This window comes from Acinetobacter sp. 197 (genome assembly GCF_048148385.1).
GTDB classification, from domain to species: domain Bacteria; phylum Pseudomonadota; class Gammaproteobacteria; order Pseudomonadales; family Moraxellaceae; genus Acinetobacter; species Acinetobacter pecorum.
The window spans coordinates 173,014-230,684 of record NZ_JAYWZK010000004.1 but is presented as its reverse complement, the minus strand read 5'-3'; the positions used below and the strand labels follow the sequence as shown (position 1 = coordinate 230,684).

The following is a 57,671-nucleotide window of genomic DNA, read 5'->3' as shown; positions in this document are numbered from 1 at the left end:
ACTGTGAATTTAAACTTAGCAACTTCATCAGTAAGAACAAATGTATATTTTAAGAATTGCATCAACCGAGTTAGGCCTAGCTTTCAATGGACAAATACTATAGGGAATAATGGTGCTTTCTATTTAAACAATCAAGCCAGCACATCCATCCCAGTACCTTTCTACGCTAGAATTGGCGGTGAATGGGATAATACTAATCCAATCGTAGGAGCAAGCCAATCTGCTGCTCCTGCTTCAATTAATTTTGACCGTTTCTTTTCTTCATCTGTCACCACTAAAAATTTGACAATGTATACACAATTTTCTCTGGCAGACTTTGGAGATTTGTCTAAATACCCAGCAGGAACGTATAAGACATCACTGATTTTTAATGCTAACGAATTTTAGCTAATCAATCATATTGATATTCAGAATACCTAATTATAGTTATTTCTGAATGAATTATTAAATTTTAGAATTATTCATATATTCAATATTTGAAAATATATATTTTTTTTAACTTAGAGATTTAACAATGAATTCATTGCTCAAATTATCCAGTCTACTCTTATTAAGCATGGGGGCTTTTGCGGCGCATGCTGCGTCACAAAGCGTAACGGTCAACTACACCCTTACCATACCTACAGTATGTACACTATCAGGTAACGGTACATCCATTAACAAAGCTCTGCCGCATGAGGGTACCGCAGTAAATCAAAGCATTGACGTGAAATGCAATGTCCCTTATTCAATCAAAGCGCAATCTGCAAACTCAAAAGGGGTAAACCAGTCTGCAGTGATCAGTACTGCTAACCCAACGCTAAATATTCCTTATAACATCACACTGACTGGCGGCCCGAATGCGGTAAATGTCAATAGTGGCGTCCCTGTAACTGTTGCGCCATCTGCAACAACCAGAACCGATAGCTATACTCTATCTGCAAAAACACCTACAGCTATTGCAATTGAAGATTATATTGCAGGAATCTATACAGATGCTGTCATGGTAGAAATCAGCTACTGATCCTACAGGCGTGTATGCGTAGGATCGTCAACCGCATACATGCCTCATATTTATTCCTTAAAGCCTTGAGTTAAGGCTCTGATCTTTTGGCTTGACGCAACAGCATTGCGGCATAGTTTACACGCTATTAAAAGCCATCTTTACTGCTGATTTGCAAATAAAATACTGCATGGTTTTGGGGAACCTTTATGTCTCATTCATCATTAAAATACTTGTGCTTTTTAGCCAGCATCGCTGGCCTGATGACGGCAACTGCCTATGCCAATGTCACAATTTACCCAGTTAAAATGCAAATCAATGGGGAAAATCGCCAGCGTACAACAACTATCAACCTTCATTCTTCTGCGGACGAAGCACCCAAGAATTACGAAGTCAATGTTTATAAATGGACTCAGGATGAAAATGGTAATGATGTTCTGACACCAGATAATCAGCTCGTAATTAACCCTGCTTCATTTGTACTAGAGCCCAACAGTAAACAAATGATTCGTATGGGCTTTAAACAGTCGATTTCAGAAATGAACTTGCAAAATGAAGAAGCTTGGAGGATTAAAATTTCGCCATTGCCAGATGCAAAAAAATCAAACGGCATTAAATATGCCTATGGTTTTAATATACCGATGTTTGCAGGCAAAGATTTTAAGCCGGATATGTCATTCCATTTGGCAAAAAAAACAAATAACCAATCTTTTATTAATGCCAAAAATTTAGGCACTGGACATTTCCAAATCATAGGCTTTACGCTGCAAGACTCGTCTGGAAACAGCATTTTCAAATCTAATGAAATGAAATATGTTTTGGCACATCAACAGGTGCAGCTGAATATTCCAGCTTTTAAACCACAGCCCGGACTCAAGCTGATTTTAGACACCGCAGATGCAAAATCGTTAAAATTTGACATTGCGGAGCAAGAATAATGAAAATTCAAACGAAAACAGTACGCAATATCGTCAAATCCCCTTCTGTCTTAATTTTAATCTGCTGTAGCCTTCATTCACAGCATAGCCTTGCTCAATCGATCTCTGTGGGAACAGTAACTCCTGAAGCTGCACCAGACTTGCCTGAACAACATTCACTTGCGAATACGCCTAAAGCGGAAAATGCTATTTTAGGACTTTGGATCAATGGTGTAGATCTTCAGCAAGAGACATTCATTCTCAATATGAACAAGCAGCGTTATATTGAATGCAGCATTCTTCAGCAAGGCTTTGTCAATACCGCTCAATTGAGTATGTTAAAACAAGATAATATTCAATATTGTTTAATTGAAAATGCTGGCTTCAGCAGTGAAATTGATACACAGAAGCAACTATTTAAACTGAATATTCCTGCGCAATATATGCTCAAGCAAAAGCTCTCCTCACAGCAGCGGTATTTACCTGACTTGCCTAATTTGGGAGGTTTTATTAACTATAATGTGTATTTTCAGGATGGTGATTACAGTAAGCAAGCCAATGCTTCAACTGACCTGAATTTATTTTGGAAAAATGCGCTGTTTAACAGCAGCCACATGTTCCGTAAAAACTATAATGATCAGCAAACCAATTTTCAAAAAAGCAGTCGTTTAAACACCTCCTTAAGTTTTGAGTTTCCTGAGCAAATGACCACCTTAAAATTGGGTGATAATGTCAGCAACTATACTGGACTAAATCAATCTTTCTATTTTGGTGGTCTAAGCTTCGGCACTAACTTTAGTAGACGCCCCAATTTTACCTACTGGAATACCCCATCTGTTCAAGGTAGTGCCTTAACACAATCGACTGTAGATTTATTGATTAACGGTTCACAGGCCTATAATGCCAAAGTAAACCCTGGCCAATACAATATTGACAGCAATATTGGTTTTTCAGGTTTAGGCGATGCTCAAATTATTGTCAAAGATATTTTGGGCAATACTACAGTGCAAAATATCTCGGTTTTTGTCGATCAACGGCTGCTGCGTCCGGGGCTGACAGATTATAATATTTCCGCTGGTAAACTGCGCTATAACTATGCTTATGACGACAATGATTATCGCGACTGGTTTGGCAGCGGCTATATCCGCAGAGGCATAACAGAGTCAACAACTTTAGGTGCAACAGCAGACTACAGTAAAAAACTGGAAAGCGCCGGACTGATGTGGAGCCAATATCTCTATAAGCTGGGATTACTGGAAGTCAACTCTGCCTACAGCCATGCAGATGAAGCAGGTTTAGAGGGCTATACGGTCAATACTGAGTTTAAGCGCAATACACAAAATTACAGTGTTGGCCTGCGCGCGCAGTATTATAGTTCAGGCTTTCGTATGCTAGGTTTAGAAGAGTACAGTGATAACAGCTATCTTCCTCAGTGGGAAAACCAAATCTATGTATCTAAAAATCAGATTCCCTATCTGAACAATCTTTCGCTCAGCTACATTGAACGAAAATACCGTGATGAGTCAAATTCAAAAGATCAACAGCTGTTCAATTTAAGAACCAGCCGTACATTGACACAAAACCTATTTGGCAGCTTGGGCATCTCCTATGATGCTAAAAGCAATGACCGTGCCAGTGTTGATTTCATGCTTAGCTACAACTTCGATGACCGCAAGCATTCCATCACGCTAAATCAGCATGATGATGATGAAACCAGCGTACAGTTCAATAAATACAGTTACGAAAATACAGGTTTTGACTACAGCATCGGCACAAGCCGCTGGCATGATGTTTATTCAGGCAATGCATCTGCAACTATGAAAACGAATGTCGGCGATCTTAATATGCAATACTTGCAAACAGATGACCAAAAATATTACAGTGCCAATTATATGGGTTCATTGGTGTGGCTAGGCAAGCGCTTAGATTTGAGCAAATATATCTCGGATAGCTTTGCACTGGTTCGTGTTGAAAATAGCCCAAATGTCGATATTTACAGTAATGGTTCATTTATTGGAAAGACTAATAAAAATGGTGAAATTTTCAGCTATAACCTATATGGCTATACTGAAAATAGTGTGGTTTTTGATGACAGTCAGATCAGCATTGAAAACAGTTTCACTCACTCTTCTCGCTCGATTATGCCAATCAACCAGCGTGGATATATCATTGATTTCCCAATGGGAAAAATTGCAAGCCACAACATTACCTTTAAATTTATTGATCAAAATCAGCAGCCGCTTGAAAGCGGAAGCATGGTAAACATTGAAGGAATTGCACAGGGTAAATATCCAATTAACAGTCAAAACTTAGTGACTGTTTACGGTCTAAACCCACAAAGCTATTCTATTAAAGTACAAACGTCTAATCAGACTTGCTCAAGTCAGTTTACCTTAGAGCCTGATATAGCTAAGGATGAAATAGTCGTTTTAACTTGCCAATAAAGTACAAAAAAAGGAGCTGTCAATCAGCTCCTTTTTACTGACTTATAAAATGATTTGGATTGTTCAACAATCCAAGATCTATTGTTTAATCCTGCTGTAACGCGTCATTCATACGCAGATACAATCATACTAGGTTCTATAATTTGCATAATAGAGGCATAGGGATTCATAGGTATATTTGGATTCCCGTTCTCCGACTTAAAAATAATCCTTCCATTTGCAAAATTATTTCATTTAAAATCAAGCTTAACCTGTTTGCTACATCAGGTAAGCCTTGCTTATAAAAATGGCTTTGATCTGCTGTGATTAGGTGTACAGGCATATTGGGTGATTTACGCATTGTGCGCCACCGCCAAGCGGATATAGTTCTGAAAATATGCGCTTCAATGTCTTTCGGAATACTGCGCATCACCCCACCCTAGCTTGAATACCATGCGCAAATTAATCATCAAAACACTGTGTATCAAAATCTTTGAATAAGAAGTTATTATTCAAAGTTGGCATGCCTCATCAAAACCGCTCCAGTGAGTATCCAATATTTTCTTTGAAATATCATGAAATTTATCTATATATTTTTGTTCAAAAAAAATATACTTTACAAAATTAGTCTTTGATTTTTATATTTTATTCATTCTGACTAAATATCAAATTTATCCAACTTTTAAAATAAATGAATGGGGAAGCAAGTGTAATGGCTCTGGGATTTGCTCAAACTTCATTTAAGCTAAATCATGACGCTTTTATCATGGCAGTCTTCACTTGTTTCATTTTATGTATAGGATTGTTCAATACGGCATTTGCTGCTTCAACTATTCAACATCCCAAAGATGTATGTCAAACAATAATACAGAGCATAATGGCAGCTCAGGGCAACGTAAATCAGGAAATGCAGCGCCCTGTTCAAGGCTGGGTTAACCTTGAAAAATTACCGGATCGCTGGGAAAAACGTTGGCCCGAGTTTCATGGTATAGCTTGGTATAAGATTCACTTTAGCTACACCTGTGACACTAATATGTCCAATCCACCGCTTAGTTTTGCTATAGAGGGAATCACACAAAGCGGGAAAATCTTTTTAAATGACGATTTGCTATGGCAAGACTTATACCTAAAAGAGCCAGCATCCCGCAGCCAGTATATGCCCCGTATATGGAATTTGCCCACATCTAGCTTAAAGCAAGGTCAAAATACCTTATGGATACAAGTATATGGAAGTATTACGCAAAAATCCGGTTTAGGCCATGTTGCTTTAGGCAATTATCCAAGCACATACAGTCTGTACAAAAAATGGCTTTTAGAAAAAAGAACACTTCCTGAATTCAATACGATGGTCAACATTGTAGTGGGAGTGTTTTATCTTTTGGCATGGCTGGCCAACCGCAAAGAAAAAGCATTCTTATGGTTTGCAGTGACCGGCTTAGGATGGGTTATTTACAGTTTTTGCTTTTTATATACCGACCCGATTTATTTTCTTTCCTTTATCAACATTGACCGTTTACAGAATATTATCTTCTGTATTTATACAGTCACGGGCTGTTTAGGTGCTTGGTACTTTGCAAATAAGTCATTTCCACGTATCCAAAAATTACTCTTTATCTTCTTAGCTGTGGCTACTGTTTGTATTACTTTGGCACCAACCAATCAAGTCAGTACAGTAATACAATTTTTCTTTTCAGTTGCTGTTGTCATCTTTTTATTAAAATGTATTACCTATCCTTTTATTGCTTATAAATCAAATTCTCCAGAAACTTATTTACTAGCCGTATTGTATTTAATCTACTTACCCATAGCTTTTAATGATGCGCATTTTATGTTCACTATGGAGGGGCGCCCGCTTTCACCTTATACTGGGCCTTTTACCACCATGGCGCTTGGCGCTATTTTAGCTATGCGTTTAGCCCGAAATGCACGACAAATTGAACGCTTTAATAAAACACTTGCGGAAAATGTAACTCAAGCCAAGCAGGAGTTGACGGCGTCATTAGGGCAGCAGCATAAGCTTTCGATCGAAAATGCTCGGCTGCAAGAACGCATTCATTTATCTCATGATTTGCATGATGGCTTAGGTGGCTCTATTGTCCGCTCAATCATCACAATGGAACAAAATGATAAAATCACTAAACCACAAGTGCTATCTATATTAAAAATGCTGCGCAGTGATTTACGACAAATTGTTGACTCAGGTTCCAGCTTCTCCTGCAAAGTCCCTTCTAATCCTATGGAATGGGGAGCGCCTATTCGCTATAGATTTATCCAACTCTTCGAGGAAATAGATATCCGTTCACACTGGAACTTTGAAAAAACATGGAAAAATATCCCTATATCTCTGCAATGCCTTACATTAACAAGAGTTCTAGAAGAGGCTCTCACCAATATTGTCAAACACAGCCAAGCATCAGAAGTTAACATATCTTTGACGGAGACAGAGAATAATAAACTGATGATGTGTATTTTAGACAATGGTATTGGCTTTAATCCCAAAACAGTAGAAGCTGGACTGCATGTTGGACTGCAAAGCATGCAGGCGCGCATTCATCGTTTGGGTGGCGAGTTTAAAATTGATTCACAGCCCGGTAAAACCTCAATTCAAGTACTTTTACCTTTGACCATTAATAAAATAAATAGAGATGTTTTCTGAATTGATTAATGCTTGCTGATATGAGAAGAAGTTGGTTTTCAAATAGATTTTAGCAGCAAGGTTCTTCATTTCGAGATTCTTTTACTAAAAAAGAAGCGCTCAAAATAGCTATGATTAACAAAGCCCATAGGGTCTATCTTTTCAAGCTATGAAGTCGCAATTTTTACTAGGTTCATGAACCGAAATTTTTCTAATCTATACTTTATATTGGCTTAAGTAATTAAATTTATTATTAGATTAATAGAAATTAAATTATGAACTAGACTTTAGATAAACATAAGTTAAATTGAGTACATGATACTTTAAGTTCATTAATATTGATATAGACTAATGATTACCCCTTTGGACTGTCAAGTCCTTATAATGCTGAAACTGTTTATAGACTTTAATAACTTCCCATAAATAGTTGTCCATAAAAGTTAATTTTGAAATTTTCAGCAAAAATAAAGGTAAAAGTGAAATCACCAAAAATTAAAGCTAATTTTGAAATAAAAACTCTGTTTCCTCAAGTTTTGAAGATTCATATCTAAACAATATGTAATGCAATATCTTTTACTAATCTTAATAGTCTTGAGATAAGTTCTCTAAACTTATCCTCTTTAATTTTTCCCCATCACCTTTGGGAGTTTAAATAAATATGAATTTATTGGCCCTTATTTATAAATTATTGTTTTTATGAATAATTTTTTACTTTTAAAAGCTAACTTTTTTGCAAAAAAGTGATCCATTTTAAAGAAAAAGATGAGCCCTATTATAATAAAAAATATTATAAATAAATTAAAATACTTATCTATATTTATTTTTTGTGATTCTAAGTAATAGAGGGTTAAGGAAAATATATAAAATATATTTAATAGTAGCATAGATATTATCTTTCTTATTTTTATTACTAGGTTTCTATAGGGTAGTAATTTCCTATATTTTATTGCATACTTTTTTCTATATAAATCTTGTGATTTCATAAGTTTAATCTAATGATTTTTTTATATTATTAATATTTAGTATTATGATTTAAAATAATTATTTTTCTTAACTATCTAATAATTTAGTATAAGTAGAAGATGAAAATTAAAGATTAACTTTCATCTTCCAAAATTTCACGGAATATTTTTTAAATATTCCCAAGGAAAAATACCTTTATCATGCCCATCACTGAAACAGATTTGAATACCATAACCTTGATGATTTAATTCTGTCACAAATACATGTTGATCATGAGTCAGGGCTATATTTTTAATACGCTTTGAACGACAGAATGCACATGGGCAGATTTCACGTAATCGTTGGTAAGAAAAACGTGCTTGATAATCAGGCCAAATAAAGTCTATAGCCTGTGATTGCACATCAACTTTAAGTTCAGGCTTAACTGCTTGCATGGCATTCTCGAATTTGATTTAAGCTAATACGGATGGCTTTACGAACTTCGGGATCTGGATCTAATTCATGAGCTTTTAGTAAAATTTCTGCTTCTTGGCCACCAATTTCTCCTAAAGCCAGTGCAACTTCTTTACGTAAATTACTAATTTCATAAAAAAAATTATCCGCTAATCCATCAATAGCTTTAACAGATTTTAATAAACCCAAACTACGCACGGCTGGTATTCGTACTTGCCAATACGAATCAGACATTAACTGGATGAGTTGATCTTCAAGCGCAATTAATTTTAATTTACCAACGGTCAATGCTGCTTCAATACGCAATTGCCAGTCATCAGCAGATAAACCATGCTGTAATGCGTCAATAATATTTTGTGTAGGCTGCTTACTATATGCTAAGCCCCCGGTAGCAATTCTACGTGTTTCTAAATCACTTTCCTGTTTGGCAATATGCGCCAAACTATCTAAAGCGGATTCTAACTGTAACCAGCTCAAAGTGCTGACTGCTTCACGTCGTACGAGTACATTTTCATGATGTATATTTGACAGAATTTTTTCAAATAAACTGACCACACGTAAGGGTTTCAGAGCGCGTAAAATAGCGACTTTTACTTCAACGGCATCCTCATTAAGAAATGGTGCGAGTACAGTTGCCGCCTGAGGATTTTTGACTTCACTTAAACTTTGTGTGGCTGCCTCAATCACTTTCTTTGACTCATCAGAAAGTGCATGTGCTAGCGCGAGAAGACTGGTTTCATCTTCCCACCCCTCTAAACGCTTAGCCGCTTCTTCTCGTACAATTTCAGCAGGGTCATGTGACAAAGCATGATAGAGCCAAGGCAATAACTCTTCCCGCTCTTCATCTGCAATATTCATCAATGTAATAAAACGAATTTTTTCATCATCTTGATTCAGCTGATCAAGTAAATCTAAATCATCTTCATCAAGTATTTCTAGTTGTGGGTAATTGGGATTCATGAATGATTTAACCTTCTGTAACAGCTTTTTTCGGGAGACCTAGGGGATTCAAGCGTTTTAAATTGCTTAAGTCATCATGTTTAAGCGCCTGCATACAGTATTTTTTCAGCTCCACAAATTCAGGCGTGGTCACGATTTCAATATCTCGTGGACGTGGGAAACTTAATGGGATTTCTTCAATAATTCGTCCAGGTCGATGACTCATAATCAAAACACGGTCTGATAAATAGAGTGCTTCATCAATATCGTGGGTAATAAAGAGCACTGTAGTTTTGATGTTCTGCCAAATTTCCAAAAGGAGTTGCTGCATATGGACACGCGTTTGCGCATCTAATGCTCCAAATGGCTCATCCATAAGGAGAACTTTAGGCTCATTAATCAAGACACGTGCAATTTCGACACGTTGTTGCATCCCACCAGAAAGTTCAGCAGGAAATTTTTGCTCAAACCCTGTAAGGCCGACCAAATCAATCATTTGCTTAGCTTTTTCTAGACGTTCCTTAGTAGGTATGCCTTTCATTTTTAAGCCAAATGCAATGTTTTCGATAATACTTTTCCACGGAAATAATGTGTGGTGTTGAAAAACAAGCCCTCGATCCGGATGCGGTTGATGCACGACTTCATGATCAACTAATAAATCACCTGACGAATAACCTAGATGGCCTGCTAAAGCACCTAATAAAGTGGATTTACCGCAGCCTGAAGGTCCAAGCAAACAGATAAACTCTCCTGGTGGAATATGAATATTGACATGATCCAATGCTTGAAAACGTTGTTCGCCTTTACCTAAATGCAGGCATAAATCACGTATTGTTATTTCACCTTGCATTAAGATTTCCTCATTTGATACCAAGGCGTAAATTTATGTCCTAATCTGCGCACAATAAAGCTACTGAACATACCTAAAGCACCAATCAACAGCATACCTACAACGATGCTGCTATAGTTTTGTAGGGTAAAAGATTCCCAAGTAAAATAACCAATGCCATGTTGTCCTGAAATCATTTCAGCTGTAACAAGACAGAACCAACAGGTGCCCATCCCAATGGATAAACCCGTAATGACGTTAGGTAAAGCACCTGGAATGATGACTTCACGAATAATGGCTAAGTTGGTTGCACCTAAACTTTTTGCAGATGCAATTAAACGTGGATCAATCGCATCTACACCATGAATGGTATTCAGTAATATTGGAAATAATGCGCCAATAAACGTAATGTAAATCATGGATGCTTCTGAAGAAGGAAAAACCAAGATGGCTAATGGAATCCATGCCACAGCAGGAATTGGTCTCAACACTTCTAAAGGTGGCATTAAGAATGCTGCAATGCTCTTAAATTGACCAATGAATAAGCCAAGTAAAACACCTACACCTGAAGCCAATAAAAAACCTACGAGCACCCTAAAAATACTTGAGCTCACATGAGCCCATGCTGTGGGTAATTGTAAAAATCGTAGGATGGCATCAACAACTGCTAATGGCGTTGGCACATGACTAAAATTAACCACACCTAAATTAATTTTATTCATTGCCAAAATTTGCCATACAACTAAACTCAGCAAGATCGCAACTGTGCCCATCAGAAGCTGATTCAGCTTCTGATGGCGCTCTGTGAGCCAACGCATCGTTGTATGCGCATTCACACGTTTAAAATTTTGTTCGGCAATGCTATTCACACCGATATCCCTCATTGTTGGCTAATCGCTATATAACGTTTTTTAGTTCACGAGCTGTTTGACAGCGTTAAAATCGTAGACTTTGCCACCTTGAGATTTAGCCCACTGAGTTGCATCACCTTTCAGTAAAAATGCATGAATTTCACCAGCACGGTTGGTTGCAAACCAAGCTAAATTGGATAACAACTTGATATCATTTAGCGCATCTTGGTTATAAACCACACGCACAGATTTACCTGCTGATTCAATCGCTTTTAAATCCTTAAATGCGTGTTCTGGAGTTTCATAATGACGTACCTTTTCTTCACCTTTGACCCAAATTTGAGTCACGCGATGAAAGGTTTTAATCTCTTCACCTGTAAGTGCATCTTTGGACACTAATGGAGATTTGCCATAATTATTTAATGCTTGGCTGTAATCTAAGTCAGATGCTGCAAAAGCATCTTTGATATATTTGTCTTGAATAAACGTGTTGATATCAACGTTTCCGTTATTTTTACCCAGATATTGCAGTGTATCGACAGCGACTTGTGTTGCCTGCTTGTATTCAGTTTTCCACGTTAAGTCACGCGTTTGTAAGCCGAGCGGTCCATGGAATAAATAAATAACCTCAGCTGGAATACCCGTTTTCTCAGCGATGACTTCGCTGTATTTTTCAGGTTCTTTTTGTACCAGTTGATCGGCTTCTATCGTCGCTTTTAAGTAGGCTTTTATCACTTCAGGATGCTGTTCAGCATATTGCTGATTGGCTAAGACGCCATGAAATGTTGCTCCTTTGGCTTGAGAACCATCGTAAATTTTCTTAGCAACTCCCTGGTAGGCAAAGAGTTCACCAAATGGAACAAAATCCGCATGTGCATCAATCTTATTACTCTTTAAAGCAGGTCCAGCAACTTCAGGTGCCTGAGCAATAATCTGTACGTCTTTATTTGGCTCCCAGCCTTGTGCTTTTACGGCACGAAGCAATAAACCATGAGCCGTTGATGCGAACGGTACTGAAATCGTTTTACCTTTTAATTCAGCAAATGACGTCACATGAGATTGATTTGGAACCACAATAGCATTACCACTGCCTGTGGTACTACCAGAAAGCGGCGCCAAGAAAATACTGGCTTTGCCTGCTTCTTGAAAAGTGACTAAATTATTGACCGCTGGAAATTCTGCCATGACCCCTATATCTAAGCGGTCTGCAACCATTTCGCTCGTTAAGGGCGCACCAGATGTAAAGTTTTTCCATTGGATATCATATTTAACATTTTTATAATCACCCTCTTTAGGAAGGTGTTTCTCTAACAAACCTAACTCTCTAACCAATAAACCGCCTGTCGCACAGTTAATTGTCGTATCTTGTGTTCCAATCGCAATTCGAACCTTACTCACTGGTGCATCAATGCTGCTCTGCTCTTTACTCGTACAGCCTATAAGCCCAACTGTACCTAGTACCACCATGCTACTTAATAATATTTTTTTAGCTGCGAATGTAGACATTTTTCTCTCTATTTTAATAAATACGGAATATTTACGTGGATTGCATCTGTTGGACAGTCTTTTTCACACGGCATGCAATACCAACATTCATCAAATTGCATAAAGGCTTTCTGGGTAACTGGATCAATTGCCAACAAATCCATTGGGCAAACATCTACACATACGGTACAACCTTTGTCTGCAATACATTTATCTTCATCGACTAAAACGGGTGCAACGGTGCGGTGTTGAACTTCTTTAAATATTAGGGCCATATTTTTTCCTGATTCATCTGTCAAAAGCATTGATTTAGCGACCTGCCTTAGATTGCTTCGGCTGCTTTCAAAGGTTGATCTTTTTGAATACGTAATTGGTTATAAGAATCTTTTTCTTGTGCCTCGATTGGCACAACATAAGGTTCAACTGGTTTTTTAAAGCTAACCATGTTGTCGTTTTCATCTTTTTTAAGATGCGTATGGCAGAACCAATCGCTATTATTTGTTGCTGGAAAATCAGCACGATAGTGATACAGCCCCCAACGACTTTCAGTTCGGAATAATGAAGCGCGTGCAGCCATTTCAGCACAGTCACGAATGAAGGAGACTTCAGCTGCTCGCATAAGTTCATGTGGGTTGTTGGCTTTAATCTGCGCGATATCGTGTTTGATTTCTTCAAAACGACGTAAGCCAATTTCTATTTTTTGTCGTGTTTTAGGGGGTTGTAGATAGTCATTCACAAATCGACGTAATTTGTATTCGACTTGATCTGCTGGTAAACCTTCTTTTACTTCTAGTGGTGCATAAATTCGTGCTTTTTCAGCCTCAATGTCTGCCTGATTCAGCTCACCCGAATCAATATCTGTAACATATTCTGCGGCATTCTCACCAGCGAACCAACCATAGGTAAATGCGCCCAACATATAGTTATGAGGAACCGCAGCCATATCACCAGCGCTGTATAAGCCTTTTACAGAAGTCTCTGCTTTCTCATTGACCCAAACACCAGAAGCACTATGTCCACTACAGAAACCAATTTCTGAGATATGCATTTCCACCATATCTTTGCGGTAATCTGTGTCACGTCCTTCATGGAAACGACCGCGACTTGGACGTTCATTCGTATGTAGAATTTCTTCAATTGTTTGAATCGTTTCTTCAGCTAAATGATCCATTTTCAAGAATACAGGACCATGACCACTCTGTAATTCTTGATAAAACTCCCACATCATCTGACCACTCCAGTAGTCACACTCAATGAATCGTTCACCTTTACTGTTTGCCGTATAACCACCTAAGGGGCCTGTTACATAGGCACATGCTGGACCGTTATAATCTTTAATTAACGGGTTGATTTGGAAGCATTCTAAGTTCGATAACTCTGCGCCAGCATGGTACGCCATGGCATAGCCATCACCTGCATTGGTTGGATTCTCATAAGTTCCCATGAGGTAACCAGAAGACGGTAAACCTAAACGTCCTGCTGCACCACAACATAAAATTGTAGCTTTGGTTTTAATGACATAGAACTCTCCCGTTCTACAGTCAAAGCCAAGTACGCCATTGATCGCACCCTGCTCATTTTTCAATAATTTGGTGGTCACGATGCGATTATTAATTTTGACTTGGACACGTTTCATTTGGCGATACAGGACTTTCTTTACATCATGCCCTTCAGGCATCGGTAATACGTAAGCACCCATATGATGAACTTTCTTTACCGCAAATTCGCCCGTCTCATCTTTTTCGAACTTGATGCCCCACTGATCTAATTGCTGAATCGTGGTAAAACTATGTTTTGCGTAAGCATAGATGGTGTTTTGATTCACAATGCCATCATTGGCAATCGTGATTTCTTTGGTGTATTGCTCGGGTGTGGCATATCCTGGGATGACTGCATTGTTTAGACCATCCATCCCCATAGAAATAGCACCACTGCGTTTCACATTAGCTTTTTCAATCAGTAAAACACTTAAATTGGGATTCGCTTGTTTCGCTTTAATTGCTGCCATTGGACCTGCGGTGCCGCCACCGATCACTACAATGTCATACTCTAAATATTTGGTATCCATAAGATTCCTTTTGCTTTTTTCTAGCTGCATTAACGGAAAATGCGTAATTGGTACTGGAAACTTTCACCTGAGAAATACAGGTATTCATAATCAATAGGTTGGTTTTTTACATCGTGCGTTAAACGTTCAACACGTAAAATAGGTGTGTTCACATCTACCGCAAGTAGTTGTGCAAGCTCATCATCAGCTTGAATGGCATCAATATTTAAATCGGCATAACCAAGTGGAATAGATAAGTCACGCTCAATCGCACTAAAAATATCAGTACTGCGTAAATCCACTTCTTTCTCTACTAATTGTTCACCTACCGTTGCAGGTAAATAAGTCAATTCAAATGACACAGGTTCATTATTGAGTAAACGAACTCGTTTAATTTCTACAACTTGACTACGTACAGAAATTTTCAGTTTAGATGCGACTTGTATAGGGGCTTCAATGAATTTTACAGAAAGCACTTCATTTAAAATTTGATGTCCTGTGTGAGACATGGCTTCAGCAAAACCCTGTAATTGAGTAATGTTTTGGTATGCCTTTGGCTTACTCACAAAAGTACCTTTGCCATGAACTTTGAATACCAGCCCTTCTTGTGACAACTTATGTAAAGCTTGACGCACTGTGATACGGCTTACACTGAATAATTCTGAAAGCTCGTTTTCTGAAGGCAATTGACTTAGCGGAGGATATTCACCCTGTTGAATTTTGCTCTGCAATTGTTCTTTCACTTGTTCATACAAAGGCTGCTGGCTATTTTTGCTGGTAAGATCAGACATGTTTAATCAACTTGTTATAACAACTTGAGCAAACAATAATTAATGTTCTAAAGAAATGGAAATACCAAGATGTGATTTATTTATGAAAATTAACGATGAAAAATAAAATAAGTGTTTATTATTTAAAGTAATTTATTATTATTAAAAAAATATAAGATAGATAATCTAAATAATGGTTCATGAACCAGTGATTATAAAATTTGTTATTAAAGATATATAATTTACTGATATTTAAATAAAAATATTGATGATTATTTTATGAACTAGACCTTAGGTAAACATAAGTTAAAGAAGTACACCATACAATAAGTTCATATTTACTTTCCTCTTACGTTATTTCAATTCCCATAAATAGTTGTCCATAAAAATTAATTTTGAAATTTTCAACAGAAATTGAAGCTAAAAATGAAATTAGAGCTTTTGACAGACATTTCATTTTTAGCTTTAGGTTATGCGTCGACTGAGTTTATTCCATTGACTGTGAATCTACTTCAAGTATTCCGAGATCATCGGCTGTTAGGTTTAATCTAAGTGCTTTACTAAAACTTTCTATTTGCTCTACAGTCGTTGCACTGGCAATCGGTGCGGTAATCCCTTCTCGAGTTAAAATCCAAGCCAAAGCAACATCTGCAGGTTGGACCTGATGCTGTTCAGCGACAATATCAAGCGCATTTAAAATACGTTCACCTCGCGCTGTAAAATATTTGCCTAAACTGTCTGCACGTTTACTACTTTTGATCTGTTCTAAATTACGGTATTTACCGGAGAGGAAACTGCTCGCAAGACTGTAATAGCTTACTACACCAATCTCATGTTCAAGACAAATCGGTTTGAGCTGCTCTTCAAAACCTTGGCGGTCATAGAGATTATATTCCGGTTGGAGTACTTGATAATGCGGCACATTAATCTGTTTTGCGGCATCGATCGATTGCTTTAATTGGGTCGCATCTAAATTAGAGGTTCCATAAGCACGAATTTTCCCTTGCTGTTTGAGCTGGTCAAAAGCAGCTAAGGTTTCTTCATAAGGTGTATTTTCATCTGGCCAATGGGCAAAATATAAATCAATGTAGTCAGTATTCAGACGCTTAAGTGAATCTTCCACCGCTTGCATAATCCAGCGTTTAGATAAGCCTTGATGTCCTGAAATCCCCATATCCAGACCGACTTTAGTAAAAAGGACTATATCATCGCGTTTCCCTGGTTTTTGTTTTAGCCATTCTCCTATAATGCTTTCAGACTCACCACCTTGATTGCCTGCTGCCCAGATCGAATAAAAATCTGCAGTATCAATCGCATTAAAACCATGATCTATAAAAGCATCAAGTACCTTAAAGCTTTGCTGTTGATCTATGGTCCAACCAAATACGTTACCACCAAATACAACCGGTACAATTTCTAAGCCTGTATTTCCTAAAATTCGTTTTGTCATTTTATATCCTCATCATGTAATAAATATACATATCAACTTATTGAATTTTAAAAACATATCGATAAGGTATAGTCTATATATAGAATTTTAAAAATCCATATTTTTGCCTAAGATTATCCATTTTATGGATAAATGAATGAGCATTTTTATAAATACTAGAATTTAAGTGAATGACTTGGAAATTGGATAAAGATTAGAAGAAATCGGATAGAGTGAAGTGGCGTATCCCTGTTCAATCGAGAAAAAGCAATTGATTGAATGGAGGGGTAAAATGAGCTCAAAAACCAATATTGAGTGGCAAAATTTTGTCGAAAGTTGTGTCGATTTCCGTCCTCAAGATGGCGTGTTTCGTATTGCGCGTGACATGTTCACTGAACATGACCTTTTTGAACTGGAAATGCAGCATATTTTTGAGAAAGTCTGGATTTATGCCTGCCATGAAAGTGAAATTCCCAACAATCATGACTTTGTCACCGTACAAATTGGCCGTCAACCGATTATTGTCAGCCGTGATGGCAAAGGTGAATTACATGCCTTAGTGAATGCCTGTGAACACCGTGGTGCAACCCTGACCCGTGTAGCAAAAGGCAATCAATCTACCTTTACCTGTCCCTTCCACGCATGGTGTTATAAATCAGATGGTCGTTTGGTGAAAGTCAAAGCACCTGGTGAATATGCACCAGACTTTGATAAATCGACACGTGGCTTAAAACAAGGACGTATTGCCAACTACCGGGGCTTTATTTTTGTAAGCCTGGACACCACAGCCAACGATACCCTTGAAGACTTTCTGGGCGACGCCAAAGTCTTTCTAGATTTAATGGTAGAGCAATCCCCTACCGGTGAACTTGAAGTCCTGCCAGGTAAATCAAGCTATACCTTTGCAGGCAACTGGAAACTGCAAAATGAAAATGGCTTAGATGGCTATCATGTCAGCACCGTACATTACAATTATGTCTCTACAGTTCAGCACCGTCAGCAAGTCAATGCAGCCAAAGGCAATGATCTGGATACACTCGACTACAGTAAATTAGGTGCAGGCGATGCACAGACTGATGATGGCTGGTTTAGCTTTAAAAATGGTCATAGTGTACTGTTCAGTGATATGCCCAACCCGACAGTTCGCCCGGGTTACAGTACCGTCATGCCGTACTTGGTAGAAAAATATGGTGAAAAACGCGCTGAATGGGCCATGCATCGTCTACGCAACTTAAATCTCTATCCAAGCCTGTTCTTTATGGATCAAATTAGCTCGCAACTGCGTATTGTGCGTCCTGTTGCCTGGAACAAAACTGAAGTCATTAGTCAATGTATTGGCGTCAAAGGTGAATCGGCTGAAGCACGTCGCAATCGTATTCGCCAGTTTGAAGATTTTTTTAATGTCTCAGGACTCGGTACTCCAGATGATTTGGTTGAATTCCGTGAACAACAACGTGGCTTCCAGGCACGTTTAGAACGTTGGAGTGATATCTCTCGTGGACACCATACTTGGTGCTATACCCAGAACCATAATGCCAAAGCCCTAGATATTCATCCGGTGATGATTGGTACTGAATTTACCCATGAGGGACTGTATGTCAATCAGCATGGTCATTGGAAACAACTCATGCTGCAAGGTTTAAACCAATGTGCATTAAAAATGACAGATGAGGATTTAATTGTCGCAACAGGCGAAGCATGCACCAAAGAATCATGTTCTGTAGAGGGAGTTTAAATCATGTCAATGGAATTACAATTTGCAGTCAGCCAGTTTTTATATCGTAAAGCAGCATTTTGTGATGCATATGATTGGGATGCTTACCTGAATCTTTATGATGAAGACAGCGAGTACCATATTCCCCAGTGGATTAATGAACATGAATATGTCCAAGATCCAAACCAAGGCTTGTCTTATATTTATTATGAAGACCGTACCGGCCTAGAAGACCGTGTGTTCCGCATCCGTACCGGTAAAGCGGCCTCAGCAATGCCCTTACCGCGTACAATACATAGTATTAATAACATTCAAGTTCGAGAACTTGAAGATGGTTTGTTACAAGTGACCGCCAATTGGAATACATTTTATAATCGTCAGGGTTTAGAAGGCTATTTCTATGGTTTAGTGACCTATACCCTGCGATGTACTGAAAATGGAGATTTCCGTATTCGCCGTCAACATATCTTATTACTGAATGACAAAATCGATTCTGTACTCGATTTCTATCATGTCTAAGGAGCTGAGTATGGGACATTCTGCAGCACTCAACTTTGCCGATGGCAAAACATTTTTCATTGATGTGCAAGATCATGAACTTCTGCTTGACGCCGCAGTGCGTCAAGGAATCACTCTACCTTTAGATTGCCGTGAAGGTGTTTGTGCGACCTGCCAGGGCCAATGTGATTCAGGTCAGTATGAGCAAGACTATGTCGATGAAGATGCATTGACTGAACAGGATTTAAAAGACCGTAAAATCTTGGCCTGCCAGACACGTCTGAAATCGAATGCTACGTTTTATTTTGATCATGCTTCTACCTTCTGTCAGGCGGGTGAGGCATTAAAAGTTCAGGCCACAGTGACTGCATTGGAATGGGCATCTGATGAAACGGTCATTTTAAAATTAGATGCAAGTCATCATCCTCAACCGATTCAGTTTTTAGCAGGACAATATGCCCGGATCTATGTTCCTGAAACAGGTGGATACCGGGCCTATTCTTTTGCTCATGCACCCACTGCGAATAACCAACTGCAATTTTTAATTCGCTACCTGCCTGATGGTTTAATGGGACAGTTTTTAAAATCACGTTGTCAAGTTGGACAGTCTTTGGAGCTTGAAGTGCCCTTTGGCAGCTTTTATTTAAGAGAATCCGAGTCAGACCAGACCCTTTACTTTATTGCAGGTGGTACAGGGCTTTCCACTTTTCTAGCGATGCTCGATCAGATGCTACCGAGTAATCAAGCGATTCATCTATATTATGCGGTGCGTCATGAGGTACATCTTTGTGAACAAGAACGTATTGCTTCCTATAAGGCAAAATTTCCAAACCTGCTTTACCAGCCGGTAATTTCCCGGCCAACTGATAATTGGCAGGGTTTACAAGGTTATGTACAGGATCATTTAGCTCCTGATCAATTAAAAAACAATGCTTTCGATATGTATGTATGCGGTCCCCCTGCATTAGTTGAGGCATTGAAATCACATTTAGCTGAACATCGTATTGAAAACTGTCATTTTTATAGTGAGAAATTTATTGCCGCTGCAGGTCAACTGGATGCAGCATAGAATTTAAGTTTTTTATATTTTTTATTTACCAAATAGCTGCCTACTTAAACCTGAGTTGGCAGCTATTTATATTTTAAAAATATTAAAATAATACAAATATTTGGAACGAAAATTGCAATCACTTAAGTAGATTTTTTTAATCACTTGATTTGGTATTTAAGATGAACGCAGCTGCCCATTTGTTAAAGCATAGCATCCATGCTTCTACGCACTCGATTGATACAGCCAATCAATGCCTTAATCAGATCATTGGCCCACATGAATTAGTAGATTTATCACATGAAGAACCTTTAAATTTCAGTTTTAAAGGTGAACAAATGGGTGGCATCATCATAGGTGACTTGATCTATGGTAAGGATGTCGTATTTAAGACCCAGCATCAGCAAGATATGCACTTTTATTGCATTACCCGCCCTAAAATCGGGAAACCTGTTTTTCGTCAGGAACATGGTGTCTTTGAAGCCAGCCAAGGTAATGCGGCCATTGTGTCTCCATTCGATAAATTTGAAATTGAGATTAAACGAGACTGCGTACAATCCTTTATTTCAATCTCTAAACCATTGCTTGAAAACACGCTTTCGGATTTAATTCAACGACCTCTAGATGCGCCGATCGAATTCAACCATATCATGTCAGTACAGAATGAGCGAATTAATGCATGGTGGAATTTACTTGAATATTTCGGCTCATATAGCAGACAGAATATGAATTTTGATTGCTTAATGAATGAAATAAAGTATGATTTTGAAAAGATTTTGGTGAAGTCGTTATTACTGTCACAACCCCATAATTATAGCCAGTTACTTGCTGACAATCACCACAATAACCCGGAATTTCTTCAACGCGCTGTACACTATATTCACAACAATATTCAGCATAATATTTGCAGTGAAGATCTTGAGCGGATCTCGGGTGTATCTAAGCAAAAACTTTCTAAAGCCTTTCGTGACCGTATGAAAGTATCCTTTAACAGTTATATTCGCCATTACCGCTTAAAGTGTATTTACCAGGAATTGTCCTTGGCACAGGATAAAAAGAACATTACCAGTATCGCCATGAAATGGGGTGTGAATCATTTGGGCCGTTTTTCGATTGAATATAAACAGCAATTTGGTGAAAGCCCGAGTGATACCATTCGTAAATCAATACTGCAACAGCAAGTGCTCTTAACACGACGATAAGTTCTTTTAATTTTCTACTTTGGGAATTATATATATTTAAATATATTTTCTTTTTTATAAGTTTCTAAAAAGAGGTCAAATTGAGACCTCTTTTTACATTACAAAGATGTACTCTTAGAAATGATAAGCTGCCCGAATCATTGGCACGCTTGCAGTTGCACCCTTACCTGCCTCACCTTTTGTATCATTCCCGTATTTATTTTTCCAGTATTGATAAGCTGGACCTATTTTAAAGGTTTGTGCTTTGGTACCGAGTGCATTGCCAATATCATACATAATTGAGGTATCAATGAAGGTTTCAGGCTTGGTATCTCCACCAAACTCATTTTTTCCTTTTTCACTCATCCACACCGCAATACCATTAAATTCTAATCCTGTTTTTTGTATTGGAAGCCCCCAAGAAAGTTGTAATGCCAGGTATGGATCATAGGTATATTTACTATCAATCACATTTGGTTTATTACTTTCATAATAACCCAAAACATTGAAGTTCAAGAACCCTGGCACATCAAACATAATACTTGGACCTGCAACAACCATTTCACGATTAGAGCCGTAATCATCATTTTTAGTGTTCCAGTCACCACCGATGATAAAGCCGATTCCCCGTAGAAAATCTGGTTTGTCTTGAAGAACGCCGAAGATTTTTTCATAGTCGAAGGTATGTCGGTAAATCACATAAGCTTCCTGAGCACCTTCGCCAGATACATTGCCATTTGGTTCATTATTCGACTGATGGAGGTTAACCTGAAAGAAATTGCTGCCATATTTATAACCACTGACATGCACCAATGAAATAATATGCTTATCAATTTCAAAGGCGCTCCCATCCCCATTGTTTTTAAACGGTTCTGAAAACTCTGTTCCATAACTGAGTGCAATGGAAGTATCACTCCACTCTGCCGCCTGTGTACTTATACTTGCTGCAACGATTAAACCAAACCCCAAGCCTTTCAAGGCTATATTCAGAAATTGCATGTATAACATTTCCTTTTTTACAGTGCATAAAAAAAGCCAATCGTTATAACGATTGGCTTGATGAAAATTAACGTAACCCTTTTGCTTCTAGCAGTGGCAGGACGTTGTCACGGAAGTAAGGGAATTCTTCGACATAATCCAGGAAAGATAAAGTGGTTCCACTAAAGCCTGCTTGATGTAAGGCTTCAATGCTCTGTACCACCTGTTCTGGTGTCCCGACCAATGGGAAACCACCATGACCTACAGCCATACGGTCACGTAATTGCTGACGGATTTCTGCAGGAAAGCTTTGCGCATGGGCAAACATGAGGTTCATCAGGTTATCCAAGGCTGGAATATCCGCATTATCTAGCTGACGTTGCCATTCAGCTTGAGCTTCTTCTAAAGTGGGACGGCAAATGACATGCGAGAATGTCATCACATTAGTAGTACGCCCTCTCTCTAGACCAGCTTGCTTCAGTTCAGTGACTTCTTCAGCAGAACGGACCAAGTCTGATACGGGTGTAAATAAAAAGTCTGCATTATTGATAGCAAAGTCACGTCCATTTTTTGAGCCTGCTGCATTAAAAATAGGCGGTACAAAATTAGGACGGGGCTTACCATAGCTGTTTTTGGTTTTAAAATACTTGCCATCGAAGTCAAATGGCTCTTCACTTGCCCAAACTTTCTTGATCAGGTCATACCATTCTTGCGCATAGCCATAGCGTGTTTCATGATCATCCGGCAGCTCTAAACCAAGTGCGTCATATTCAGGCTTGTTCCAGCCTGCGACAATATTTAAACCCACACGGTCCTGACCAATTTTAGACATGGTGGCAATTTGTTTTGCGACCGCCATAGGATGATTCACTGCAGTCTGAATCGTGGCAAATACAACAAGATTTTTAGTACAGGCTAAAAGTGCCGATGCCCAGGTAATGGTTTCAAGTACCGTCCCCTGGAAATCCTTTTCACCACCATAACCGGTAAAACGTGCGATGGGCAGCATAAAGTCGATCCCCGCCTCATCAAGGAGTTGAGCTAACTTTAAATTTTTCTCCCAGCTTGCATCCCAACCTTCAGGCAATTTTGAAATGGTCATACCACCAGAACAGTTGCTCGCAAAAGTGCCTAACAGGAATTTATTGGTTTCTAAAAATGGATGTTTAGACATGACTTCCCCCTGACACTGAGCTCAAAGCGCAATGTCTGTAAATAATTAAATTGATTTAGATAAGAATAGAGTTAATCAAGCACATTGTTCTAAATGGACAGGATGAAGCTGTGCTTGATGGTATTTACCGTTATGGAATAACAAAGGTTTTCCGACATTCATGCTGCAGTGTTCAATTTGGCCGAGGATAATATAATGATCGCCCGCTTCAACCCATTGATAGTTTTTGCATACTAAAGTTGCTAATGCATCAGATAACACAGGAATACCTAGAACATCTTCTACCTGATCAACAGAATTAAACTTATCAGCTGCAGATTTGGCGAAATGATTAGCGGTTTGCTCTTGCTGTTCATTTAAGATATTAATGGCGAAATGCTCACATTCACGGAAATCATCTAGATTTGTTGCCGTTTTTGCAATATTCCACAAGATTAATGGTGGCTCTAAAGAGACTGATGTAAAAGAATTTGCCGTCATACCGACTTTACGTCCGTCTTGGCCAGTGGTTGTCACCACAGTTACGCCTGTTGCAAACTGACCCAATAAACCGCGAAGTTGTTTTTTATCTGCTTCTTCTGCCAAGAAACGTTCTGTTTTTTTCATATTTACTCCAGAATTTTAAGGAACAGATCAGCCTTGCTGAGGTCGACTGATCTACTCATTCAGTAATGCCCTAAGAAAAATCAGTCAATTGGTTTCCCTTCACTTGATGGCCAGGTTGGCATCAATTCATTAGACGGTAAGGTTTCATCAAGAAGTTTGTGTGCAGTAATCGCACCTGCTATTGGTAAACCAGTTGGATCAATCAAACCGAGCTGTACCAATAGACTCGCCTGATCCCAGTAAATATGTTCATGACATAGTTTTGGACCACGGAATTTAATAACACCCAGCATCGGAATTTCGACAAATTTTCCGGTGGGTTTGATACCAGGAATAAGCCAGTCGATTTCCTGATCATGAGTAAAGCGCATGATGAATTCATCCACCACTTGCGTAACACCTACAGTACGGGAAATCGAGATTAAGCTCATATCCTGTGGGTTGTTGTGTACAAAGTGGTGACGGTAGAAACGTGATAACTGTGCATAACCCACACCGCCAGTCAGTGTTGGAATATGATTTACATAGGGTTCTGCCACCATCGTCGCCATCGTTGCTGGGACATCACGGGTTTCGAATTCGTATTTGCAGTGATCTTCCCACAATGCTTCTAGGTCGTACTCAGGACCAATCGCTTTACGCAATGCAGTGACTGTACGTTCATGAGCAATTAAAGCACTTGGTTTGTGGTAATGATCAGCATGTGGGCGGGCAAAGGCATGATCAACATTTGGGTAAAGGAACGTTTTCACATTCTTTTTATGTGCCGATAATGCATCGGTGATTTGGGTACGTGCCTCAGCTGAACAGAATTGGTCAAGTTCAGCCATATGTAACACAAGCTTGCCCTGAATATTCCGCGCTTCATCCAGGTTATTTTCGATCCCGACGCCGTAATAGCCCACAGCACATGCCACTTCAGGCAAACGGCACGCAGCCAGATACGCTAATTTACCGCCAAGACAATACCCAACGACACCTAAGCCGGCTTCTGCATCACATACATCTAAAGTTTTTAAGGTGGCAAGCGTGTCTTTAATATCTTCAATACCAAGATTTTCATCAAAGCCTTGATAAAGCTCAAATGCTTTTGCGAAATCAGCTTCGGTATAACCCAGTTCAATGCCTGCCTGAGTACGCCAGAATAAATCTGGAACCAATACGGTATAACCTTCTTCCGCAAGGAAATCAGCTTTTTCACGCATTACACTGTTGATGCCAAAGATTTCCTGACATAAAACAATTCCTGGACCCTTGCCAGCTTCTGGTACAGCAAGATAAGCATTGAATTTTTTATCCCCGTTTTCAATCGCAATATAAGAACCTGTCATTCTCTGATCTCCTCTATCTTGAATTTATCTTGTAGGTTAAAACCCCCAAAAACTATCCATAAAATTTGTACGTTTTATCCGTTTTCATGAAGTTTTTAACGTGACAGATTCTAGCTTATAGCTGAAAATTTATTTCAAATCATATATATAGTTATAAATCCTAAAAATGGATGCATAGCTGCGATTTTTTGGATAGTGGAAATTTCTATTCTTTCGTTCAATCAAAGTTAAATAAACAAAGTGCACTTTTTTTTCACGCTTTGTTTTCATCATCAATTAAAAAATAGTAGAACGAAGGAGTGAGCATGCAAATAATTCAACCCCAGCATATTATTGACCGAGAGAAACTTTCCCCTTTCCAGTGGATGGTCTTTGCTTTCGGCTTTTTGGTCTTTTTTTGTGATGGTTTAGATACCGGTATTATTGGTTTTATTGCACCTCAGCTCATTGAAGACTGGGGAATCAGTAAGCCTGCGCTTGCGCCAGTGATGAGTGCGGCACTGGTAGGTATGTGTTTAGGCGCTTTATTTTCAGGTCCATTGGCAGATAAATTTGGACGTAAAGGTTTAATTGTCACGACTTGTATTCTATTTTCTGTTTTTACCCTTTTATGTGGATTTGCCAGCACCACAAATGAACTGATGTTGTATCGTTTTATTACTGGTCTCGGTCTGGGTGCGGCAATGCCGAATATCAGTACGCTAGTATCTGAATATATGCCCACAAAACGGAAGGCGTTTTTCACAGGGCTGGCAGGCTGTGGCTTTATGCTTGGAATTTCCTTTGGTGGGGTGCTTTCAGCTTATTTACTCGATCATTTTGGCTGGGAAATTGTCATTATGATTGGCGGTATTATTCCTCTTGTACTCGCAGTTATTTTATGCATGAAATTGCCTGAATCTGTGCAATATTTAGTAAAGAGTGATCAGTATGATCGAGCATGTGTCATTCTTAGTCAGATCGAAGGTAAACGTTTAAACCCTACTGCTAAACTATCTTTGGATGAGTCTCAATGCGAAACCACAGAAAATCCGGTTAAAGCACTTTGGGCTGGTTATCGCTGGAATTCGATCTTTTTATGGGTGTGCTGTTTTACCAGCCTATTGGTCTTTTATCTATTAACCAGCTGGATGCCGACCATTTTAAAAACAGCAGGACTCACGACACAGCAATTTAGTTTAATTGCTGCGATTTTTCCTTTTGGTGGCGTTGTCGGCGCCATCATCATGGGCTGGTATATGGATAAAGTAAAACCCACCAAAGTGATAAAATATTCTTATCTCATTGCTGTTCTATTTTTCATTATCGCAGGTTTGGTACATACTCATGTGCTCTTACTGGGAATAACAATTTTTCTGATCGGTGCTCTTTTGGCTGGTGCACAATCTTCTTTATTACCACTTGCCGCCATTACTTATCCGACATCCTGCCGTGCAGTAGGAGTTTCATGGATGCATGGTATTGGACGTACAGGTGCAATTCTTGGCGCTTTTTATGGTTCTTTGATTTTTAGTTATGAACTTGGACTGGCACAGATTTTCTTTCTATTGGCAATACCTGCAGCAATTTCATTCCTTGCTTTGTTGGCAAAAGTTATTTATGAAAATCGTCAAGCAACGTTAAAAGTAGAACCTATTGCTCAGCTTGAAACATCACAATCTTAATTAAAATTTAGACATGAAAAGAGATTACAGTAGAACTGTGATCTTTTTTAAATTTTAGTCGGTATATCTGACCTTGAGTTAAATATTTTTGTGATTTCAATTGAGAAGCTTTTTTATTTGCTGGCTTCTGATCACTAAAAATAATTTTAAAAACGATCAAGAGACTTTTACTTACATCATTTTATCTGAGCGAGGCATAAATCAGATAAGAACTTGAATATGCCAAGTTCATGAAGTAGATTTTTTGGAAAAATTATAAAAATACACATAAATTTTTGTAATATATAGAATTTTAATTAAATTAAATTATGAAGTGGTCTTTAGGTAAACATAAGTTAAATACCGTTTACCTAATAATAACTTCATATCCTTCTTTCTTAAATAAAAATTCAATAACTTAAGTGATTTCTATTTTACTTATAAAATATGATATGTTGACCTTAAGATTGAAAATTTGAATTGGTTATAAAGTTTTGACAAAAGCTAAAAGCAACAAATTGCTGATAAAAGATTTAATTATATATAAACGTAATGATGGCTTGAGCCTTTACTTCAGTCACTGGTACGGGAATAGCATTAGAATAGTAACGAGCTTTAAATGATTTAGTAATTGTACCTCCTGCTCCAATTATACCAAGACTGAAAAAGCTATTTGAACTCTCTATTACTTTAGGCGCAACTGGAAGTGGTATTCCATTATTATCTGTTATTTGTACCGCCACATTCGGAGAACCGTTTGTTACTGTATTTTTTAATAGCCCTGAATTGTTGCTGCTTCCTGATGAAGAGCTGTCTGTCAAAAGCGCCATAAGACTCTTGTTGACATCACTTGCATCACAACCGCTCACATTTACATTAAATGCCGTTTCACCTAAAGTTTTTCCAACGGAAGTAAACTCGGCTGTACGAACCGTTGGGAGTCTGACATTGATTGCTGCGCCACCATTCACTACACAAGTTGTTTTGGTAATCGTAAAAGTGGAATTGGACAATCTAATGATCGTGCTTGCAGATTGGAAAAGACCGCTAGTTGCTGTAAGTAATCCAAGCCTTGGATTATTAATAGTGTATTTCCCCTGTGCAAAAAGAATAGACGATATTTGTCTAGGAGAGTGGTGGCAGTCCAATTTCTCTTATAGCACTGAGTTTTTGTTCATTCGATACTTTTGAATCTGAGGGTGGATCATTAAACTCTTTTCAGTGCAACCCAATAACATTGCAATAACTAGAAAAAAACCTAGATTTTTCATAATGTTCCCCTTTGCATAAGGGGGAAACTTTACATTATATTTCAACTTATACTAAGGAATGAGAAAACAACTTTGTAAGATTATGTTAGATCGGCCAAAATTCTACTGAAATTGATACTACACGTAACAACCAAAAATCTCTCTCTAGAAAATCTCGTGCAAGATCAAATAATTCAGTTAACCGGTTGGCAAACCATGTAAATAGTACTGGCAATCCCTATCACCGCCAATATGGATATAAATATTTCTATTTTAGTCATCATAGTTATATTCTTAATCTCATTAGAATATATTTTATACGATTATTCTGAGTTAATTAGAATAGCAGTATATTACAAATACATTATATGTTCGATATTAAAAACCACTCTTTCGAGTGGCTTTACCTAATTGAATGTTTGTCCTACGGCGTAAATCATCATGGATATAATCATGACAGCTACAATAATTAATAAGATCTCAATTTTTGTCATTAGGAAGCTCTCCGACTTCTACAGCTATATTTTATATAATTCGAAAAGAAAGACCTATAATTAAAGCGTTACAAGGTTTTAAATTATAAAACTCTCTTGGAGAACAATTTTTTGATTTTTTATTAGATTGAAAATTAATATAAATGAAATCAATTTGATCAATATCATCAACCTATTCAATTATGCTTGAGACTTGAGAAGTTGACTTAGTAGGGGGTGAAAATTAAATATATAGGGTTGATATTCAACTTTAGCAATTAAAAAAATATGAAGCAGTATTCGAAGAATATTGTAAATATTCCTGATAAACCTGTAAGTTCATAATTTAAATGCTCTAATTGGTTGAGTTGATTTATTTTGTAACATCAAAATAACACCATTGTTTTAATGGTCAAATAAAAAATGACCTTTAATAACAAAGCTATTGAACATTTCCGGAAATTTGCGTCTTTATTTTGAGCATAAGTTGAAAATACCTGATGCAAACACTTGGTTTTATTTGGAAAAATAATGGTTATACTTTAATTAAAATGATAGAGAAGAATAGACCATGAAAGTGAACCTTTTACCTGTTTTACTGCTATCCTTTTCCGGTTGTGCTTGCCAGGGATCACAGCCTGAAGATAAGGTAAAGCCAATTATTACGTCCATAGAACAATCAGAAAATACTCTCGCTGGTTATATAAATCAGCTTGAATCAGATATTATCTCAGTTGAAAAGAAGAAAATAATTTTATGTGAAGATTATCCTCGTGAATTTGAAACCAATTTCTTATCTAATATGCTTAAGCTTGAGTCCTCTGAATACACAAAAGAGAGCCTCCTAAAAGATCTAAATTTAAATTTAAGCTATTATAAACATCTTAAGAATATTCAATGCTAGCCAACATGTAGAACTCTTGTCAAAACAGTATTTTAGCTTTTTTATTTTTAGTAAATTAAATTATTGGTGAATATCAGGGTTGGTTAGAATAACAGTAAATTATCAGACTATACGGAAATAGGTTCTCTCTATGCACAATGCAAATTTCAAGAATTTTGAAGAAGCTGGCCAGGCCATTTTAAAATTTTTATCTCACCGATTTGGATTTAAGTTATGGATGATTACCCGTACGGAGGGTAATGACTGGATTGTACTGTTGAGTGAAGACAATGGTTATGACATTAAGCCTGGGCAAGTGTTTAATTGGGCTGATTCTTTCTGCTCACAAATGGTACTAAATAATGCGCCGCGTATAGTTCCCTACTCACCTGATATTCAAATATATGCGAATGCACCAATAAATCAGCTAGTTACTATTCAAGCTTATATTGGTCAACCTCTTTTAAAAGAAGATGGCTCACTGTTTGGTACCCTCTGTGCGATTGATCCTGAACCTCAATCTAAAATTCTTGTTGAAGATACTCCACTATTCGACCTCATAGCCAAAGTGCTTAGTTATACGATTCAGGCTGAATTAAAAGCGGCTGAACATGTGCGTAGAGCTGAACGGTTTGAATTGGAAGCATTGTCTGACCCAATGACTGGGCTTTTTAATCGTCGTGCTTGGGACCGTTTAATTGAATTAGAAGAAGAGCGGTGCAAACGCTATGGGCATCCTACCGCTGTATTAATGATAGATCTTAATGATCTTAAGATTACAAATGATAGCCTGGGACATACGGCGGGTGATGATCTAATCCAGAGAATGGCACTCACTCTAAAGGATATAGTCCGTAGCAATGATATTGTTGCTCGCTTAGGTGGTGATGAGTTCGCTGTACTCAGCATAGAAACCAATCTGGAAAATGCTAAAAGACTTGTATCAAGAATTCAAAAGGCTTTCGCAGAAGCTGGTATTAGTGCTGCAATTGGCATGGCAATGCGTAATCCGACATATGGGTTATCAACTGCCATCATTGAAGCAGATAAAAATATGTATCAGAATAAATCATTCATTAAATCTGGTAATTATTGATCAAAGTCAGCAACCCGATAGGAGCCTGTTTAAATTTAACCTGGTTGGTTCCCAATGAAACATTGCTTATAAATAGTTCAGCCACCCTCCCCGTAGCAACAAGCCGACATATTTTAGGGTCAGCTTGTTTTTAAGCAGTTTTGAATAAAAGATGGCACTGATAGAAATAATTATTTAACAGGTTTCTATAATGCCTATCTTTTATAAGCTCTAATTCGTAGTGTTAATATTCCTGTTGCACCAATAGTTTAGAGTTTTGTTGGTGCTTATTTATCCAGAGATACAGTATCGGCAACAGGACTAAAGTAAGCAAAGTTGATGAAATAATCCCGCCAATCACCACAGTTGCCAAGGGTCTCTGTACTTCCGCACCAGTTCCTGTGGCAAGAGCCATGGGTACAAAACCAAGTGAAGCCACACAAGCGGTCATCAGCACAGGGCGTAAGCGTAAGATCGCCCCTCTCCACACGGCTTCCTCTAAACTGTATTGATGTCTTAACTCTTTAATAAACGTCAACATTACAAGTCCATTCAGTACGGCGACACCTGACAATGCAATAAATCCAATACCTGCTGACATCGATAATGGAATATCACGAAGCCAAAGGAACAATACTCCACCTGTCAACGCAAAAGGTACACCGGTAAAAACAAGAAGGCTTTCTTTAACATTATGGAAAACAACCATAAGTAGAATAAAGATTGTCAGTAAGGCAAGTGGAATCACTATTTGCATACGTGATCTGGCTGAAGCCAGATTTTCAAATTGCCCACCATATTCAATCCAGTAACCACTTGGCAGCTCATAATTTTTCACTTGCTTTTGTAGTTCTGCGACATATGATCCTAAATCACGCCCGTCAACATTGGTCGTCACGACAATACGACGCTTACCGTTTTCACGACTGACCTGATTCACACCTTCAATCGTACTCACCATCGCAACATCCGCCAATACAATCTGTCCACCATTTGGAAGCTGTAAGGGCAACTGAGCAACACTTGCAAGATTACGGTCCTCATCACTTAAACGAACCACAAAATCAAAGCGTCGGTCACCTTCTAGAATCTCGCCTACACTTTGACCGCCGATACTTGCTGCAACGAGATCTTGAATTGAGCGTACGCTCAAGCCATATTGTAAAGTGCCTCGGCATAACACAAATAAGAGGCAATCTTCGCATCCTCTGGTGTCAGTACCCGGTGCATCGGGTCAATATACTGCTGTAACCAATCCCACACTGGTAATCCTTCTGCCGTGCCACGCAATAAACCGGAATGACAATGGGTATTGATCAAGCCCGGCATCAGGATTGTTTGTGGGTAATCCTCAATGAGCGCCTGTGGATAGCATTGAGTTAACTGTGCCAATGTACCCACTGCTTTTATTTGTTCGCCCTCAATCAGTATCGCGCCATTTTTAATGCATTCATTCTGCACATTCATGGTGAGGACATAGGAAGCTGTTAAAATTTTCATGATTTATACTCAAATCTATTCTATTTATGATGAATGGTTGCGGTTATGGCACGAAGGTTTTACCTAAAGAAGATGGTAAATTCATTTTCAACACTTTTTTATTCCGCGAAATCATGACTAGCACCACAATGGTGGCTATATAGGGCAATGCGGCAAGCAACTCATTCGGCACCTTAATTCCAAGCGCCTGGGCGTGAAATTGTAAAATGGTTACGCCACCAAACAGGTAAGCGCCGAGCATTAAACATGTGGGTTTCCACACCGCAAACACCACCAGTGCAATGGCAATCCAGCCGCGACCTGCCACCATATTTTCAATCCACATCGGGGTATACACGGTTGATAAAAATGCCCCGCCAACCCCTGCCATCAAACCGCCAAAAAGTACTGCGCCATAACGAATCGCCAACACGTGATAACCCATGGCATGCGCACTTTCCGGTGATTCTCCAACTGCTTTAAGCAATAAGCCCAAACGGGTTTTAGCCAAGACAAACCACACCAGAAAAAAGCTCAAGATGGACAGATACACCACATAGTTTTGCTGGAATAAAATCGGACCCAATACTGGAATATCCGCTAATAGTGGAATATTAAAATTAGCCAGACCCGGTAAAGCCATACTGACGTAGTTCTGACCCAAAAATGCAGAGATACCGAGTCCAAAAATGGTTAAAGCCAAACCACACGCGGATTGATTGGTACTTAAAGACAAGGTAAAAAAGGCAAAAATCAGGGCCATCAGCATGCCTGCCAGACCACCCATCAATAAGGCACTTAACACACTGGCATCATATTGCGCAGCAAAGGCAAAACCTGCAATTGCACCGACCAGCATCATCCCTTCTACTCCAAGATTAATCACACCAGTCCGCTGTGTGACCAATTCCCCCAGACCTGCGAAAATCAGTGGTGTTGCTGCCGCAACAGTACCTGCAAGAATTGCAGTTATTTCTAAAGCCATATCATGCTTCCTTTTGCTGTAGACAACATTGGGTTAGAGGGTGGTTGCTGTGGGCTGAGGGACTGGTGGCGCCATTTTTTTGCTAAAACGGTAACGGTTTTCAATTAATGCATCGGAAGCCAGCAGGAAAAATAACAGCAGACCCTGGAAGATACCGGTAATCGCGACCGGAATCTGGAGCTGCATTTGTGCCATTTCACCGCCCAGATAAATCAGCGCCATAAAACAGCCTGACAGCACAATACCGATGGGGTTCAAACGCCCGAGATAGGCCACGATAATCGCTGCATAGCCATAACCTGGGGACAGGTTCGGATTCAGCTGACCAATAGGTCCAGCCACTTCACAGAGTCCGGCAATACCTGCCATCATTCCGGAAATCACCAGACTCATCCAAATGGCTTTGGAGGAAGAAAAACCTGCGTATTTTGCAGCTAAAGGTGCCTGACCGCTGACTTCCAGTTTATAGGCCGTCAGACTTTTACGCATAAAGACCCAAAACAGGAAAACTGCAAAAAGAGTGATAAAGATAGAGGCATTAATGCGTGTGCCTTCTACAATGAATGGCAGCGTCGCACTCTCACTAAAAACGACTGATTGTGGAAAATTCATCCCTTCAGGATCACGCCAGGGACCATTGACCAGGTATAGCAACACACATACTGCAACATAATTCATCATCAGGGTGGTCAGGGTTTCTTCAGCATTAAAATGGGTTTTCAGTAAGGCAGGAATTGCACCCCAGAGTGCCCCACCAAGTGCGCCCATGACGATCATTAACGGGAGAATCCACCAGCCGATTTGATCATGAAATAAAATCGCAATACCACCGCCAAAAATTGCCCCGATGGTAAGCTGACCTTCAGCACCGATATTGAATAATTTGGCGCGGAATCCGACCGCCAGTCCCAAGGCAATCAGAATCAGAGGCCCGGCTTTCACTGCCAGCTCACTCCAGCCATAAGATGATGTCAGCGGTTCAATAAAGAAAATGTACATGGCTTGCGCGGGATTAATCCCCAACATTAAAAACAGAATACTGCCGACAATCAGCATGGCCAGCAGCGCAATGAGCGGTGAAAGCCACTTCATGATGTGAGATGGATGTTCACGCGGTTCCAGTAAATGCATGTCGCTTTCCTCTCAATTTATAGATTTATTATTGACTGTATTAAGCATGAGCCTGCTGCTCCTCTACTATGATCGCAGTGTCATGGCTTGGAATACCTGACATCAAGACTCCAACATTCTCAGTATTGGTTCCATGAGTAGGTATGGCTGGAGATAGTTCACCATTGGCCAATACGCAGAGACGATCACTGATTTCAAACAGCTCTTCGAGTTCTTCTGAAATCACCAAAATGGCAACACCTTGTCGAGAGAGATCAATCAGGGTTTGCCGGATAAACATGGACGCGCCGACATCTACGCCCCAGGTCGGTTGGGCCACAATCAGGAATTTCGGGTTTTGCAGAATTTCCCGGCCGACAATAAATTTTTGTAGATTTCCACCGGACAAGGAACGTGCTTCTGCCTCTGGGCCACTGGCTTTCACCCCGAATTTTTCAATACAGTGCTGGGCAAAAAGCTTACATTGTGCAAACTTGATTAATCCCCATTGCGTCAGATTCTGCCGAAATGCAGTCAGCAAGGCATTCTGGGACAGCGTCATGTTCGGGACTGCACCGCGTCCAAGACGTTCTTCAGGTACAAAGCCCAGACCCAAGTCACGCCGTTGTCCAGGACTGAATCGGGAAATATCGATTTGATCCAGAACCATCCTGCCATGTTTCAGGCTATTTTCACCCGACAATAAAGACAGCAATTCTGCTTGCCCATTGCCGGAAATCCCAGCGATTCCTACAATTTCACCGGCACAAATATTTAAATTGATATTTTTCAGCGACACGCCAAATGGATCATCGGACTGGTAATTGAGATTCTCGACCTGAAACAGCACCTGTTTTTCACCTGTATATTCAGGGCGTACATAGGTCGGTAAATCACGGCCAATCATTAAGCGCGCTAAATCACTGGTGCTGTTGTCTTTGGGATTAATATTTCCGGTCACACGGCCATTGCGCAAGATGGTCGCTTCATCACAGAGTTCTTTAATCTCATGTAATTTATGACTGATATATAAAATTGAAACGCCTTGGGAGGCCAATAAACGCAAGGTCTTAAACAGTTGCCGTACCGCTTGTGGTGTCAGTACCGAGGTGGGTTCGTCTAAAATGATTAAAGCCGGGTTTTGTAAAAGGCAACGAATAATTTCGACACGTTGCCGCTCACCTACCGATAAAGAATGTACTTCGCGGCGTGGATCAATCGGTAAACCATATTGTTCTGAGACTGCAATAATTTTTTGACTTAGAGCTTTTAAAGGAATCTTTTCATCCAGTCCCAGCGAAATATTCTCCACCACGGTCAAGGTTTCAAACAAAGAAAAATGCTGATAGACCATGCCAATCCCGAGCTTTCTTGCCATCGACGGATTATCAATATGAACTTCTTTACCATTCCAGAGGATCTGTCCCTGATTGGCCTTGGTTGCCCCATAAATGATTTTCATCAGAGTACTTTTGCCAGCACCATTTTCACCCAAAATGGCATGAATTTGCCCAGGTTGAACGGTTAAATGTATCTGGTCATTCGCTTTCAATGAATTGTAACTTTTACAGATATTGATGAGCTGTAAACGCGGTACACCTGAAGAAGAACGTGCGTTCAACTCTTGCGCATGAGCAGATCTATCGTGTTGAGAGGTCATCATCAGTGCCCTATTCAATGCTGTGACAGTGCGGCATCCATCTGAAGCGTGCAGGCATTCAGATGGATGCGGGAAAGTACATCAAAGTATTTAAAGTTTTTTGAATTGCAAAATGACAAAGCTTTATTTCGGTAATGAACCCTCTACGCCCTTCACGTAGTAATTCATTTTGCTTAGTGCCGCATCATCTAGGCGCTTGCCCTTTGCCAAGACCAATGTGCCATCCTGTTTATGAATCGGGCCGGTAAATGGATGCAATGTGCCTTTTAAAATACCGTCACGTACGCTGAGTGCTTTTGCTTTAGAGGCTGCAGATACTGAAGGACCAAAGCTTTCAATATTTACTGCTTTTTGTTTTACGCCATACCACATTGCACTGGGTTTCCAGGTTTTATTGCTGACTTGCGTCATTACCGGAGTGTAGATTTTTTCCCAATGTAAAACCGAGGCAGCAAGATGCGCTTTAGGGCCAAATTTACTCATGTCAGAGTCCCAGCCAAAAGCAAAGACACCTTTTTGTTCAGCCGCCTGTACCACTGCCGGAGAATCGGTATTTTGCATCAGTACATCCGCGCCTTGAGCAATCAAGGCCAAGGCTGCGTCACGTTCTTTGCCCGGGTTAAACCATGAATTCACCCAAATGACTTTGGTTTTAATTTTTGGATTTACACTTTGTGCACCGAGGGTATAGGCATTGATATTACGGATAACTTCAGGAATCGGAAAAGACGCAACTACGCCCAATACATTATTTTTGGTTTTTTGACCGGCGACCACACCCAGCATATAAGCACCTTCATAGGTGCGTACGTCATATACCCCTAAATTTTTGCCCTGCTTATAACCGGTTGCATGCATAAATACGGTATTTGGAAATTGCCTGGATACTTTCTCCATTGCATTCATATAACCAAATGAAGTCGCAAAAATAACTTTATTGCCTTGCTGCGCCAGGTTACGGATCACCCGTTCGGCATCTGCTGTTTCAGGGACATTTTCGATATAAGAGGTTTTATATTTTCCTGCGAGGGTTTTTTCAGCCTTAATCCGGCCTTGATCATGAGAATAGGTCCAGCCATGGTCACTGGTTGGGCCAATATAAACAAATGCGGCTTTATCTTGGGCCTGAACATTCGCGACAGCGGCCATGCTCATTACACCGCTTGCCATTAACACCCCTACCAATTTTTTCAATCCGGTTTTCAAATTATTTTTTTCTTTCATTCTATTCTGCTCTTGGTTGTTTTGTGTCATGCAACACATGCTTTAAAAATGACTTCACTCAAATGCGCTCAGTCTGTTCAATATATAATTAGCAATAAGCATTCCAGTTTTTATCAAAAATAATAAAAATAGGCTTTTAAAATAAAATGTTTTTGTTTTTATTGTTTAATTAAAATGTGATGATATTAAATTTACAAAAGCTTATTTTATAATTGATAGCAAATTTAATTTATAAAATGGATTTATTTTCTATTTTTGTTTATTAGTGGTGCGATAAAATAAAATGCCTTAAATTTGCGCATTTCTTTTTTAATCCAAGCTTCATATTTTTCATGAGCAAATATAAATGTAATGATAGAATCATGTATTGAGACTCATTGAGGGAATGGAATTGTTTTTGATATAAATCATTAATATTTAAATAGATTAATAGTTTTTTTTGATAGTTGGATCTAGCTTGTAATGCGCCGGAAGGATGATGTTCTACAGATATTGTTCTTTTCTCTCCTTATTGAAGGAGGTGGGAACTCGCTAATCGGAGCTTGCCTGGATTTATTTAATTTCCAAATTTTGACAATATTAATCAATTTTAATTAAAGAATAAGGAGGTATAAATAATATTTTTATCATTTAAAGAAATATAAATAAAAACCACTATATTAAAATATAGGGTTTTTATTCAAAATTTAATCCATATTTTTAAATTTTAAGATATATTAGACAACATAACGTTTACTTAATCCCCACTCAGCTAAGATGCGACGGTAGGTCGTTGAAGAACGATCTGCTTCAAAATGCGCTTCCATGGAAATATCGAGCGGTAATTCTTCAGGTTTCTGGCTTTCCACCATGTCCTGATCTTCGGCAAAAATTTGTGCATTGAAGTCATATACCGCTTGTAGATCTCCTGTGGTATCGAAGTTGCGTGTCAGTGGCACAAATAAACGGGTTTTATTGTGTGAGACCGGGCAACAGGCATTGAGAATTTTTAATTGTCCCTGTTCTGGGAAATGTACGGTAAGTACTGCAGAAAACGGCGGATAGACATCAAATACACGTTTCCATAAAAAGCCTTCCGGTGCCAGATCTTGCATACCATGTGGATAGTTGCTGACACTGCTGACATATTCGGTATGCAGGCCGTAATCTGTACGTTCTGTCGTGTATTTGGGTACAACCTGATTTTCAGGATCCGCGAAAGAACCCTGATGAACCCAGGCAAAATGTGCAACATCAATAAAGCCTTCCAGTTGACGTCCACTCGAACCGGCAATATCCACAAACCGCGGTAAAATTGCCTGATGATCTGGCACCTCCCAGGTATCTAAAACAGGAAAATTGGCTTTTGCTTCGTCACGGCTAAAAATACTGGTCCAGATCAAGCCATATTTTTCCACTACAGGAAATTTAGTCAGAGAAAAGCGCTCAGAAATGTTGGTCAGCTCAGGTTGTGCAGGAATTTTGATACATTTTCCCTGGCCATTGTAGTGTAGACCATGATATGGACAGACCAAGTTTTCACCCGAAACCCAGCCTTTGGTTAAGGGTACACCCCGATGTGGACAGAGATCACGGACCAGATGAATATCGCCACTTTCTGTTTTGTACAATGCCAGTTTGACATCAAGCAGGGTTACTTGTTGCGGTTGGATAGAAACGTCCTGAATCCGTGCAACCGGATACCAGTGACGAGCCAGAATTTCCCAGTCCTGATCATCAAACTGGCTATAGCAGGGTTTGTTGAATAAATTGATGACTGGAATGGCGTTCATATCAAACCTATATTCTTACTGTAGATGGTCTCTTTTTACAGGCCTTGAACATTGCAGAACTGTGCAATTTTGGCTTTGCTTATGATTGAAATTACTTAATTTATTGTCATTCTGTCTATTAGAATGATTCGTACTATTCATTCTTAAAATTAGAACACATCAACCCTGTACAAATGTATTTGCCGATTAAAGCTGCCTTCTTTGGCATAAAACTCGCATAAACACGTTTATCTCAAATATTGATATGAATAAACGGTGGTTCTTCGCTTGACTAAATTAATGAATACGCCTTTTTCCCGATTTTCAGAATATTTTATCGCGGTGGCGAAAACGGGAAGTTTACGCAAGGCCGCAGATCAATTATTCATTTCCGTGTCTGCAGTACATCGGCAAATTGCTTTGGCTGAAGAAGAACTGGGAATTGTGTTATTTGAGCGTTTGCCCAATGGTTTAAAACTGACACTGGCGGGCGAATTGCTCTATGCCGATGTTATAAAATGGCAAAAAGAATTCCAGCAAACCCGGATTCGCTTTGATGAAATTCAGGGGCTTACACGTGGAACCATCGAATTTGGTTTAATTTCTGCCTTAAATGATGGTTTTGTCATGCAGTCCGTGCAATATATGTATGAACATTATCCCTGGATTAATTTTAATATCCGGGTCGCAGACAGTGAAATCATAGCCAAAAAAGTGATTGAGGCAGAACTGGATTTTGGCCTGATCCTGAATCCAAAGTCCCATCAACATATTGAAGTCCTTCATTTTCTGGAACTGCCTTTAGGTTTTGTGATGGGTAAATCACATCCTCTTGCTCAAGCAGAAAAGATCTGTTTTTCCGATACCTTGAATGACAACCATTTTATTCCGGCCGAACCCCTGATTATTCATGATTATGTACAGGCACTGTATAAACATCATCAATTTATACCTGCACGTAAAACGGAATCGAATGATATCCGTCTGATGAATACTCTCATTAAGGCGAATTCCGGGATTGGAATTTTTAGTTATCTCGATGTTTTACCCTATGTCGAGCGAGATGAAGTGGTCTTTAAACCTGTCACTGAAAAAGGGCTGCATCCGCTGACCATTGCCCTCTGTGTGGCGCCTAAACGCCAGATTTCACGCGTTTCCCAGTTGATGATCAAACATATTATTGAACAAATGGAAGCCTTAAAAAGCAAGGTGCAGCAACTGTAGTATTTTCATACTTAAATAAAAAAACCGCGATGACTAAAATCGCGGCTTTTATTTAATATTAATGCTGAAATTAACTGTTTTTAATCCAATGGATTACCCACAATATTGCTAATAATGCCTTTCATAATATGTGGGCCTTGCTCTTTCCGTAGGTCTGCATACCAGTCTTGGGTAATTTGTTCATCTTTCATATGCGTGACATCACAACGCTTACGTGCACGTAGCAGCAATTCATTGGCGCGTTCATTGCGTTTATTCTGATAGCGTTTCAGGGCATCTTCCAGACCTAGCGTATTAATTTGTAAGGCACGTGCCAGATAGACCGCATCTTCCATTGCCTGGCAACCTCCCTGCCCGATATCCGGTGTGGTGCTATGTGCCGCATCCCCTAAGATTACCACACGGCCCTTATAAAACTGGGTAAAAGGCTCAATATCATGGATTTCGACGCGATTGGTTTTCTGTTCATCAATACTGTCAATCAGGCATTGAACCTGTGGGCACCAGCCAGAGAAATACTGCTTTAATAAGGTTTTATATTCCGAACGCTGATTTTCCAGACCTGCGGGTAACGGCACATCAAAGAAGAAATAAAAGCGATGCTCTGCCACAGGCATCAGTGAAGCACGTTTGCCTTCACCGACAAAAGTGGTCCACTGCTGTGCAGGCGCTAAATCTTCAGAGATCTCAACCAGTCCGTTCCAGTTCACATAACCGGCATAACGACGCTCAACCTGTTTGCCCAAGACATACTGACGCGTTATGGAATGGGTACCATCTGCGCCAATCAATAATGCTGCAGAAGCAGTGCTGCCATCCTGAAAACCGATTTCGACGTGTTGCCCCTTATCCTCAATAGACACCATTTTTTTACCGAGCTGAATATCCTGCCGGCCAAACGCATCCATTAACATATTTTGTAATTCAGCACGCGATACCGGATATGGACGTTGGCCGACTTCTTCAATTAACGGCGCCAAACTAAACTGCGTCATGACCTCACCATTCAAACCATCGATATAGGCTAAGTCATTCATCTGGCCACCTAACTTTGCCACCTGCTCAGTTAGACCTAAATAATTCAAACACTTCACCCCGTTTGACCACAAGGAAATTGCAGCACCGACAGGTAAAATCTGTTCTGCCTGCTCATAGATTGTGACCCGATGTCCGAACTTTTTTAGTGCAATTCCTGTGGTTAATCCGCCCATGCCTGCCCCAATAATTGCAATTTCCATCTATTTCTCCTGGCTATTTCACCTTCATTGCCAGCTAAAATGCTAAAAACGTGCCATCCTTGAAAAAAATGCACTAAAAAAATTGCGAAAGTTGGCATACGCTGTGCTTTTAAATTCCTTCAATGTCCTGTTTTTATAAATACAGAATCAAATCTGAGTTTATAAAAGTGCATATTCATGTGACGTATAACAATGATGATGGAAATTTAAGATGGCGACCTTATTAGCTCCAATTTTTGATCTGCCTGCTCCAGTACAGCAGTTAACTAACCTTGCAGATGCGCGAATTGGCGCAGAAATTCTTGAATGTTCAGATGAGTTTTTTGCTGAAGCGAAACGCATGTTGCAGTTTGAGGCACCGGTCTTTATCGAAGACAAGTTTGATGAGCATGGCAAATGGATGGATGGCTGGGAAACCCGTCGCAAGCGCCACGCGGGCTATGATTGGGCCATCATTAAACTTGCTGTTACAGGTCAAATCCAGGCACTGGATATTGATACGACTTTTTTTAGCGGCAATTATCCGGCCTCTGCTGCTGTGCAAGCATGTTATGCGCCAGATGGAAATCTTGATCAGGCAGAATGGATCAGCATTCTGGAAAATAATGTCCTGGGACCCAGTCAACATCATATTTTTCAGATTTCAGCAAAGCAGATATTTACCCATGTCCGTTTGAATATTTATCCTGACGGTGGGATTGCACGTTTTAAGGTCTATGGCCAGGTAAAAATCGATCTGCAAGATCGTGATCAAGTGCTAGATGTCTTGGCACTCGAACATGGTGGCCGTGTCATTGCTTATAGCGATGCGCATTTTGGACATCCACGCAACCTGATTAATCCGGGGCGTGGCATTAATATGGGCGATGGCTGGGAAACCAAACGGCGTCGTGCCCCAGGTTTTGACTGGTGCATTTTGGCTTTAGGATCGAGTGCCCGAATCGAGAAAATTGAAATTGATACCGCCCATTTTAAAGGTAACTTCCCTGCCGAGGTTTCTATTCAAGCCATCTATGTTGAGGATGCAACCGATGAGCAACTCATTCCACAAAGCATGTTCTGGCCTTTTTTGTTAGAAGCCCAGTCCATGCAAATGGATCATATTCATCATTACATCAATAAAATTTTACAGCACGAAAAAATTTCCCATATTCGTGTCAACATGATTCCGGACGGTGGCATCAGTCGGATTCGACTCTGGGGTAAATTGGCTTGAAGGATGAATGATATGTCTATGCAAAGTATAAAAATACAGTCTTTAAGCACTGAAAGTTTTCTGCCTTTTGGAGAAGTCATTGCCTGTCAGGGTAATCATTATTTTCATATCAATGAGCAGCAGACTGAGCGTTATCATGCTTTGGCTGAAGTAGAAAGTGATACCAAGGTCGGAATGAGTATTTTTAGAAATATACAAGCCACGACAATTCCTTTTCATATCTCAATGCTGGAAAGGCATCCTTTAGGATCACAGGCTTTTATTCCAATGCATGGCCAGCAATTTTTAATCGTTGTAGCGCCTGAACTTGATCATACACAGCCCGATATTAGTCAGATTCAGGCATTTATCAGTGATGGTTCGCAAGGCGTGAATTATCGTGCCGGAACCTGGCATCATCCTTTATTGACGCTTGAAGCCCCCAGTGAGTTTGTGGTAGTGGATCGTATAGGTAGCGGATCAAACTGTGATGTTCATCCTTTTTCTGAAAGCATCCAGATCGTATTTTAAGCTTATTAAAAAAGCCCTTATTATCAGGGCTTTTAACTTATTTCTTCATCACTTTGCCTAGAAGTGATATTTCACCAAAGCACTGACATTATTTTCATCAGCATTCGGGATTCCGAATTTATTGTTCCAGACAGAATGTTCAATCCCCAGATACAGGTTAGTTTCTGGCGAAATGTGTTTGCCAACATTCCATTTCCATTGTGTCGTCCAGTTCATTTCGCTTTTATGATCTTCTTCTGCTGTTGACTAATCCAGGAAGCCATCCACCAGGAATTCTTCAGTACCCAGCTTGAATGGCACGGCATAGGTGAGTGTCAACTGGTAATCATCATCAATACTCTCATTATTAGCTCGATAAAGATGAATGCCAGCATAACGGAAATATGGAATATCCAGATCGAAACCTACCCCATACAGGAAGTTATCAAAACCCTCGCCACCTTCCCAGGTTGTTGCAATCAATACGTCTTTAACCGGACCAAAGGCAAGCTTCTGGCCTGATATTTCACCCAAACTTAATCGTGGTGAAAACTCAAAATAACTGGATTTAACATCATCTGCACCACGCATGCGGTCAATGAAGAAAAATACATCTGCATATTTTACTTTTGCCACATACTCAAAGGTGGCAGTCGCCTGTTTTTCATCGACCACCTCATAGTTTTCCCCATAAAGTCCGGTGACACTGAAGTCTTGCCAGACCGGTTTTGCCTGTGCGGATGCCGCACCTAATACAAGTAATGTTGCAGCCGTAAGTTGAGTGAATTTCATAAATAAGGGTCCCCAGTGGAATGAAAAAATCACGTTTTGAATTAAGCAAGAACAAAGCCAACTTTTTTAATTTTTGATAAAAAAATAGCCCATTTTCCGGGCTGCTTACAATCTGGTTTAAACTTTCTAATGTGGAAGCTTTGCCACAACTTTGGCTGTTGCCGTACTTTTATTTTTAAATAAGTTTAGATGATTGAATAACAGGTTGAGTAAAATGGCCATTAAGCAGGTTGAACTGATCCCCGAATGAAATAAGGTTTGCACCCATTTTGGAAAGTTGGCATAAAAGGAATGATCAATAATTGGAATCATGCCTGCTGCAATGGCCGTCGCGACAATGATAAGATTTTTTTGCTCGTTATAATCAATTTTAGCCAAGGTACGAATTCCGCTCGCAGCAACGGTTCCAAAAAGCACCAGACCCGCACCGCCCAGTACAGGTACAGGAATTGCGGCAATCAAACGCCCCATAATTGGCAGTAAACCCAGCACGACTAAAATCATGCCGCCCGCAGCGACCACAAATCGGCTTTTAATTCCGGTAATAGCTACTAAACCCACATTTTGCGCAAAAGCACTTTGCATGAAGGAACCAAAAACCGGTGCCACCGCACTCGATAACATATCGGCACGCAAGCCATTCGAGATACGATCCGCATCCACTTGGGTACCTACAATCTCACCCACTGCAATGATATCTGCTGTGGTTTCGGTCATAATCACGAGAGTAACGATGAGCATGGAAATAATGGCAGTGACCTCAAAAGTCGGTAGTCCAAAGGCGAAGAAGCTGGGCACCTGGATCCATGTTCCATTCGCAACTTTAGAGAAATCACCAAAACCGAATAAATAAGCCAGTACTGAACCTAAAACAATTGCCAGTAAAATAGACAAGCGACGAATAGCAGCATGTCGGCTTAAATTCAGGCAAATCACTAAAGCCAATGTCATCAGTGCCAGACCAATATTTTCAACACTTCCCCATTCTGATGACTTGGGATTGCCGCCCATCATCCAGCGGACTGCTACAGGTAATAAAGACAAACCAATGATAGTAATGACGCAGCCGGTCACTACAGGAGGAAAGAAACGGATAATTTTGGAAAAATAAGGTGCCAGAAAAAAACCGATCAATGAGGCGACAATGACTGCACCGTAGACGGCTTGCAAACCACCGCCTGTAGTCACAATCGCCACCATCGTCGCAACCCCGGCAAAAGAAACTCCCTGCACCAAAGGTAATTTCGCGCCAATATATTTCACCCCAACGGTTTGCAAAATTGTGGCTAAACCACCGACAAATAGCGCCGCCGCAATCAATAATCCAATTTGATAGGCTTCTAGGCCGGCTGCCGTTCCCACGATTAAAGGCGGTGCGATAATTCCGCCATACATGGTCAGTACGTGTTGCAAACCATAAGCTGCACTTTTTCCCGCACCTAAATATTCATGTTCAGGTGATATTGTTTTACTTTGTTCTGTCATTTTTCTCACCTCAAAGTCAAAATATAAAATCAGCTTCCGCGATATGTGGAGTACGCGAATGGGCTGATCAGTAAAGGAATATGAAAATGCTGGGATGCATCTTTTATATAAAAATGAATGACTGCTTTAGGAAAAAAAGTTTCTAATCCCAAACCTTCAAAATAGGCAGATGTAAAAAACTCAAGACTATAGATACCTGTGTTTAAATCGACCATGCCAAAATCACTGACGCGGCCGTCTGTATTGGTTTTTGCTTCCCTGATCAGGCGACCGTCTTCTGAAAATAGTCGAACGACCACGTCTGTTGCAGGTTTTCCCAGATGCGTATCCAGAATATGTGTGCTAATCATGCATGAAGCTCCTGAGCCAGTCGTGACAAGGCAATTTCTGCCAGTTGTTGATGCACAATACATTTCTCAATCTCTGGATCATTCAGCAAGCGAGATGTCAGGGCGTGAAGAACGTCTTCACTGCTCAATCCAGCGGCTTTGATCAGAAAGATAAACCCATATTTTTTTTCATAGGCAAGATTGCCTTTAAGCAGTGCAAGCCGGGTATCATCATCTGCGGCAATGCCGGATTGTTCATGATGGGAAAAGTCTTTTTCTATTTCACTTAATTCAGCCTGTGCCTGTTTTTCACCTATACGGGGATGATTATCCAGTGCAGTTTTAATTTCATCCCAACTCCAGGTCGCCGTTTGTTGTTGCGCTGCACTCAAAACCTCCTCAAGCGATGCATAAGGACGCTTTGCGACAAGCTCGCTCGACCAGCTGGGTATTTGCACACAGTGCTTTAAAAAGATCATCGCATCTTCTGCTGATGCTTGATTAAATTCAAAGAGTTGCACTATTCAATCGCCTGATTATCTGGAATGATTATTTAAGGCAAGTTTTGCAATAATAGTGCCAAAGCTGAGTTTTCATGATTTTCATAAAGTACATGACTCAAAAAAGAGCATTTAAACTGATATTTCCAAACATATTTTATGATTATGGCGCATGATGGTTATACCAGTGCTCGGCAATATCCCCACGGCGGCAAATCCAGACCTTGTCATGATTTTGAATGTAGTCCAGAAACCTTTGTAGTGCTTTAAAACGTCCCGGCCGTCCTAAAATACGGCAGTGCATGCCAATCGACAGCATTTTTGGCGCAGTTTCACCTTCGGCATAGAGCACATCAAAAGCATCTTTGAGATATTGATAAAACTGTTTCCCGCTATTAAAACCGCCAGGTGAACTGAATTTCATGTCATTGCTATCCAGGCTATAAGGAATAATCAAATGCGGACGTGTTTCCCCTGCCTGATTGGTCAAGGTGCTCCAAAATGGCAAGTCATCTCCATAGTAATCACCGTCATATTTGATGTGAGGAAATTCAGCCAGAAGTTGACGGGTGTTTGGACTGTCCCGACCGGTATACCACCCAATAGGCGCTTCACCAAACAGGCTTTCCAGAACACTGATCGCCTGATCCATATACTGACGTTCAAGTTCAAGCGGCATGTCCTGATAATGTAGCCAGCGCTGCCCATGTGAAACCACATCATAATGAGCTGATTTAATCGCCTCGACCACATAAGGATTACGTATTAAGGCCATACCGACTCCAAAGATAGTTATCGGCAAACCACGTTTCTGGAACTCCTGATGAATCCGCCAGAAGCCTGCACGTGAACCATATTCGTACATCGAATCCATCGACATATGTTTGTCTGGAAAGCTGGCAGCACCGATGATTTCAGATAAAAACTGTTCTGACCCCGTATCACCATGTTCAATGTGGTTTTCACCACCTTCTTCATAATTCAGCACAAACTGTACCGCGACACGCGCGCCGTTTGGCCATTGCACTTTTGGTGGTTCGCCATGATAACCAATCAGGTCACGCGAATAAGGTGCACTGCGAATGCTCTCGATAAGTTCTTGTCCGCGTAAGTAGCTAGTCGTCACATCAATTCCTTGTGGATTCTGAGTAAATGATCAATGGTCTATACGCGTGATAAGCAATTTATGCGCCAAAGTAGAGCATTGAAACTGAGAGCACGCTTTTTAAAAAAATATTTTCAGCGAGATTTAAGCTTAGAAATATCCCACCTCAATATTTGCGTGGTTGAATATAAAAAAACTGGAAAGATGTTTATTTGTTTTCAATCGCCGGTCAGTGTTCTGATTTACGCAATCCTGTGTCCTGTTAATTGAAATTTCATAGAACACATTGCTGTTTTATAGTCCAGCTAAAGGTCACGAAACAGAATCCACCATGAATACAAATATCGCCACTTTTAGTCCCGACTTACCAGTCCATATGACATTCGAGGAACATGACTGGCATCTCTTGGCTCAGCACTGGTATCCGATTGCTCTTGCGCGTGATATTACAGACCAGCCAACAAGTAGCATGCTGCTTGATATGCCGCTGGTGATTTATAAAATGAACGATGAACTGGTGGTGGCGAAAGATGCATGTCCGCATCGCGGTGTACCTTTAAGCTTGGGGAAAAATGACGGCCAGGGCGTGGTGTGTCGTTATCACGGTTTACGCTTTGGCAGTGAAGGTAAATGCAACCGTATTCCTGCCCATCCTCAGCATAAAATATCGGAGCGCTTCCATCTAAAAACTTATGCTGCGGTAGAAAAATATGGTCTGATCTGGTGTTCGTTAAGTGCCACAAAAGATGCAGAACCTCATATTCCTCATATGCCTTTTTGGGATGATGCTGAGTATCAGCAACTGGTCTGTCCTCAGATAGACATTCAATGTTTTGCAGGAAGACAGCTCGAAGGTTTTATTGATGTGGCACATTTTGCCTGGGTGCATCCAGATACTTTTGGCGATCCGGACGATGTAGAAGTTCCTGAGTATAGTACGACAGAAACAGAGGTCGGTTTTAACGCAGATTACATCAGCAGTGTAGGACGTTATCCGATCGGAATCGAGCAGCGTGGCCAAGAAGATTTTAAATGGTTACGTCATTTCGAAGTCAGCCTACCCTTTACTGCAACCCTTACGATTCATTTTCCGAATAATGCCAAGCAGGTCATCATGAATGCGGCTTCACCGATGACTGCACGTTCAACACGACTTTTTGCACCTATTTGCCGCAATTATGATAAAGATTTACCGGTTGAAGATGCCTATGCATTTAATATGAAAATCTTTGAAGAAGATCGTGTCATTGTGGAAAACCAGAAACCTGAATATTTACCTTTGGACTTATCTTTAGAAGCGCATTTTCCGGCAGATCGGAGTTCAAGCATGTATCGGAAATTGTTACGCAAACAGGGATTTAGTCCATTATTTGCAATGTAGAAATTTAAGTACAAGAGCAGCGACTTGAGACAGATTTTTCAATATGTCTCTTTTTCCGCTATAACCCTCCACAGTACTTTTCCAGGATGGGCCTGTGTCATAAGTGCCTTATCTGACTTTAGCGGATTGAATTGTTTCCGAGCATAATATGTGTTCCGAACTAAAAAAACTATGAGCGTTGCTTGCTGAACAGACAGTAACTGAGTTTCCAACCACTCCTTGTTAAGTGAGCCAGTAATTGCTGTATTAATATAGCCACGTTCACTTCACTCTTATGAGCTAGACCAATTTCACCAACTTCCCCATCATTTTTGGATTAAGTCGTTCCGATTCGTATGTATAAAAAGATATTGCAAAAAAATGAGGATATTTTTCCTCCCTCATCAGGGCTTTGGTTTACTCGCTAAGAATGCAGATTTAAAAGAAAAGTATTGCTTTAATTACATCTTATAGTATGTAGAGTAATATAAATTATAAAATAAAAACCAAGAAACTCAAGTCGTGATTTTTTAAATATAAAAAATTAATTTAATAATAATTATAATGATAAGACATTTGTTTATTTTAAAATTAATATTATTTATTAATTAAAGTGTTGAATAAAAATTCCGATTTATTTTTAGATACGAATGTTTTGTAGGCCATCATCTTTTTTTAAAAATAAATAAATGTGAGTGCATTGGAAATAATTTTTTATATAAAATCGAGATCTATATTTAATTAAATTATTGATAATAATAAAAAATTATTTTTTAATATTTTAATAAATATTTATTTAAGATTAAAGCTATTGATTTAAATGAATAAAATTAATAAATTTTTTTTAAATAAATTTTTAAATTCAATAGGGAATCAATAAATATTATTTAATAAGAAATATTACAAAATTATGTTTTATTAAACATTAAAATTATTGAGTATAAATATTATTACCTTATATTAATTAAAGGCAATCTAATATTTTTAGATATTGCTTTCTATCTGTATTTATTAAATCTATGAATATCAGTATAAAAATACTGGTTCTAATATTTTTTTGGAGAACTTTTGATGAGCAATTCAAATCTTTCACCACTATTACGCAGAAGCATGGGTTTTGATCGTTTCAATGATTTATTCGACTATGCCCTGCAAACAGTTACGCCTAATTATCCCTATTATAATGTTGAAAAGGTAGGAGAAAATGATTATCGCATTTCTGTTGCTACGGCAGGATTCAATGAAGATCAGCTTCAAATTAATGTAGAAAATCAATTATTGGTTATAACTGGGAATGTTGAAGAAGAAAGCTCAGAATCTACGGTTGAATTTTTACATAAAGGAATCTCTAAGCGGTCATTCAAACTATCGCTGCGTTTAGATGATAATATGGAAGTACAACAGGCCAATTATGAAAATGGTTTACTAACCATAGACTTGAAACGCAACATTGATGAAGAAAATATGTCACGTCAAATTCCAATTGGGCGTAAGTCTAATGAACAGAAGATGTTAGATGACTCTAAAGCAGACTCTAACTCGGAATCTCAATCACAGTCTAAAGCGGAATAACTTAAAATTTTCGGTTCCTGGTGTAGCTTAGGACTCATCTGTCAGGAAAAGCATAACTCTCTAATTCTTTATTTTAATTCTTTTTATGTTCAAGAATTAGAGAGTTAAATCTTCCCTACCTCTGATTTTTTATAATTATTTATTGTTATTGTGAGACTGATTAGATCACTTTTTAACAAGATAATCACCCCTAAATTTCATAAATCCGATCACTGACTTATAAGAAAGTGTGATTAATATCACTCAATTGATCACAACAACAAATCGTTCAATTTGGCTGTCAATTCTTAAACTCTGGCTTTCACTGGTCTGGACTTCATGGCACATTGATTTATTCAGATTTACGGTGTCCGCACGTAACGCTGTTTTGAGCAGGCTCGGCCGGGCTTTATGCTAGCTGTTTATTGCCAATTTTTTTACTCATAATTTATTTAAGCTAAAAAAAAGCAGGTGCCTAAAAGAATTGGCGACCTGCTACTCTAGGGGAACTATATCAACACGACATCTCACTTCATTCTTAATATAAAAGTCCAAGCTTAAAAATCGCTTAATTTCGCGAAAAAAATGTAAAAACCAGGTATAAAAATTCTATAAGGCCTTGGATTTTTTAAGAGAGTTTTAAGCTTAGAAATTTATGCTTTACTTTATCTCTGATTGACCGAATCTGTTCTATGTCCTCCTACCGATCACCTTATAAAGGCACCTCGGGAATCCTGCGTATTTTGAATGCAGCACGTTATTCCCTGGCTGGTTTTAAAACAGCCTTTCAAAATGAGGCCGCCTTCCGGCAAATCCTGCTCATCAACCTTATTTTGATTCCATTAAGCTTTTGGATTTCGGTTAGTCCAGCTGAGCAAGCACTCATGGTGGCTGTTTGTCTATTGGCACTGATCATTGAACTGATTAACTCAGCCATAGAAGCTGTGGTAGACCGTATTTCCATGGAACGGCATGAGCTGTCTAAAAATGCCAAGGACATGGGCAGTGCTGCCCAGTTTGTAGCACTCAGTCTAATTACAGTGACTTGGGGCATCATTTTGGCTGGTCATTCGATTTGACCACTGCACCCGCTACTGCCTGAAATGGACCATTAAAAATGATCACTGACCGTTCCCGGTTCTTATTGACCCAAACCTTACTTTTGATATTCAGTTTTTTGGTTCTTTTGAACTTCTTTGATATTGGAGGAGTGCTTGATTTACAGCTTATCTATCCCTTTATCGATGATCAGGGGCACTTCCCCCTTCGACAACACTGGGCATTGGCAGAACTTAATCACCGTTATGTTAAAGACATGCTAATTCTGGTATATATCCTATTATTTCTGGGCTGGCAGGTATCACTAAAATGGCAGAACTGGCATACACGCCGCTGGGAATTTGGCTATTTCTTTAGCATGGTGGCAGTGACCACAGCCTCGATCGGAATTTTAAAATCCCAGTCGGCCCATGCCTGTCCCTGGAATATGGTTATTCCCACTTATGATGGTATTTTATGGGATTTTAGTGCTACTGCTGGCCACTGTTTTCCTGGGGGGCATGCCTCTAGCGGTTTTGCCTTGGTGGCTGGCTATTTTGTTTATCGTATGTCTAATCCCAAGCGGGCTTATTTCTTTCTGATCGCTGCAGTAATTTTAGGATTAGCCATGGGCTGGGCACAAATGATGCGTGGAGCGCATTTCCTGAGTCATAACCTTTGGACTGGCTGGATTATCTGGTGCCTGAATGTTATCGGCTATGTGCTGTTTAGCCACAAATTAGACATAGAAGAAACTGTTCTTTAGCATGTTAAATCAAACAGCCTCAACGCCAAAATAATCCGAAGCCTATCTCATTAGGCTTCGGCTAAAGGAAACTTGACCTGTACACAAAGGCCACCCAGATTGAGACTTCGGGAAAATTCGAGCGTTCCACCTAGGCGTTCGGTGGCTTTATCTACAATAGACAAACCCAAACCACTGCCAATTTCTGCATGATTATGTATCCGGTAGAAGCGTTGCCGAATCTGATTGAATTGAGTCGTATCAATCCCGGTTCCGCTATCTTCGATCTGTAAAACTGCCTGCTGGCCTTGCTGGAAAATCGATATGTTAATTACGCCATCCTTCGGACTATATTTAATCGCATTATCGATCAGGTTATAAATAATTGAATGCAAGGCCGAAGCCTGGCCCTGAATCAACAGTTCCTGCTGCTGCTCCACCCCTAAATCTATCTCTTTCTGCAATGCCAGTTGAATCAGTTCTTCGATACAAGTGACAGTCATCTGATTCAGTGACAGCAATTGAACCGGCTCACTTAAACCTTCGCTTACATCCTGTTTGGCCAGACTTAATAACTGGTTAACCAGATGCTGCATGCGCAAAATGCCTTGGCTCAAGTTATGGATAGACTTACTTTGCGGAAATTGCTGTAGCAAAATTTGTAGCTGTAAATTCAAGGCCGTGAGTGGCGTACGTAACTCATGTGCAGAGTCCGCCACAAATTGACGTTGTTCCTGTTGGGCCAGAGAAATTCGACCGAACAGGTGATTCATTTCCTGAATGGTCGGTTCCAGCTCCAGGGGATAATCTTTCATTGCAATCGGCTTTAAATCTTGTGCCTTGCGGCTGGCCAATTCAGTTCTAAAATCATTAAGAGGCTGAAAATTTTTCCGGATCATCCAGCCTAAACCGAATAATGCAAAAGGTAAAAAAAGCACATAGGGAAGAAACATATTGGCTGCCAGTTCCAGCGCCAGTTCCTGCCGGACATTTTGCTGCTGGCTCACCTGAATCTGTAGTTGTTTACCAGGAATAATATAAGTTAACCAAGTTCCATACGGCGTTTGATGCTTGTAGAAACCTGCTTTCCTGACCGGTGCAACCAGAACATTGTGCGGATGCAAGGAAGTGGCTGTATCTGTATAGGACCAGATATCTACAAATAAATCTTCTTCACCGTACTGTTTTGCCAGATCGATTTGACTCTGCAGGGGCTGCGGATGATTTTCTGCAATGCGCTCTGCCAGACTTTGCATCTGTTTATCCAGTACTTCATTAATTTCTTCGAGTGCAATCCGGTATGCTGCAAAGATCAGCACACAGCCTAATACCAGGCTAAATAATGAAATATAAATAACCAGACGTTTTTGCAAGGAATAACGTTTTTGCATGGCGCTCATCCTAAGCGATACCCTAGCCCACGTATGGTGCGGATGAAGTCTTTTCCTAGCTTTGCCCGCAGATGATGAATATAGACCTCTACCGTATTACTGCTGACATCACTATCAAAATCATAAAGCTTGTCTTCTAAATCGTTTTTAGAAAAAATTTTGCTAGGATGCATGAGGAGTGCAGTGAGAATAGACCATTCTCGATTAGACAACTCGATCGGTTCACCATTAAAGCATGCGATGTGCTGTTCCAGGTCCAGCTCCAGCCCACTGTGTGCTAACTTCTTATCGATATGTGTGCCAGTATTTTTGAAGCCGGCACGTCGCATTAAGGCATGAATACGGGCCAGCAGTTCCTCAAACTCATAGGGTTTAATCAAGTAATCATCTGCTCCCTGATTCAGCCCATCTACCCGGTTTTGTAATTGATCCCGAGCGGAGATAATCAGTACCGGTAAATTAGGAAACTTCTGCCGGATATTCTTTAGCACCAGCATGCCATCCATCATCGGCAAGCCTAAATCGAGCAGGACAATATCGTAGACCTGCTGCTGTAACTGTTTTAAACCCTCAATCCCATTATTGACCCAGTACACCTCAAACTGATGCAGTTTAAGCAATGTTTCAGTCGACTCGGCAATCATAAAGTCATCTTCAATAATCAGTATTTTATGCATTTCAAGCTCTGTTTTTTAATGATGATGAGCATTGTGCAAGCATATCATTTTTAGCTTCAATCACTTGCGTTTTTATATCCAGCATACTTAATAAGCTGGGGAAAAGATGGTCGTGACTGCGTGCCTGTCCGGTCTGTGTTTTTAAACAGCTTAGCTGCCGGGCATTGTACTGTTGCCAGGTATCGGAAAACCACATCAGCATTGGGATATGGGTTTGCTGAGTGGGCGCCATGCTATAAGGAGCACCATGCAGGTATAAACCATGCTCTCCGGTGGATTCTCCATGATCAGACAGGTACCAGAAACCGGTCTGATATTGAGTCTGCTGCTTTAAAGTTTCAATGATCTGGGCAAGAACATGGTCTGTATATACAATCGAATTATCATAGCTATTCTTTAATTCTTCTGTACTACAGCCCTGAATAGCATTGGTATTACAGGTCGGTTGAAATGGCTGATATGGCGCTTTGGAACGCTTGTAATATGCGGGGCCATGACTACCCATCTGATGCAGTACAATTAATTGTGGGGTCGGGTTGTTTTTATCCAGATGTGCCAGATAATCTTTCAGGCTATCCACTAGGATTTCATCAAAACATTCACCACCGGCATCACACCACTTCTGTTTCAGTTGTGCCGGAATCTGGTATTTTTGTACCCGGTCACAGGCACCTTTACAGCCCGAATTATTATCAATCCAGGTCACCTGATAACCGGCCCGCTGCGCAATATCCAGCAGACCTTCTCGGTGGCTGGCTAGCTGTTCATCATAGGTTTTACGTGACATGCCCGAAAACATACAAGGGACTGAAACGGCTGTTGCAGTTCCACAGGAGCTGACCTGATTGAAATTAATTACCGATAACTTGCTCAGTTCAGGATTGGTATTGCGCGCATAGCCATTTAAAGCGAAACTCTCAGCACGTGCAGTTTCTCCCACAACTAGCACCATCAATTTAGGATGATCCTGCATTTGGGCCTGCTGTAACAGATGTGCATCTTCGCCGAAAACCACCAAAGGCAAATTTGCTTTAGGTGCTTTCTTTTTATAATAAGACAAAGTAGACGCAATGCTGTTTTGTGGCGAAAGCATGCCTTTCAGATCGCGATGTTCTCGGAAGATCGCTGCATAATCGACATAAAAACAGTATAACAATCCCAGAATCAAGCCAGCTGAGAGCACACTGCTCAGGCTCTTATGTACTAGCTGATGTCCAAGCGATGCAGGCTTAATTTTCAGCATCCACACAACGCAGAGGGGAAAAATCACAAACACCAATGTCCAGATGACTAATCGCATTGACCAGAGATCTCGAACTTCACGGGCATCGGTTTGCAGCATATTCTGGATCTGGTCAGGCGTGATAACGACCCCTAGACTATTGACAAAATAAGCACTAAAACCACCTAAAATAATCAGGACACTGGCCAGTATTTTGGCATTCCATTTCCAGTTCAGCCACTGTAATATCAGATTGTAAAACGCAATAATGATCAGTGCCGTGGCAGCCAGTAACAGACCTGCTTTTAGATTGGTATAAGGCGTAAATTCATGGATTTTCTGATAGAAAGCAAAGTTTAGGATCAATCCCAACCAAATAGCCAGCAACACGTTAAAACCTAAAAGACTGATCGACTTTTTCGGTTGTTGACTAAAAAAAGAAGAATGGGAAAATAGCTTCAGCATAATCCATGGCTCAAAGACTTTAAGATGTTTCAGCTTATAATTTGAATCTTAAAAATGGCTTAAAGAGATGTATATTCACAATATATTTTTTGATTTCAATCGTTTAATAGTCTGTCGCTATTAATCAACCTGTTTTAGATGCTTCAGGTATAAAAAGAGCATCCAATTATTTTTGGATGTCTTTTCAAACTATCCTATATACACGTAAGGATTACAAGTCAAACCTTGATAAGGTTGTTCGCACATAAGAGGATATAGAGCAGAAAAACCAGAATTAATTTTCGACTAAAGTTTTGATATCGATCACAAAACGGTATTTCACATCACTCTTTAACATGCGTTCAAAAGCTTCATTGATATTGCGCATTTCAATCATTTCCACATCAGCAACAATATTATGCTCCCCACAGAAATCTAGTAACTCCTGAGTTTCCTTAATTCCGCCAATTACAGAACCGGCAATTGATCTTCTTCCCATGATCAGTGGAACTGAATTTGCACGAATCTCTCCCAGATATCCCACCAGAACGATGGTCCCATCTAAAGTTAATGTTGGAATATATGACTCCAAGTCATGGTTGTAAGGTACCGTATCTATAATTAAATCAAACTGATTCGCGACAGAATTCATTTGAGCTTCATCTGTGGATAGCACTACCTGATGGGCACCTAATTTTTTTGCATCCTGCTCTTTATTTACTGAACGGGTAAATAAGGTCACATCTGCGCCCAATGCATTGGCCAGCTTAATTGCCATATGTCCCAAACCACCTAAGCCCACAACCGCCACTTTACTGCCCTTGCCAATATTCCAGTGGCGTAAAGGTGACCAGGTGGTAATGCCTGCACACAGGAGTGGAGGCACAGCTTTAGTATCCAGATTTTCGGGTACTTTCAATATGAAATCTTCACTACAAATAATTATTTGTGAGTAACCGCCATAAGTGGGCTGCTGGTCATAACGATCCAGGCTGCCATAGGTCTGAATATTTCCCTGTTCACAATACTGTTCTAATCCTGAATGACAGGCTGAACAGGTACGACATGAATCGACCATACAGCCAATTCCTACCAGATCACCCTCTTTATATTTTTTAGCTCCAGAACCCGTCGATATGATGCGTCCTACTATTTCATGACCTGGAACTATGGGATAAAAACTAAATCCCCAGTCATTTCTAACCTGATGTAAATCAGAATGACAGACACCACAATATTCAATTTTGATCACCACATCATCTTCACGTGGCGTTCGACGTTCAAACTTAAAAGGTACTAAAGGACTTTGTGATGAATGTGCGGCATATCCCAATACTTCGGTGTTCATATTTTTTTCTCGTATATCGCGGTCAGGATAAAATCTGGTAAATAAATATTTTTCCTGAAGTATTAATTTTGAACAGTCGCTAAAATTTCAATAAAAAATCAAGGACTGGTATTATTAAAATAGTATAAAAATCAAAAAGTGTATGTCTGATCTGATGGCTTTAAAATATAGACTGAATTTTCATTAAAAATGATCAATCAGTCCGTTTATCTTAAGCCTGAAAATAACATCTCAGCCAGTCTTTATAAAATAAATCATTAAAATACTATAATAATTTTATATTTTAAAAATTAGTCAAGAGTTTGCTCTCCCCCACCATTTACAAACAATGTTTGCCCAGAAACCCAGGAAGACATTGGAGAAGCAAAAAATAATACTGCGTTTGCAATATCTTCAGCTTCACCCAGTCGTTGTAAAGGAGTATGAGCTAACATTTTTTTTTCAATTTCCGGCGTAAGTACTTTTGCTAATGCAGCAGTACGTACTGCTCCTGGCCCAACGGCATTAATTCTGACGATAGGCCCAAAATCATGGGCCAAGTTAGCGCCCATATGATTAAGGGCAGCTTTTGAAGAGGCATAGCCACTCATAGCTGGGCTTTTATTAATGGAACTCATGGAGGTAATATTGACGATTGAGCCATATCCGGCTTCATTCATATAAGGAACAACCAGTTGGCAAAGTCGCCAGGCTGCAAATACATTTAATTTGAAGTCTCTGATAAAGTCGTC

47 protein-coding genes and 4 pseudogenes (2 of these 51 only partly in view) are annotated in these 57,671 nt (G+C 39.7%); 19 read left to right on the top strand and 32 right to left on the bottom strand.

Annotated features, from left to right (window positions below; all coding sequences use genetic code 11):
* From VXQ11_RS06210 to VXQ11_RS06190, 5 genes are all read left to right on the top strand, one after another.
* Positions 1-387: the 3' portion of a hypothetical protein gene (locus VXQ11_RS06210; protein ID WP_416705675.1), read on the top strand. Its footprint begins 96 nt before the window's first position; the window shows 387 of its 483 coding nt (coding positions 97-483); its start codon lies off the left edge, out of view; the stop codon is at positions 385-387.
* Positions 388-514: 127 nt separating this feature from the next.
* Positions 515-1,003, top strand: a complete 489-nt coding sequence (locus VXQ11_RS06205; RefSeq protein WP_416705673.1) for a hypothetical protein — start codon at positions 515-517, stop codon at positions 1,001-1,003.
* A gap of 188 nt (positions 1,004-1,191) precedes the next feature.
* Positions 1,192-1,920: a molecular chaperone gene (locus VXQ11_RS06200; RefSeq protein ID WP_416705672.1), complete on the top strand. Its 729-nt coding sequence runs from the start codon at positions 1,192-1,194 to the stop codon at positions 1,918-1,920.
* Positions 1,920-4,343, top strand: coding sequence for a fimbria/pilus outer membrane usher protein (locus tag VXQ11_RS06195; RefSeq protein ID WP_416705671.1), 2,424 nt, complete (start codon positions 1,920-1,922; stop codon positions 4,341-4,343). Before VXQ11_RS06200 ends, VXQ11_RS06195 begins: the two co-directional genes overlap by 1 nt.
* A gap of 691 nt (positions 4,344-5,034) precedes the next feature.
* Entirely contained in the window at positions 5,035-6,978 is a 1,944-nt protein-coding gene (locus VXQ11_RS06190) for an ATP-binding protein (RefSeq protein ID WP_416680107.1), read from the top strand.
* 1,097 nt (positions 6,979-8,075) lie between these two features.
* Here the strand turns inward: VXQ11_RS06190 and VXQ11_RS06185 are convergent.
* The 9 genes and pseudogenes from VXQ11_RS06185 to VXQ11_RS06145 all read right to left on the bottom strand — a co-directional run bounded on the left by VXQ11_RS06185 (position 8,076) and on the right by VXQ11_RS06145 (position 16,744).
* Positions 8,076-8,354, bottom strand: coding sequence for a DUF971 domain-containing protein (locus VXQ11_RS06185; RefSeq protein ID WP_096902715.1), 279 nt, complete (start codon positions 8,352-8,354; stop codon positions 8,076-8,078).
* Entirely contained in the window at positions 8,341-9,333 is a 993-nt protein-coding gene (locus VXQ11_RS06180) for a HEAT repeat domain-containing protein (protein ID WP_096902714.1), read from the bottom strand. The genes VXQ11_RS06185 and VXQ11_RS06180 overlap by 14 nt, the downstream gene beginning before the upstream one ends.
* Positions 9,334-9,340: 7 nt before the next feature.
* The gene (locus VXQ11_RS06175; RefSeq protein WP_144723747.1) at positions 9,341-10,162 is read right to left on the bottom strand and encodes an ABC transporter ATP-binding protein; all 822 of its coding nucleotides are present in this window, start codon (positions 10,160-10,162) and stop codon (positions 9,341-9,343) included.
* Positions 10,162-10,884: pseudogene (locus VXQ11_RS06170) on the bottom strand (ABC transporter permease); the annotation flags it as partial. The pseudogene VXQ11_RS06170 and the gene VXQ11_RS06175, both read right to left, overlap by 1 nt.
* Before the next feature lie 168 nt (positions 10,885-11,052).
* Complete coding sequence (locus tag VXQ11_RS06165; RefSeq protein WP_416705670.1) at positions 11,053-12,498, bottom strand: ABC transporter substrate-binding protein; 1,446 nt, start codon at positions 12,496-12,498, stop codon at positions 11,053-11,055.
* 8 nt (positions 12,499-12,506) lie between these two features.
* The gene (locus VXQ11_RS06160; protein WP_096902711.1) at positions 12,507-12,752 is read right to left on the bottom strand and encodes a 4Fe-4S dicluster domain-containing protein; all 246 of its coding nucleotides are present in this window, start codon (positions 12,750-12,752) and stop codon (positions 12,507-12,509) included.
* Positions 12,753-12,799: 47 nt separating this feature from the next.
* Positions 12,800-14,545: a fumarate reductase/succinate dehydrogenase flavoprotein subunit gene (locus tag VXQ11_RS06155; protein WP_144723746.1), complete on the bottom strand. Its 1,746-nt coding sequence runs from the start codon at positions 14,543-14,545 to the stop codon at positions 12,800-12,802.
* A 29-nt stretch (positions 14,546-14,574) separates the two neighbouring features.
* Positions 14,575-15,315 carry a GntR family transcriptional regulator gene (locus VXQ11_RS06150; protein ID WP_144723745.1) on the bottom strand — a complete coding sequence of 247 codons (741 nt, stop codon included), beginning with the start codon at positions 15,313-15,315 and terminating at the stop codon, positions 14,575-14,577.
* A 466-nt stretch (positions 15,316-15,781) separates the two neighbouring features.
* Positions 15,782-16,744, bottom strand: coding sequence for an aldo/keto reductase (locus tag VXQ11_RS06145; RefSeq protein ID WP_416705669.1), 963 nt, complete (start codon positions 16,742-16,744; stop codon positions 15,782-15,784).
* A 271-nt stretch (positions 16,745-17,015) separates the two neighbouring features.
* Here VXQ11_RS06145 and antA point away from each other — a divergent pair, with 271 nt between their 5' ends.
* From antA to VXQ11_RS06125, 4 genes are all read left to right on the top strand, one after another.
* Entirely contained in the window at positions 17,016-18,458 is a 1,443-nt protein-coding gene (gene antA, locus VXQ11_RS06140) for an anthranilate 1,2-dioxygenase large subunit (protein ID WP_416705668.1), read from the top strand.
* A 3-nt stretch (positions 18,459-18,461) separates the two neighbouring features.
* Positions 18,462-18,956, top strand: coding sequence for an anthranilate 1,2-dioxygenase small subunit (gene antB / locus VXQ11_RS06135; RefSeq protein ID WP_416705667.1), 495 nt, complete (start codon positions 18,462-18,464; stop codon positions 18,954-18,956).
* A gap of 10 nt (positions 18,957-18,966) precedes the next feature.
* Complete coding sequence (antC, locus tag VXQ11_RS06130; protein WP_416705666.1) at positions 18,967-20,004, top strand: anthranilate 1,2-dioxygenase electron transfer component AntC; 1,038 nt, start codon at positions 18,967-18,969, stop codon at positions 20,002-20,004.
* 161 nt (positions 20,005-20,165) lie between these two features.
* Positions 20,166-21,185, top strand: coding sequence for an AraC family transcriptional regulator (locus VXQ11_RS06125; protein ID WP_416705665.1), 1,020 nt, complete (start codon positions 20,166-20,168; stop codon positions 21,183-21,185).
* A 114-nt stretch (positions 21,186-21,299) separates the two neighbouring features.
* Here VXQ11_RS06125 and VXQ11_RS06120 read toward each other — a convergent pair whose 3' ends face one another.
* The 4 genes from VXQ11_RS06120 to VXQ11_RS06105 form a co-directional block, all read right to left on the bottom strand.
* Positions 21,300-22,163, bottom strand: coding sequence for a hypothetical protein (locus VXQ11_RS06120; protein WP_416705664.1), 864 nt, complete (start codon positions 22,161-22,163; stop codon positions 21,300-21,302).
* A 67-nt stretch (positions 22,164-22,230) separates the two neighbouring features.
* On the bottom strand, positions 22,231-23,316 hold the full coding sequence (locus VXQ11_RS06115; protein WP_416705663.1) for an LLM class flavin-dependent oxidoreductase: 1,086 nt from the start codon (positions 23,314-23,316) through the stop codon (positions 22,231-22,233).
* Between the two features lie 75 nt (positions 23,317-23,391).
* Complete coding sequence (locus VXQ11_RS06110) at positions 23,392-23,922, bottom strand: flavin reductase family protein (RefSeq protein ID WP_416705662.1); 531 nt, start codon at positions 23,920-23,922, stop codon at positions 23,392-23,394.
* A gap of 80 nt (positions 23,923-24,002) precedes the next feature.
* Positions 24,003-25,253 carry a dienelactone hydrolase family protein gene (locus VXQ11_RS06105; protein ID WP_416705661.1) on the bottom strand — a complete coding sequence of 417 codons (1,251 nt, stop codon included), beginning with the start codon at positions 25,251-25,253 and terminating at the stop codon, positions 24,003-24,005.
* Between the two features lie 305 nt (positions 25,254-25,558).
* Here VXQ11_RS06105 and VXQ11_RS06100 point away from each other — a divergent pair, with 305 nt between their 5' ends.
* Positions 25,559-26,917 carry an MFS transporter gene (locus tag VXQ11_RS06100; RefSeq protein WP_416705660.1) on the top strand — a complete coding sequence of 453 codons (1,359 nt, stop codon included), beginning with the start codon at positions 25,559-25,561 and terminating at the stop codon, positions 26,915-26,917.
* A 512-nt stretch (positions 26,918-27,429) separates the two neighbouring features.
* On the opposite strand, the gene VXQ11_RS06095 is transcribed toward VXQ11_RS06100, so the two are convergent.
* Entirely contained in the window at positions 27,430-27,909 is a 480-nt protein-coding gene (locus tag VXQ11_RS06095) for a fimbrial protein (RefSeq protein ID WP_416705659.1), read from the bottom strand.
* 1,281 nt (positions 27,910-29,190) lie between these two features.
* Here VXQ11_RS06095 and VXQ11_RS06090 point away from each other — a divergent pair.
* The gene (locus VXQ11_RS06090; protein ID WP_416705658.1) at positions 29,191-29,523 is read left to right on the top strand and encodes a hypothetical protein; all 333 of its coding nucleotides are present in this window, start codon (positions 29,191-29,193) and stop codon (positions 29,521-29,523) included.
* A gap of 130 nt (positions 29,524-29,653) precedes the next feature.
* Positions 29,654-30,598 carry a diguanylate cyclase gene (locus tag VXQ11_RS06085; protein WP_416705657.1) on the top strand — a complete coding sequence of 315 codons (945 nt, stop codon included), beginning with the start codon at positions 29,654-29,656 and terminating at the stop codon, positions 30,596-30,598.
* Positions 30,599-30,821: 223 nt separating this feature from the next.
* Here VXQ11_RS06085 and VXQ11_RS06080 read toward each other — a convergent pair.
* The 7 genes and pseudogenes from VXQ11_RS06080 to VXQ11_RS06050 all read right to left on the bottom strand — a co-directional run.
* Positions 30,822-31,739, bottom strand: a pseudogene (locus VXQ11_RS06080) (efflux RND transporter permease subunit); the annotation flags it as partial.
* A 2-nt stretch (positions 31,740-31,741) separates the two neighbouring features.
* Positions 31,742-32,077, bottom strand: a pseudogene (locus tag VXQ11_RS06075) (imidazolonepropionase-like domain-containing protein); the annotation flags it as partial.
* A gap of 43 nt (positions 32,078-32,120) precedes the next feature.
* Complete coding sequence (locus VXQ11_RS06070) at positions 32,121-33,041, bottom strand: ABC transporter permease (protein WP_064101522.1); 921 nt, start codon at positions 33,039-33,041, stop codon at positions 32,121-32,123.
* Between the two features lie 33 nt (positions 33,042-33,074).
* On the bottom strand, positions 33,075-34,172 hold the full coding sequence (locus tag VXQ11_RS06065; RefSeq protein ID WP_416705656.1) for an ABC transporter permease: 1,098 nt from the start codon (positions 34,170-34,172) through the stop codon (positions 33,075-33,077).
* Positions 34,173-34,212: 40 nt separating this feature from the next.
* A complete protein-coding gene (locus VXQ11_RS06060; RefSeq protein WP_416705655.1) occupies positions 34,213-35,814 on the bottom strand; it encodes an ABC transporter ATP-binding protein in 1,602 nt (533 codons plus the stop codon).
* Between the two features lie 120 nt (positions 35,815-35,934).
* Entirely contained in the window at positions 35,935-37,035 is a 1,101-nt protein-coding gene (locus VXQ11_RS06055) for a BMP family ABC transporter substrate-binding protein (protein ID WP_416705654.1), read from the bottom strand.
* 716 nt (positions 37,036-37,751) lie between these two features.
* Complete coding sequence (locus tag VXQ11_RS06050) at positions 37,752-38,807, bottom strand: aromatic ring-hydroxylating oxygenase subunit alpha (RefSeq protein ID WP_191731368.1); 1,056 nt, start codon at positions 38,805-38,807, stop codon at positions 37,752-37,754.
* Between the two features lie 279 nt (positions 38,808-39,086).
* Between VXQ11_RS06050 and VXQ11_RS06045 the strand changes: the two genes are divergently transcribed.
* Positions 39,087-40,010: a LysR family transcriptional regulator gene (locus VXQ11_RS06045; RefSeq protein ID WP_416705681.1), complete on the top strand. Its 924-nt coding sequence runs from the start codon at positions 39,087-39,089 to the stop codon at positions 40,008-40,010.
* 80 nt (positions 40,011-40,090) lie between these two features.
* On the opposite strand, the gene hpxO is transcribed toward VXQ11_RS06045, so the two are convergent.
* Positions 40,091-41,248 (bottom strand): FAD-dependent urate hydroxylase HpxO, encoded by a 1,158-nt coding sequence (hpxO, locus tag VXQ11_RS06040; protein ID WP_416705653.1) that lies wholly within the window; start codon positions 41,246-41,248, stop codon positions 40,091-40,093.
* A 211-nt stretch (positions 41,249-41,459) separates the two neighbouring features.
* Here hpxO and alc point away from each other — a divergent pair, with 211 nt between their 5' ends.
* Together alc and VXQ11_RS06030 are read left to right on the top strand one after the other, a co-directional pair.
* A complete protein-coding gene (gene alc, locus VXQ11_RS06035; RefSeq protein ID WP_416705652.1) occupies positions 41,460-42,464 on the top strand; it encodes an allantoicase in 1,005 nt (334 codons plus the stop codon).
* Positions 42,465-42,476: 12 nt separating this feature from the next.
* The gene (locus VXQ11_RS06030; RefSeq protein WP_416705651.1) at positions 42,477-42,974 is read left to right on the top strand and encodes an ureidoglycolate lyase; all 498 of its coding nucleotides are present in this window, start codon (positions 42,477-42,479) and stop codon (positions 42,972-42,974) included.
* Positions 42,975-43,031: 57 nt separating this feature from the next.
* Here VXQ11_RS06030 and VXQ11_RS06025 read toward each other — a convergent pair.
* The 5 genes and pseudogenes from VXQ11_RS06025 to puuE all read right to left on the bottom strand — a co-directional run bounded on the left by VXQ11_RS06025 (position 43,032) and on the right by puuE (position 47,185).
* A pseudogene (locus VXQ11_RS06025) lies at positions 43,032-43,745 on the bottom strand (outer membrane protein OmpK).
* Positions 43,746-43,871: 126 nt separating this feature from the next.
* Entirely contained in the window at positions 43,872-45,230 is a 1,359-nt protein-coding gene (locus VXQ11_RS06020) for a nucleobase:cation symporter-2 family protein (RefSeq protein ID WP_416705650.1), read from the bottom strand.
* Between the two features lie 29 nt (positions 45,231-45,259).
* Positions 45,260-45,580 carry a hydroxyisourate hydrolase gene (gene uraH, locus VXQ11_RS06015; protein WP_064101530.1) on the bottom strand — a complete coding sequence of 107 codons (321 nt, stop codon included), beginning with the start codon at positions 45,578-45,580 and terminating at the stop codon, positions 45,260-45,262.
* Positions 45,577-46,080 carry a 2-oxo-4-hydroxy-4-carboxy-5-ureidoimidazoline decarboxylase gene (uraD, locus tag VXQ11_RS06010; protein ID WP_416705649.1) on the bottom strand — a complete coding sequence of 168 codons (504 nt, stop codon included), beginning with the start codon at positions 46,078-46,080 and terminating at the stop codon, positions 45,577-45,579. The genes uraH and uraD overlap by 4 nt, the downstream gene beginning before the upstream one ends.
* A gap of 142 nt (positions 46,081-46,222) precedes the next feature.
* A complete protein-coding gene (gene puuE / locus VXQ11_RS06005; RefSeq protein ID WP_416705648.1) occupies positions 46,223-47,185 on the bottom strand; it encodes an allantoinase PuuE in 963 nt (320 codons plus the stop codon).
* 310 nt (positions 47,186-47,495) lie between these two features.
* Here puuE and VXQ11_RS06000 point away from each other — a divergent pair, with 310 nt between their 5' ends.
* From VXQ11_RS06000 to VXQ11_RS05985, 4 genes are all read left to right on the top strand, one after another.
* A complete protein-coding gene (locus VXQ11_RS06000) occupies positions 47,496-48,545 on the top strand; it encodes a Rieske 2Fe-2S domain-containing protein (protein WP_416680135.1) in 1,050 nt (349 codons plus the stop codon).
* A 1,050-nt stretch (positions 48,546-49,595) separates the two neighbouring features.
* Entirely contained in the window at positions 49,596-50,096 is a 501-nt protein-coding gene (locus VXQ11_RS05995) for an Hsp20 family protein (RefSeq protein ID WP_064101534.1), read from the top strand.
* Between the two features lie 671 nt (positions 50,097-50,767).
* Positions 50,768-51,154 (top strand): diacylglycerol kinase, encoded by a 387-nt coding sequence (locus VXQ11_RS05990; protein ID WP_064096803.1) that lies wholly within the window; start codon positions 50,768-50,770, stop codon positions 51,152-51,154.
* A gap of 38 nt (positions 51,155-51,192) precedes the next feature.
* Positions 51,193-51,879, top strand: a complete 687-nt coding sequence (locus VXQ11_RS05985; RefSeq protein WP_416705647.1) for a phosphatase PAP2 family protein — start codon at positions 51,193-51,195, stop codon at positions 51,877-51,879.
* 50 nt (positions 51,880-51,929) lie between these two features.
* Here VXQ11_RS05985 and VXQ11_RS05980 read toward each other — a convergent pair whose 3' ends face one another.
* The 5 genes from VXQ11_RS05980 to VXQ11_RS05960 all read right to left on the bottom strand — a co-directional run.
* On the bottom strand, positions 51,930-53,249 hold the full coding sequence (locus VXQ11_RS05980; RefSeq protein ID WP_191730715.1) for an ATP-binding protein: 1,320 nt from the start codon (positions 53,247-53,249) through the stop codon (positions 51,930-51,932).
* Between the two features lie 5 nt (positions 53,250-53,254).
* Positions 53,255-53,926, bottom strand: a complete 672-nt coding sequence (locus VXQ11_RS05975) for a response regulator transcription factor (RefSeq protein WP_416705646.1) — start codon at positions 53,924-53,926, stop codon at positions 53,255-53,257.
* Between the two features lies 1 nt (position 53,927).
* Positions 53,928-55,613 (bottom strand): phosphoethanolamine transferase, encoded by a 1,686-nt coding sequence (locus VXQ11_RS05970; RefSeq protein WP_064096800.1) that lies wholly within the window; start codon positions 55,611-55,613, stop codon positions 53,928-53,930.
* A gap of 274 nt (positions 55,614-55,887) precedes the next feature.
* Positions 55,888-56,940 (bottom strand): NAD(P)-dependent alcohol dehydrogenase, encoded by a 1,053-nt coding sequence (locus tag VXQ11_RS05965; RefSeq protein ID WP_416705645.1) that lies wholly within the window; start codon positions 56,938-56,940, stop codon positions 55,888-55,890.
* Between the two features lie 290 nt (positions 56,941-57,230).
* Positions 57,231-57,671, bottom strand: partial view of a glucose 1-dehydrogenase gene (locus VXQ11_RS05960; protein ID WP_064096798.1) — the 3' portion only. The gene runs 333 nt beyond the window's last position; only the last 441 of its 774 coding nucleotides appear in the window; its start codon lies off the right edge, out of view — the gene reads right to left on this strand; the stop codon is at positions 57,231-57,233.

Bases quoted from the DNA above. Each gene is read 5' to 3' on its own strand.
- VXQ11_RS06045 (WP_416705681.1), top strand. From the start codon at position 39,087: ATGAATACGCCTTTTTCCCGATTTTCAGAATATTTTATCGCGGTGGCG.
- VXQ11_RS06200 (WP_416705672.1), top strand. From the start codon at position 1,192: ATGTCTCATTCATCATTAAAATACTTGTGCTTTTTAGCCAGCATCGCT.
- VXQ11_RS06175 (WP_144723747.1), bottom strand. From the start codon at position 10,162: ATGCAAGGTGAAATAACAATACGTGATTTATGCCTGCATTTAGGTAAA.
- VXQ11_RS06115 (WP_416705663.1), bottom strand. From the start codon at position 23,316: ATGTCTAAACATCCATTTTTAGAAACCAATAAATTCCTGTTAGGCACT.
- VXQ11_RS06160 (WP_096902711.1), bottom strand. From the start codon at position 12,752: ATGGCCCTAATATTTAAAGAAGTTCAACACCGCACCGTTGCACCCGTT.
- VXQ11_RS06105 (WP_416705661.1), bottom strand. From the start codon at position 25,253: ATGACAGGTTCTTATATTGCGATTGAAAACGGGGATAAAAAATTCAAT.
- VXQ11_RS06030 (WP_416705651.1), top strand. From the start codon at position 42,477: ATGTCTATGCAAAGTATAAAAATACAGTCTTTAAGCACTGAAAGTTTT.
- VXQ11_RS06055 (WP_416705654.1), bottom strand. From the start codon at position 37,035: ATGAAAGAAAAAAATAATTTGAAAACCGGATTGAAAAAATTGGTAGGG.
- VXQ11_RS06120 (WP_416705664.1), bottom strand. From the start codon at position 22,163: ATGCAATTTCTGAATATAGCCTTGAAAGGCTTGGGGTTTGGTTTAATC.
- VXQ11_RS06180 (WP_096902714.1), bottom strand. From the start codon at position 9,333: ATGAATCCCAATTACCCACAACTAGAAATACTTGATGAAGATGATTTA.
- antA (WP_416705668.1), top strand. From the start codon at position 17,016: ATGAGCTCAAAAACCAATATTGAGTGGCAAAATTTTGTCGAAAGTTGT.
- VXQ11_RS06185 (WP_096902715.1), bottom strand. From the start codon at position 8,354: ATGCAAGCAGTTAAGCCTGAACTTAAAGTTGATGTGCAATCACAGGCT.
- VXQ11_RS06190 (WP_416680107.1), top strand. From the start codon at position 5,035: ATGGCTCTGGGATTTGCTCAAACTTCATTTAAGCTAAATCATGACGCT.
- VXQ11_RS06195 (WP_416705671.1), top strand. From the start codon at position 1,920: ATGAAAATTCAAACGAAAACAGTACGCAATATCGTCAAATCCCCTTCT.
- VXQ11_RS06155 (WP_144723746.1), bottom strand. From the start codon at position 14,545: ATGGATACCAAATATTTAGAGTATGACATTGTAGTGATCGGTGGCGGC.
- alc (WP_416705652.1), top strand. From the start codon at position 41,460: ATGGCGACCTTATTAGCTCCAATTTTTGATCTGCCTGCTCCAGTACAG.
- antB (WP_416705667.1), top strand. From the start codon at position 18,462: ATGTCAATGGAATTACAATTTGCAGTCAGCCAGTTTTTATATCGTAAA.
- VXQ11_RS05990 (WP_064096803.1), top strand. From the start codon at position 50,768: ATGTCCTCCTACCGATCACCTTATAAAGGCACCTCGGGAATCCTGCGT.
- VXQ11_RS06020 (WP_416705650.1), bottom strand. From the start codon at position 45,230: ATGACAGAACAAAGTAAAACAATATCACCTGAACATGAATATTTAGGT.
- VXQ11_RS06090 (WP_416705658.1), top strand. From the start codon at position 29,191: ATGAAAGTGAACCTTTTACCTGTTTTACTGCTATCCTTTTCCGGTTGT.
- hpxO (WP_416705653.1), bottom strand. From the start codon at position 41,248: ATGGAAATTGCAATTATTGGGGCAGGCATGGGCGGATTAACCACAGGA.
- VXQ11_RS06085 (WP_416705657.1), top strand. From the start codon at position 29,654: ATGCACAATGCAAATTTCAAGAATTTTGAAGAAGCTGGCCAGGCCATT.
- VXQ11_RS06100 (WP_416705660.1), top strand. From the start codon at position 25,559: ATGCAAATAATTCAACCCCAGCATATTATTGACCGAGAGAAACTTTCC.
- VXQ11_RS06150 (WP_144723745.1), bottom strand. From the start codon at position 15,315: ATGTCTGATCTTACCAGCAAAAATAGCCAGCAGCCTTTGTATGAACAA.
- VXQ11_RS06145 (WP_416705669.1), bottom strand. From the start codon at position 16,744: ATGACAAAACGAATTTTAGGAAATACAGGCTTAGAAATTGTACCGGTT.
- VXQ11_RS06060 (WP_416705655.1), bottom strand. From the start codon at position 35,814: ATGATGACCTCTCAACACGATAGATCTGCTCATGCGCAAGAGTTGAAC.
- antC (WP_416705666.1), top strand. From the start codon at position 18,967: ATGGGACATTCTGCAGCACTCAACTTTGCCGATGGCAAAACATTTTTC.
- VXQ11_RS06205 (WP_416705673.1), top strand. From the start codon at position 515: ATGAATTCATTGCTCAAATTATCCAGTCTACTCTTATTAAGCATGGGG.
- VXQ11_RS05965 (WP_416705645.1), bottom strand. From the start codon at position 56,940: ATGAACACCGAAGTATTGGGATATGCCGCACATTCATCACAAAGTCCT.
- VXQ11_RS06110 (WP_416705662.1), bottom strand. From the start codon at position 23,922: ATGAAAAAAACAGAACGTTTCTTGGCAGAAGAAGCAGATAAAAAACAA.
- VXQ11_RS06070 (WP_064101522.1), bottom strand. From the start codon at position 33,041: ATGGCTTTAGAAATAACTGCAATTCTTGCAGGTACTGTTGCGGCAGCA.
- VXQ11_RS06125 (WP_416705665.1), top strand. From the start codon at position 20,166: ATGAACGCAGCTGCCCATTTGTTAAAGCATAGCATCCATGCTTCTACG.
- VXQ11_RS05995 (WP_064101534.1), top strand. From the start codon at position 49,596: ATGAGCAATTCAAATCTTTCACCACTATTACGCAGAAGCATGGGTTTT.
- uraH (WP_064101530.1), bottom strand. From the start codon at position 45,580: ATGATTAGCACACATATTCTGGATACGCATCTGGGAAAACCTGCAACA.
- VXQ11_RS05980 (WP_191730715.1), bottom strand. From the start codon at position 53,249: ATGCAAAAACGTTATTCCTTGCAAAAACGTCTGGTTATTTATATTTCA.
- VXQ11_RS05985 (WP_416705647.1), top strand. From the start codon at position 51,193: ATGATCACTGACCGTTCCCGGTTCTTATTGACCCAAACCTTACTTTTG.
- VXQ11_RS06050 (WP_191731368.1), bottom strand. From the start codon at position 38,807: ATGAACGCCATTCCAGTCATCAATTTATTCAACAAACCCTGCTATAGC.
- VXQ11_RS05975 (WP_416705646.1), bottom strand. From the start codon at position 53,926: ATGCATAAAATACTGATTATTGAAGATGACTTTATGATTGCCGAGTCG.
- VXQ11_RS06000 (WP_416680135.1), top strand. From the start codon at position 47,496: ATGAATACAAATATCGCCACTTTTAGTCCCGACTTACCAGTCCATATG.
- VXQ11_RS06065 (WP_416705656.1), bottom strand. From the start codon at position 34,172: ATGCATTTACTGGAACCGCGTGAACATCCATCTCACATCATGAAGTGG.
- VXQ11_RS06165 (WP_416705670.1), bottom strand. From the start codon at position 12,498: ATGTCTACATTCGCAGCTAAAAAAATATTATTAAGTAGCATGGTGGTA.
- VXQ11_RS05970 (WP_064096800.1), bottom strand. From the start codon at position 55,613: ATGCTGAAGCTATTTTCCCATTCTTCTTTTTTTAGTCAACAACCGAAA.